At 58.6% G+C, this 44,190-nt stretch carries 38 protein-coding genes and 2 rRNA genes (1 of these 40 running past the window's edge); 23 read left to right on the top strand and 17 right to left on the bottom strand.

All coding sequences use genetic code 11. The features are described from left to right. Positions 1-305 precede the first annotated feature (305 nt). From BLW70_RS26910 to BLW70_RS26900, 3 genes are all read left to right on the top strand, one after another. Positions 306-3,197, top strand: a 23S ribosomal RNA gene (locus BLW70_RS26910). 172 nt (positions 3,198-3,369) lie between these two features. Next, positions 3,370-3,485, top strand: a 5S ribosomal RNA gene (gene rrf / locus BLW70_RS26905). A 190-nt stretch (positions 3,486-3,675) separates the two neighbouring features. Beyond that, positions 3,676-4,215 (top strand): hypothetical protein, encoded by a 540-nt coding sequence (locus tag BLW70_RS26900; RefSeq protein WP_074879194.1) that lies wholly within the window; start codon positions 3,676-3,678, stop codon positions 4,213-4,215. Positions 4,216-4,222: 7 nt separating this feature from the next. On the opposite strand, the gene BLW70_RS26895 is transcribed toward BLW70_RS26900, so the two are convergent. Continuing rightward, positions 4,223-8,359 (bottom strand): CheR family methyltransferase, encoded by a 4,137-nt coding sequence (locus BLW70_RS26895; protein WP_074879192.1) that lies wholly within the window; start codon positions 8,357-8,359, stop codon positions 4,223-4,225. A 245-nt stretch (positions 8,360-8,604) separates the two neighbouring features. Here BLW70_RS26895 and BLW70_RS26890 point away from each other — a divergent pair, with 245 nt between their 5' ends. The 4 genes from BLW70_RS26890 (at position 8,605) to BLW70_RS26875 (ending at position 13,783) form a co-directional block, all read left to right on the top strand. Further along, positions 8,605-10,209 carry a tetratricopeptide repeat-containing response regulator gene (locus BLW70_RS26890; RefSeq protein ID WP_074879190.1) on the top strand — a complete coding sequence of 535 codons (1,605 nt, stop codon included), beginning with the start codon at positions 8,605-8,607 and terminating at the stop codon, positions 10,207-10,209. Further along, the gene (locus BLW70_RS26885) at positions 10,206-10,898 is read left to right on the top strand and encodes a sensor histidine kinase (RefSeq protein ID WP_074879187.1); all 693 of its coding nucleotides are present in this window, start codon (positions 10,206-10,208) and stop codon (positions 10,896-10,898) included. The genes BLW70_RS26890 and BLW70_RS26885 overlap by 4 nt, the downstream gene beginning before the upstream one ends. Positions 10,899-11,099: 201 nt before the next feature. Further along, positions 11,100-12,341, top strand: coding sequence for a glutamine synthetase family protein (locus BLW70_RS26880; protein ID WP_174553786.1), 1,242 nt, complete (start codon positions 11,100-11,102; stop codon positions 12,339-12,341). A gap of 71 nt (positions 12,342-12,412) precedes the next feature. After that, positions 12,413-13,783, top strand: a complete 1,371-nt coding sequence (locus tag BLW70_RS26875; protein ID WP_074879183.1) for an MFS transporter — start codon at positions 12,413-12,415, stop codon at positions 13,781-13,783. 72 nt (positions 13,784-13,855) lie between these two features. Here BLW70_RS26875 and BLW70_RS26870 read toward each other — a convergent pair whose 3' ends face one another. The 4 genes from BLW70_RS26870 to flgA all read right to left on the bottom strand — a co-directional run bounded on the left by BLW70_RS26870 (position 13,856) and on the right by flgA (position 16,467). After that, on the bottom strand, positions 13,856-14,602 hold the full coding sequence (locus BLW70_RS26870; RefSeq protein WP_074879181.1) for a flagellar brake protein: 747 nt from the start codon (positions 14,600-14,602) through the stop codon (positions 13,856-13,858). Positions 14,603-14,694: 92 nt separating this feature from the next. After that, positions 14,695-15,162, bottom strand: coding sequence for a flagella synthesis protein FlgN (locus BLW70_RS26865; protein ID WP_074879179.1), 468 nt, complete (start codon positions 15,160-15,162; stop codon positions 14,695-14,697). A 48-nt stretch (positions 15,163-15,210) separates the two neighbouring features. Next, positions 15,211-15,537: a flagellar biosynthesis anti-sigma factor FlgM gene (gene flgM / locus BLW70_RS26860; RefSeq protein ID WP_074879177.1), complete on the bottom strand. Its 327-nt coding sequence runs from the start codon at positions 15,535-15,537 to the stop codon at positions 15,211-15,213. A gap of 168 nt (positions 15,538-15,705) precedes the next feature. Further along, positions 15,706-16,467: a flagellar basal body P-ring formation chaperone FlgA gene (gene flgA / locus BLW70_RS26855; protein WP_074879175.1), complete on the bottom strand. Its 762-nt coding sequence runs from the start codon at positions 16,465-16,467 to the stop codon at positions 15,706-15,708. An 82-nt stretch (positions 16,468-16,549) separates the two neighbouring features. Between flgA and BLW70_RS26850 the strand changes: the two genes are divergently transcribed. From BLW70_RS26850 to flgE, 6 genes are all read left to right on the top strand, one after another. Next, a complete protein-coding gene (locus BLW70_RS26850; protein WP_074879173.1) occupies positions 16,550-17,482 on the top strand; it encodes a chemotaxis protein CheV in 933 nt (310 codons plus the stop codon). Positions 17,483-17,528: 46 nt separating this feature from the next. Beyond that, entirely contained in the window at positions 17,529-18,356 is an 828-nt protein-coding gene (gene cheR / locus BLW70_RS26845; RefSeq protein WP_074879171.1) for a protein-glutamate O-methyltransferase CheR, read from the top strand. A gap of 270 nt (positions 18,357-18,626) precedes the next feature. After that, the gene (gene flgB / locus BLW70_RS26840) at positions 18,627-19,034 is read left to right on the top strand and encodes a flagellar basal body rod protein FlgB (RefSeq protein WP_008147960.1); all 408 of its coding nucleotides are present in this window, start codon (positions 18,627-18,629) and stop codon (positions 19,032-19,034) included. Positions 19,035-19,037: 3 nt separating this feature from the next. Next, positions 19,038-19,481: a flagellar basal body rod protein FlgC gene (gene flgC, locus BLW70_RS26835; protein ID WP_074879168.1), complete on the top strand. Its 444-nt coding sequence runs from the start codon at positions 19,038-19,040 to the stop codon at positions 19,479-19,481. Positions 19,482-19,496: 15 nt separating this feature from the next. Next, the gene (gene flgD / locus BLW70_RS26830; RefSeq protein WP_074879167.1) at positions 19,497-20,219 is read left to right on the top strand and encodes a flagellar hook assembly protein FlgD; all 723 of its coding nucleotides are present in this window, start codon (positions 19,497-19,499) and stop codon (positions 20,217-20,219) included. A 31-nt stretch (positions 20,220-20,250) separates the two neighbouring features. After that, positions 20,251-21,561: a flagellar hook protein FlgE gene (gene flgE, locus BLW70_RS26825; RefSeq protein ID WP_074879165.1), complete on the top strand. Its 1,311-nt coding sequence runs from the start codon at positions 20,251-20,253 to the stop codon at positions 21,559-21,561. 286 nt (positions 21,562-21,847) lie between these two features. Here the strand turns inward: flgE and BLW70_RS26820 are convergent, their stop codons facing one another. Continuing rightward, positions 21,848-24,742, bottom strand: coding sequence for a ribonucleoside-diphosphate reductase subunit alpha (locus BLW70_RS26820; RefSeq protein ID WP_074879163.1), 2,895 nt, complete (start codon positions 24,740-24,742; stop codon positions 21,848-21,850). A 739-nt stretch (positions 24,743-25,481) separates the two neighbouring features. Between BLW70_RS26820 and BLW70_RS26815 the strand changes: the two genes are divergently transcribed. Together BLW70_RS26815 and BLW70_RS26810 are read left to right on the top strand one after the other, a co-directional pair. Beyond that, positions 25,482-26,195: a response regulator gene (locus BLW70_RS26815; protein WP_074879161.1), complete on the top strand. Its 714-nt coding sequence runs from the start codon at positions 25,482-25,484 to the stop codon at positions 26,193-26,195. Beyond that, a complete protein-coding gene (locus BLW70_RS26810; RefSeq protein ID WP_074879160.1) occupies positions 26,192-27,802 on the top strand; it encodes an ATP-binding protein in 1,611 nt (536 codons plus the stop codon). Before BLW70_RS26815 ends, BLW70_RS26810 begins: the two co-directional genes overlap by 4 nt. 124 nt (positions 27,803-27,926) lie before the next feature. Here BLW70_RS26810 and BLW70_RS26805 read toward each other — a convergent pair whose 3' ends face one another. Together BLW70_RS26805 and BLW70_RS26795 are read right to left on the bottom strand one after the other, a co-directional pair. After that, positions 27,927-28,652 (bottom strand): 4'-phosphopantetheinyl transferase family protein, encoded by a 726-nt coding sequence (locus BLW70_RS26805; protein WP_218022568.1) that lies wholly within the window; start codon positions 28,650-28,652, stop codon positions 27,927-27,929. Between the two features lie 168 nt (positions 28,653-28,820). After that, a complete protein-coding gene (locus tag BLW70_RS26795) occupies positions 28,821-29,612 on the bottom strand; it encodes a dienelactone hydrolase family protein (protein ID WP_074879154.1) in 792 nt (263 codons plus the stop codon). A 145-nt stretch (positions 29,613-29,757) separates the two neighbouring features. Between BLW70_RS26795 and BLW70_RS26790 the strand changes: the two genes are divergently transcribed. The 3 genes from BLW70_RS26790 to BLW70_RS26780 all read left to right on the top strand — a co-directional run bounded on the left by BLW70_RS26790 (position 29,758) and on the right by BLW70_RS26780 (position 32,563). Next, positions 29,758-30,360, top strand: a complete 603-nt coding sequence (locus BLW70_RS26790) for a hypothetical protein (protein ID WP_074879153.1) — start codon at positions 29,758-29,760, stop codon at positions 30,358-30,360. A gap of 182 nt (positions 30,361-30,542) precedes the next feature. Continuing rightward, positions 30,543-31,220, top strand: coding sequence for a response regulator (locus BLW70_RS26785; RefSeq protein WP_008029360.1), 678 nt, complete (start codon positions 30,543-30,545; stop codon positions 31,218-31,220). After that, complete coding sequence (locus tag BLW70_RS26780) at positions 31,217-32,563, top strand: ATP-binding protein (protein ID WP_074879151.1); 1,347 nt, start codon at positions 31,217-31,219, stop codon at positions 32,561-32,563. The genes BLW70_RS26785 and BLW70_RS26780 overlap by 4 nt, the downstream gene beginning before the upstream one ends. Before the next feature lie 157 nt (positions 32,564-32,720). On the opposite strand, the gene BLW70_RS26775 is transcribed toward BLW70_RS26780, so the two are convergent. After that, positions 32,721-33,719: an AraC family transcriptional regulator gene (locus BLW70_RS26775; RefSeq protein ID WP_074879149.1), complete on the bottom strand. Its 999-nt coding sequence runs from the start codon at positions 33,717-33,719 to the stop codon at positions 32,721-32,723. Between the two features lie 340 nt (positions 33,720-34,059). On the opposite strand from BLW70_RS26775, the gene BLW70_RS26770 reads away from it, so the two are divergent. Then, positions 34,060-35,394 carry a dicarboxylate/amino acid:cation symporter gene (locus tag BLW70_RS26770; RefSeq protein WP_074879147.1) on the top strand — a complete coding sequence of 445 codons (1,335 nt, stop codon included), beginning with the start codon at positions 34,060-34,062 and terminating at the stop codon, positions 35,392-35,394. A 144-nt stretch (positions 35,395-35,538) separates the two neighbouring features. Beyond that, positions 35,539-36,720, top strand: a complete 1,182-nt coding sequence (locus BLW70_RS26765; protein WP_074879145.1) for a CaiB/BaiF CoA transferase family protein — start codon at positions 35,539-35,541, stop codon at positions 36,718-36,720. A 110-nt stretch (positions 36,721-36,830) separates the two neighbouring features. Here BLW70_RS26765 and BLW70_RS26760 read toward each other — a convergent pair whose 3' ends face one another. Both BLW70_RS26760 and BLW70_RS26755 read right to left on the bottom strand, forming a co-directional pair. Beyond that, positions 36,831-37,325: a SprT family zinc-dependent metalloprotease gene (locus tag BLW70_RS26760; RefSeq protein WP_074879143.1), complete on the bottom strand. Its 495-nt coding sequence runs from the start codon at positions 37,323-37,325 to the stop codon at positions 36,831-36,833. A gap of 158 nt (positions 37,326-37,483) precedes the next feature. Next, positions 37,484-38,086: a Yip1 family protein gene (locus BLW70_RS26755; protein WP_074879141.1), complete on the bottom strand. Its 603-nt coding sequence runs from the start codon at positions 38,084-38,086 to the stop codon at positions 37,484-37,486. A gap of 374 nt (positions 38,087-38,460) precedes the next feature. On the opposite strand from BLW70_RS26755, the gene ttcA reads away from it, so the two are divergent. Both ttcA and BLW70_RS26745 read left to right on the top strand, forming a co-directional pair. Then, entirely contained in the window at positions 38,461-39,285 is an 825-nt protein-coding gene (ttcA, locus tag BLW70_RS26750; protein WP_074879139.1) for a tRNA 2-thiocytidine(32) synthetase TtcA, read from the top strand. Positions 39,286-39,416: 131 nt separating this feature from the next. Continuing rightward, positions 39,417-40,091, top strand: coding sequence for a DNA-3-methyladenine glycosylase I (locus BLW70_RS26745; protein WP_074879137.1), 675 nt, complete (start codon positions 39,417-39,419; stop codon positions 40,089-40,091). 122 nt (positions 40,092-40,213) lie between these two features. On the opposite strand, the gene BLW70_RS26740 is transcribed toward BLW70_RS26745, so the two are convergent. From BLW70_RS26740 to arsC, 3 genes are read right to left on the bottom strand one after another with little or no spacing between them, the layout of a single operon-like run. Continuing rightward, a complete protein-coding gene (locus BLW70_RS26740; RefSeq protein ID WP_074879136.1) occupies positions 40,214-40,639 on the bottom strand; it encodes a DUF2069 domain-containing protein in 426 nt (141 codons plus the stop codon). Between the two features lies 1 nt (position 40,640). Continuing rightward, positions 40,641-41,237 (bottom strand): NAD(P)H:quinone oxidoreductase, encoded by a 597-nt coding sequence (wrbA, locus tag BLW70_RS26735; RefSeq protein WP_008147989.1) that lies wholly within the window; start codon positions 41,235-41,237, stop codon positions 40,641-40,643. Next, positions 41,234-41,587, bottom strand: a complete 354-nt coding sequence (gene arsC / locus BLW70_RS26730; protein ID WP_074879134.1) for an arsenate reductase (glutaredoxin) — start codon at positions 41,585-41,587, stop codon at positions 41,234-41,236. The genes wrbA and arsC overlap by 4 nt, the downstream gene beginning before the upstream one ends. Positions 41,588-41,701: 114 nt before the next feature. On the opposite strand from arsC, the gene BLW70_RS26725 reads away from it, so the two are divergent. After that, on the top strand, positions 41,702-42,169 hold the full coding sequence (locus BLW70_RS26725; protein WP_074879132.1) for a TlpA disulfide reductase family protein: 468 nt from the start codon (positions 41,702-41,704) through the stop codon (positions 42,167-42,169). 162 nt (positions 42,170-42,331) lie between these two features. On the opposite strand, the gene BLW70_RS26720 is transcribed toward BLW70_RS26725, so the two are convergent. From BLW70_RS26720 to BLW70_RS26710, 3 genes are all read right to left on the bottom strand, one after another. Continuing rightward, positions 42,332-42,736 carry an META domain-containing protein gene (locus BLW70_RS26720; RefSeq protein WP_074879130.1) on the bottom strand — a complete coding sequence of 135 codons (405 nt, stop codon included), beginning with the start codon at positions 42,734-42,736 and terminating at the stop codon, positions 42,332-42,334. Continuing rightward, positions 42,736-43,170: a hypothetical protein gene (locus tag BLW70_RS26715; RefSeq protein WP_074879128.1), complete on the bottom strand. Its 435-nt coding sequence runs from the start codon at positions 43,168-43,170 to the stop codon at positions 42,736-42,738. Before BLW70_RS26715 ends, BLW70_RS26720 begins: the two co-directional genes overlap by 1 nt. 77 nt (positions 43,171-43,247) lie before the next feature. Then, positions 43,248-44,190: the 3' portion of a 2-hydroxyacid dehydrogenase gene (locus BLW70_RS26710; RefSeq protein ID WP_074879126.1), read on the bottom strand. Its footprint extends 50 nt past the window's final position; only the last 943 of its 993 coding nucleotides appear in the window; its start codon lies beyond the right edge, outside the window; its stop codon occupies positions 43,248-43,250.

Below are 44,190 nucleotides of genomic sequence, written 5' to 3'. Positions count from 1 at the left end.
ATCAGCTGCTCCATAAGTTCCCACACGAATTGCTTGATTCATTGAAGAAGACGAGAAGCCAGCCAGCACGGTGGCCGTTGTCGTTAGAGTTTAGAAATGAATATTCCGGTGTGAATATTGATTTCTAGTCTTTGATTAGATCGTTCTTTAAAAATTTGGGTATGTGATAGAAAGATAGACTGGACGTTACTTTCACTGGTAACGGATCAGGCTAAGGTAAAATTTGTGAGTTGCTCTTTGGAGCAAGAATCGAATTTTCGGCGAATGTCGTCTTCACAGTATAACCAGATTGCTTGGGGTTATATGGTCAAGTGAAGAAGCGCATACGGTGGATGCCTTGGCAGTCAGAGGCGATGAAAGACGTGGTAGCCTGCGAAAAGCTTCGGGGAGTCGGCAAACAGACTTTGATCCGGAGATGTCTGAATGGGGGAACCCAGCCATCATAAGATGGTTATCTTAAGCTGAATACATAGGCTTAAGAGGCGAACCAGGGGAACTGAAACATCTAAGTACCCTGAGGAAAAGAAATCAACCGAGATTCCCTTAGTAGTGGCGAGCGAACGGGGACTAGCCCTTAAGTGGCTTTGAGATTAGCGGAACGCTCTGGAAAGTGCGGCCATAGTGGGTGATAGCCCTGTACGCGAAAATCTCTTAGTCATGAAATCGAGTAGGACGGAGCACGAGAAACTTTGTCTGAATATGGGGGGACCATCCTCCAAGGCTAAATACTACTGACTGACCGATAGTGAACTAGTACCGTGAGGGAAAGGCGAAAAGAACCCCGGAGAGGGGAGTGAAATAGATCCTGAAACCGTATGCGTACAAGCAGTGGGAGCCCACTTTGTTGGGTGACTGCGTACCTTTTGTATAATGGGTCAGCGACTTATTTTCAGTGGCGAGCTTAACCGAATAGGGGAGGCGTAGCGAAAGCGAGTCTTAATAGGGCGTCTAGTCGCTGGGAATAGACCCGAAACCGGGCGATCTATCCATGGGCAGGTTGAAGGTTGGGTAACACTAACTGGAGGACCGAACCGACTACCGTTGAAAAGTTAGCGGATGACCTGTGGATCGGAGTGAAAGGCTAATCAAGCTCGGAGATAGCTGGTTCTCCTCGAAAGCTATTTAGGTAGCGCCTCATGTATCACTGTAGGGGGTAGAGCACTGTTTCGGCTAGGGGGTCATCCCGACTTACCAAACCGATGCAAACTCCGAATACCTACAAGTGCCGAGCATGGGAGACACACGGCGGGTGCTAACGTCCGTCGTGAAAAGGGAAACAACCCAGACCGTCAGCTAAGGTCCCAAAGTTATGGTTAAGTGGGAAACGATGTGGGAAGGCTTAGACAGCTAGGAGGTTGGCTTAGAAGCAGCCACCCTTTAAAGAAAGCGTAATAGCTCACTAGTCGAGTCGGCCTGCGCGGAAGATGTAACGGGGCTCAAACCATACACCGAAGCTACGGGTATCACTTAGGTGATGCGGTAGAGGAGCGTTCTGTAAGCCTGTGAAGGTGAGTTGAGAAGCTTGCTGGAGGTATCAGAAGTGCGAATGCTGACATGAGTAACGACAATGGGTGTGAAAAACACCCACGCCGAAAGACCAAGGTTTCCTGCGCAACGTTAATCGACGCAGGGTTAGTCGGTCCCTAAGGCGAGGCTGAAAAGCGTAGTCGATGGAAAACAGGTTAATATTCCTGTACTTCTGGTTATTGCGATGGAGGGACGGAGAAGGCTAGGCCAGCTTGGCGTTGGTTGTCCAAGTTTAAGGTGGTAGGCTGGAATCTTAGGTAAATCCGGGATTCCAAGGCCGAGAGCTGATGACGAGTGTTCTTTTAGAACACGAAGTGGTTGATGCCATGCTTCCAAGAAAAGCTTCTAAGCTTCAGGTAACCAGGAACCGTACCCCAAACCGACACAGGTGGTTGGGTAGAGAATACCAAGGCGCTTGAGAGAACTCGGGTGAAGGAACTAGGCAAAATGGCACCGTAACTTCGGGAGAAGGTGCGCCGGTGAGGGTGAAGCATTTACTGCGTAAGCCCATGCCGGTCGAAGATACCAGGCCGCTGCGACTGTTTATTAAAAACACAGCACTCTGCAAACACGAAAGTGGACGTATAGGGTGTGACGCCTGCCCGGTGCCGGAAGGTTAATTGATGGGGTTAGCTAACGCGAAGCTCTTGATCGAAGCCCCGGTAAACGGCGGCCGTAACTATAACGGTCCTAAGGTAGCGAAATTCCTTGTCGGGTAAGTTCCGACCTGCACGAATGGCGTAACGATGGCGGCGCTGTCTCCACCCGAGACTCAGTGAAATTGAAATCGCTGTGAAGATGCAGTGTATCCGCGGCTAGACGGAAAGACCCCGTGAACCTTTACTATAGCTTTGCACTGGACTTTGAATTTGCTTGTGTAGGATAGGTGGGAGGCTTTGAAGCGTGGACGCCAGTTCGCGTGGAGCCAACCTTGAAATACCACCCTGGCAACTTTGAGGTTCTAACTCAGGTCCGTTATCCGGATCGAGGACAGTGTATGGTGGGTAGTTTGACTGGGGCGGTCTCCTCCTAAAGAGTAACGGAGGAGTACGAAGGTGCGCTCAGACCGGTCGGAAATCGGTCGTAGAGTATAAAGGCAAAAGCGCGCTTGACTGCGAGACAGACACGTCGAGCAGGTACGAAAGTAGGTCTTAGTGATCCGGTGGTTCTGTATGGAAGGGCCATCGCTCAACGGATAAAAGGTACTCCGGGGATAACAGGCTGATACCGCCCAAGAGTTCATATCGACGGCGGTGTTTGGCACCTCGATGTCGGCTCATCACATCCTGGGGCTGAAGCCGGTCCCAAGGGTATGGCTGTTCGCCATTTAAAGTGGTACGCGAGCTGGGTTTAGAACGTCGTGAGACAGTTCGGTCCCTATCTGCCGTGGACGTTTGAGATTTGAGAGGGGCTGCTCCTAGTACGAGAGGACCGGAGTGGACGAACCTCTGGTGTTCCGGTTGTCACGCCAGTGGCATTGCCGGGTAGCTATGTTCGGAATAGATAACCGCTGAAAGCATCTAAGCGGGAAACTAGCCTCAAGATGAGATCTCACTGGGACCTTGAGTCCCCTGAAGGGCCGTCGAAGACTACGACGTTGATAGGTTGGGTGTGTAAGCGCTGTGAGGCGTTGAGCTAACCAATACTAATTGCCCGTGAGGCTTGACCATATAACACCCAAGCAATTTGCATGCTTCGAGCTGAAAGGCAAAGGGCACCAGATTGCGGTGTGTGAAGACGAAACGAACCGAAAGTTCGAGATACTCACAAAACACCTGGCTATCACATACCCATTCGCTGGAGCGTGAACCTGAAAAGGCCCACGACCTGGCTACCGAATTTCTTGACGACCATAGAGCATTGGAACCACCTGATCCCATCCCGAACTCAGCAGTGAAACGATGCATCGCCGATGGTAGTGTGGGGTTTCCCCATGTGAGAGTAGGTCATCGTCAAGATTAAATTCCGAAACCCCTATCTGCGTATGCAGGTAGGGGTTTTGTTTTGCGCTCGAAAAAACACCGGTGTGCCCAGTGGTTTTACTCCAGCTATCGATTGCTCTTTCTACGGCCTAACCACCCGACGATCTACATGGAAAGTCTGACATTGCTGTGCCTTACTCCAGACACAACTCATGGGGCGACGTCGATGCGGCGAAGAGGCGCAAAATTCTGGTTATGGACTAACACGCAGTTACCCCTTCATACGCATGAAGAGGTACTCAGCAATGGGCTGCACATCGAGGTGCAGACGCGTGTCAGCCATGAAGGGGTTATCCAGGTGTTTATAGGCGTCTACGGCACCAATGGTTGGGCGGTTTGCGAGGAGTTTCATGACCGACACGCCGAGGAGCATTACTGCACGGCGTTGAAGTGGGGGGCTCAGCGGGCGAGGGAGATTGTCGCGGACACCCAGGAGTTTGTTGCGCCGCATCGCGTGCAGTTGACCTTGAGTCCAGTGATTACCGATGAGCCGGAATTGGCCCTGCGACGGATGGAAATGACCGAACGCGAGTCTTTGAAACTCAGGTCCGCAGATGCGTGGTCGGAGTACATGGCTGCCAAGGCAGCCATGCTGGAGCTGATGCGTTCAACCAAAGTCGACCCCAAGGTCTGGGCTGATCACAAGGAGCGGCTCAGGCAAGCCATCGATCGACGAGCCTGCGTACAAAGGGCCTATCTGCGCTGACCCTGCCTCAGGTCTGGGAGCGTCGCAGATTCTCAATGGTTTCGATCAGATCATCGTAGGACACCGGTTTTCCAATGTGCTGGTCAAAGCCCGATTGCCGTGATTTTTGAATGTCGCTGTGAGCGCCATAGCCCGTCAGTGCAATGGCCGGCACATCCTTGACCAGCGGCAACTGACGCAATGCGCTCATCAGCTCGTGGCCGTTCATGACCGGCATGCCCAGGTCAGAAATGATCAGGTCGAAGCGCGTGCTTTTTGCCGCATCCAAAGCCGCCACCGGACGGTCGAAAGCAATTACTTGCGCGTCTTCCATTTCCAGCAGCATTTTCAAAGTTTCCAACACATCGGCGGAGTCGTCTACCAGCAGGATCGTCAAGCCGCTCAGCCTGCCAGAGGATTCTTCGATCTGAGTCGGGGATTGCGGCTCATCTTTGGAATGGGCCAAGGGCAGGTAAACCGTGAAGGTACAACCTGTTCCCACCCCGGCAGAGCTCACCTCAACCGTTCCCCGCTGGGCCTCGGTCAGTTGTCGGACCAGTGACAGGCCGATCCCCAGCCCTTCACGATTGTGGTTGATGTGCTGTTTTTCAGCCTGGCCGAACAGGTCAAACACGTGATCGAGGTTCTCGGGGGCGATGCCTGCACCGTTGTCTTTGACGTCCAGCCGCGCCATGTTTCCAGCCTGGCTGGCGATCAATTGCACGTGGCCGTTGGAGGGCGTGAATTTCAGCGCGTTATTCACCAGGTTCCAGATGATTTGCTCCAGGCGCGTCGGGTCGGCATGGACCATTAAGGCACCGGAAGGTACGTGCAGCTCGACGGTGGCGTCGTGTCGGTCGCTGAGCACGACGGCATGAATGTCGCGCAAGACACTGACCAGATCGACGGCGATGGGTTTCAGTTTGAGTTTGCCGGTTCGGACCCGGGCGACATCCAGCAGGTCATCGATGATCCTTGCCTGGCTATTGACGGCGTCGCAGATGGTGTTGACGGCCTTGGCGGCCGGCGCCACCGACTTGGTCACCGGCAAGCGACGCAGCAGTTCTGCATTGAGCTGAATCAGGTTCAACGGATGTTTGAGTTCGTGGGACATGACCGCGAAGAATTCATCCTTGAGGTAATTGGTGTTGCGCGTTTCGGCCAGTTGTTGGCTCTGTTCTTCATGCTGGCGTTTATGGCCGGTCAAGTCGCGGGCAATTTTGACGTAGCCTTTTAGGTTGTTGCCGCTGAGCAAGGTCACCTCGCCGCTGCAAAAGAAGCGGTTGCCGTCCTTGCGTACGTGCCAGCGCTCATCTTCACTGCGACCGTGGGTGCGCACCGCCAGCAATTCGTTTTCAGGCACACCGGACGCACGATCTTCGGGCGAGAAAATGAAATCGTAATAGGCGCCCTCGGCCTCGGCCTTGCTGTAGCCGAAGATCAATTCGGCGCCTTTGTTCCAGGTGGTGATCACGCCCTGCTCATCGAGGGTAATGATGGCGTAGTCACGAGTGCTTTCAGCGACCAGGCGCATGCGTTCTTCGCCCAGCCGCAACTCTTCTTCAGCCGCCCGTCGTTTGGTGATGTCGATGAACGTCAGCACGGTGCCGTCGATGTGGTCTTCGCTGGAACGATAGGGCAGCAGGCGGGCGATGTACCAGCGATTGTCGGTGCTGCTGACTTCGCGTTCGATCATGTTCAGCGATTCGAACACTTGCGCCGCGTCTGCGACGATTTCCTCGTAATGCAGGCGATGGGTAATGTCGAGCAAGGAGCGCCCGGTATCCACCGGTAACATGCTGAAGATGTCAGTGGCACGCGGAGTGAACCACTTGATGCGCATGCTGCGATCGACAAACACCGTGGCGATGTCGGTGGAGGCAATCAGGTTGGTCAGGTAGTCGTTGATCTTGTCGGTTTCTTCGACTTTGGTTTTCAGTTCGTAGTTGACCGTCAACAGCTCTTCGTTGATCGACTGCAGTTCTTCCTTGCTGGTTTCCAGTTCTTCAGTGGCCGAACGCAGTTCTTCGTTGATGGCCTGCATTTCTTCATTGGAAGCCTTGAGCTCTTCGCTGGAGACTTCCGATTGTTCGATGGTGTCCTGCAGGTGCAATTTGGTGCGTTGCAGTTCGCGCTCAAGGTTGGACAGCACTTGGCTTTCAGTCTGTAGCACGGTGGTGGCCGCCCGTTCGGCAGGGTCGACCTCGACTTCCTCGAAAATCACCAGGACGTATTCGCCGTCCGAATCTTCATCCTTGTAGGGATGTGCGACCAGATCGATCAGGTAACTGCGCTTGTCACGCTTGATCGGTACCTCGCGGGACTTGACCGGCAAGCCACTCTGCTGGACCTGGAACAGCGTGGTGCGGATTTCCAGGCGCAGTTCCGGAAGAATCAGTGTCAGCAAGTTACGCGACAATTCGCCGCCAACATGACGCAGGAAACGCCCGGCACTCTCGCTCATGTGCAGGATGTCGGCGTTGGCATCGACGATCACGCTCGGTGGTGCGGACTGTTCAAGGGCGCGTTGATGGATATCGGCGAATGACAGTTTGCGCGGCGCGCTGCTTTGCGGGACCTGTTGGGAAGTGTTGGTCCGCACATAGCCTCCACGCGGCATGGTCGGTGTGCGCCGACTGTTGGCCGTGCCGGTCTTGGCGCGGAAGATCCGGTTGCGTTTATCCACCGGTGCGAACAATTCGTGGCACGCGTCCGCGCTTTCGGAAGAACCGAGGAACAGGAAACCGCCGGGACGCAGGGCAAAGTGGAACATCTGGAGGATTTCGCGTTGCACTTCGCGATCCAGATAGATCAGCAGGTTGCGGCAAACAATCAGGTCGATCTGCGAGAAAGGCGGGTCGGACAACAGGCTGTGCTTGGCGAACAAGACCTTTTCGCGGATTTCCTTGCGGATCCGATAATGATCGTCTTCCTTGATGAAGTAGTGGCGCAGCCGCGAGGGTGGCACATCGGTGATGATCGCTTGTGGATACAAGCCGGCCCGACCAACGCTGATGGCGCGTTCGTCGATGTCGGTAGCGAATAGCTGCATCGATGCCGCGCTGGATTCAAGTTGCAATTGATCATTGAGCAGCATGGCCAGGCTGTAGGCTTCCTCGCCCGTGGAGCAACCCGCGGACCAGACCCGGATTTCTTCTTTCTCGGGGTGTGCGGACACGGCGGCGCTGACCAGTTGCGGCACGACATCCCGCTCCAGGGCTTCGAAAGCCTCTCTGTCACGGAAGAAGTTGGTCACCCCGATCAGCATGTCGCCCAGCAGTGCCTTGGTTTCTTCGGGATTGTGTTGCAGATACTGGTAATAGGCGGTCAGGTCGGGCTGGCCGGTGACCTGCATGCGGCGTTCGATCCGGCGCAACACGGTGGCGCGTTTGTAGTGTTTGAAGTCATGACCGGTACCCGTACGCAACTGGATCAGGATGTCGCGCAGCACCTGTTCTGCAAGAGCCGCGTCACGCTCGGACACCGTAGCAACGTTTTGCAGTTCTGGATCGTCGGCGATGGGTAAAGTTATTTCCCTGGAGTTGCGCCATAGCTCCAGCAGTTTTTGCGGCATTTCCACCACGGGCAGCACCAGATCAACCATGCGGGTTTCGATGGCGGCGCAAGGCATGCCATCGAATTCGGCGTCTTCCGGTGCCTGAGCCAATGTGATGCCACCTTGTTCCTTGATCCGTGACAAGCCAACCGCGCCGTCGGAGCCTGTACCCGACAACACCACACAGAAGGCACGCTCGCGATGCACGTCGGCCAGGTCGCGGAAAAACAGATCAATGGACGCGTGGCGACCTTCGCGCGGGTCCGTGGCGCTGACCTCCAGAAAGCCATCGTTCATTGCCAGCCGTTGCGCCGGTGAAATGACGTACACCCGGTTTTTCTCGATGACCACCGTTTCGGTCACTTGCAGAACCGGCATCTTGGTCGATTCCTGGATGATCTTGTCAGCGATGCTCTGGTGATCGGGCGATAAATGGAGAATGATCACGAACGCCATGCCATTGTCTTGAGGCATGTTTTCAAAGAACAATTTGATCGCTTGCAGCCCGCCTGCCGACGCACCGATGCCCACCACTGGAAAGTCCAGGGTGCTGGGGATCCGGGCCGATCGCTCGGAAGAAGTATCCGGGCGTTTGGGTTTGGTGGTCATGACTTAGGCCTTTAGTTACGACGTAAAGCGTGTTGATTTCAAGCGACAGGAAGCGCAGTTCAATAAGTCAGGATAATCCCGTTTTTCAATAACACCTTCAAATATTTAGCTCGCCATGGGAGGCGCTCATAAACTCTTTGACCGCCAAATGAGCGATTGCACTCCCGTTACTTCAAGTGAATGCCAGTTCTGGCCGATAACCCGAACAATCATGGTCTTATTCTTAAATTGCCTGGAAATCTTCGATGCTGTCGTATCACCAAAAGCGCTTTTTGATCGTCGATGATTTCTCGGATTTCCGCAGTTCCGTCAGGTCCATGCTGCGCGAGCTGGGCGTCAAGGATGTCGACACTGCCGACACCGGTGAACAGGCGCTGCGGATGTGTTCGCAGAAGGCCTACGATTTCATCCTGCAGGACTTTCACCTGGGCGATGGCAAGAAGAACGGCCAGCAGGTGCTCGAGGACCTGATGATCGAGAAGCTGATCAGCCATGAGGCCGTGTTCGTCATGGTCACCGCCGAGACCAGTCAGGCAATGGTGCTCAGTGCGTTGGAACACGAACCCGATGCGTACCTGACCAAGCCGTTCAACCGTTCCGGCCTGGCTCAACGCCTGGAGCGGCTGGAGCAACGCAAGACCTTGCTCAAGCCGATTCTGCAGGCCCTTGACCGGGGCAAACCGGTTGAAGTGCTCAATGCCTGCATTGCCCTGTGCAAGCAAGACATCCGCTATTCGCCGTTGTGCCTGCGCTACCGCGCCGATGCCTTGCGTGACCTGAATCAGAACGAGGCGCTGGAGCGACTCTACGACAGCATCATTGCCGATCGACCGTTGCCGTGGGCCTTTGCCGGTCTGGGTAAATTGCTGTTCAAGCGTGGTCAGGTCGCTCAGGCCAAAGGCGTCTACGAAAAAGCCCTGAAAGTGTTCCCGATGATGCCGGCGCTCTACGACGGCATGGCCGATGTGCTGGTCGCCGAAGGCGACACCAAGGCTGCCCAGCGTGTGCTGGAAGAGGCGATCCGCTTGTCGCCGCTGGCGGTGCGCCGGCAGGCGCTGCTGGGTAAGTTGGCGATGGCCAACGAAGATTTCGACACCGCCTCCAAAGCCTATCGTCAGGCCGTGGCGCAGGGCGCGCAGTCACGTTTCAAGGATGCGGAGAGCAACCTCGGCCTGGCCCATGCATTGATCAGTAAAGGCAGCGAAAAAGGTCTGGATACCCGGACTCGACTGGAAATCAACACGACGCTGAGTGCCGTGGCCAAGGAAAACCCTTCCGACCCGGGCCTGCAGATTCGTGCGCGATTGATGAAAGCCACCAGCCTGCTGCTCAACGATGCCGAAACCGCCGAGAAGCTCACCGAGCAAGCGATGATGCGCCTCGATGGCATGGAACAGTTCATGAGCGCCGAAGCGGCGCTGCTGGTGGCCAAGCAGCTGCAGATGCTTGGCCAAGCCAGCGCCGGTGCCTCGATGCTGAAAAACTGCGCGGAAATCTACGGCGACGACCCGACGGTGATGAAGGGCATCGCCAAGTTGACCGACGATCCGACCATCCTCAACTCCGGCAACGCCGCAGCCGACCTCAACCGTCAGGGCGTGCGGGTGTACAAGACCGGCAACCTGGTGGAGGCGCGGCAGGTGTTCCGCAAAGCCCTGGCGCTGCAACCGAAGAACATCAGCATCGCGCTGAACATGGCGCAGTCGCTGCTGCACGGCACCGACACCAGTGTCCCTTCGGCGGAGCTGGAGGAATGTCGGACGTGCCTGAAAATGGTCGGCCTGATGCCGGACACGGATGCGCGTTTCCCCCGTTATCAGAAGTTGCGAAGCAAGGCGTTTGGCGAATGAACAACAGCGAACAGGCACTCGATTTTTCCACGGTGATTGCCTCCACCGTGCACGACATGAAGAACTCCCTGGCGATGCTGATGCAGGCCCACAGCCAATGGCTGGCGCGTTTGCCGGATCCGCAACAGCACACCCCGGAGCAGGGCGTGATCGAATTCGAGTTCGCACACCTCAATGGCATGCTCGTGCAGTTGCTGGGGCTGTACAAACTCGGGGTCAACCAGATGCCGTTGCAACCGGCCTACCATGAACTGGATGACTTCATCGAAGCGCAATTGGCCTGCCACCAGGACGTGTTCGCCAGTCGCGGCATCATCGCGACCTATGAAGTGGACCCACTGAGCCCTTTGGGTTTCTTCGACCGGGAGCTGATCGCTTCGGTGCTGGGCAACAGCATCAACAACGCCATCCGTTACGCCCGCCATGCAGTGTTGATCAGCGTCAGCGATGAAGCCGGGCAATTGGTGCTGACCGTCAACGACGATGGCGAGGGTTATCCACCCGAGATGATCGAGCGTCAGGCCGATTACGTGCAGGGCATCAACCACAGCAGCGGAAGCACTGGCCTGGGCCTGTACTTTGCCGGGCGGATTGCGGCACTTCATCAGCGCAACGGCGTGGGCGGTCGCACCGAAATCAGCAATGGCGGCTCGTTGGGCGGCGGGGTGTTCAGCCTTTACCTCCCCTGACGAGTCTTTTTGTTGGCCGCTGCTTGATATTCCGAACAGGCGGAGCCTATTTTGTTCGGGTCGCCGTTCGCGGCTCGCACAACAACAAAGGATTGCGTCATGACGACCGATGGCCATCGTTCACTCGCACAGCGATTGACGGGCATTGATGAGATTGAATGTGTCACGCCGGATTTGAATGGCGTACCCCGTGGCAAGGTAATGACTGCCGAAGGCTTTCTCGAGGGGCGGCGTTTGCAGATGGCGCGGGGCGTGCTGCTGCAATGCATCATGGGCGGATATCCGCCAGCGCGCTTTTACGGCAGCGATGATGGCGACCTGGCGCTGGTGCCCGACCCTGCACAGATCCATCGCTTGCCGTGGAGCCAGCAACCGCGAGCCTTGGCTATTTGCGATGCGCACGAGCTGACCGGCGAAAGCTCGTCTCTGTCGACCCGCGGCCAACTCAAAGCCGTGATCGCGCGTTACACGGCCCTCGGCCTGGCGCCGGTGGTGGCGACCGAGCTGGAATTTTTTGTCTTCGCGCCCAACACCGACCCGACTCAACCTTTTCAGCCGCCGCTGGGCTTGGACGGTCGTCGCGAGGAAGGTCATTCGGCGTTCAGTATCAGTTCCAACAATGGTTTGCGGCCGTTCTTCAGTGAGGTCTACGCCTGCATGGCGGCCCTGGGCTTGCCGCGCGATACCTTCATGCACGAGATGGGCGTCAGCCAGTTCGAGATCAACTTGCTGCACGGCGATCCACTGCTGTTGGCCGACCAGACACTGCTGTTCAAACATTTGCTCAAAGAAGTCGCACTCAAGCATGGCCTGACCGTGGTTTGCATGGCCAAGCCGCTGGCGCACACGCCGGGCAGTTCGATGCATATTCACCAGAGCATCATCGAGATCGGCAGCGGGCGTAACGTGTTCAGCGACAAGGCGGGTGAGCCGACGGCGACCTTCCGTCATTTCATCGCGGGGCAGCAGGCCGGCATGGCAGATTTCACGGCGTTGTTCGCACCGAACGTGAACTCGTATCAGCGCTTGTGCCATCCCTTCGCATCACCGAATAATGCCTGCTGGTCCCACGACAACCGGGCGGCCGGATTGCGTATCCCGGCCAGTTCACCCGCCGCTCGTCGGGTCGAAAACCGCTTGCCGGGGGCTGATGCAAATCCTTACCTGGCGATCGCCGCCAGCCTTGCCGCGGGGTTGCATGGCATTGAACACAAGCTGGAGCCTGGCGAGCCGATCCAGGGTGAATTTGAAGTACCGGACAATCTTTCGTTGCCGTGTACCTTGCATGCCGCTCTTGAACGTCTGAAACGTAGCCAATTGGCGATGGAACTGTTTGGCAAGGAGTTCATCGAAGGCTACATCGCCTCGAAGACCATGGAATTGACCAGCTTCCTTGATGAAATTACTCCCTGGGAACGGCGTGTTTTAGCGGCCCAGGCCTGACGATCCGTCGACATCAGGCTATCGTTTGTCGGTAGCCCGAAACTCACTGCAAGGAGCCGCTCGGAACGCCGATGCGCCAAATCTGGAAACCCTTTCGAGCGCTTTATTTTGCCTCGCTGATGATGTTGATCGGCTCTGGCCTGTTGAGCACTTACCTGGCCTTGCGCCTGGCTGCCGACAAGGTCGACAGCCTGTGGGTCGGTGCGTTGATGGCCGCCAACTATTGCGGCCTGGTGCTGGGTGGCAAGATCGGCCACCGGCTGATTGCCCGGGTCGGACATATTCGCGCCTATTCGGCCTGCGCCGGGATTGTCGGTGCGGCGGTGCTGGGTCATGGCCTGGTGGACTGGTTGCCGGCCTGGATCTTCCTGCGGGTCATCGTCGGCCTCGGCATGATGTGCCAATACATGGTCATCGAAAGCTGGCTCAATGAGCAGGCTGAAGCCTCGCAGCGCGGGACGGTGTTCAGCGGCTACATGATCGCCTCGTACCTGGGGCTGGTGCTGGGTCAGTTGATTCTGGTCATGCACCCGGCCCTGGGCCTTGAGTTGCTGATGCTGGTCGCCTTGTGCTTCGCGCTGTGTCTGGTGCCGGTGGCCCTGACCCGGCGGATTCACCCGGCACCGTTGCACCCGGCACCGATGGAGCCGCGGTTCTTCATCAAGCGCGTGCCGCAGTCGTTGAGCACGGTGCTGGGGGCAGGGCTGATCATCGGTTCGTTCTACGGTCTGGCACCGTTGTATGCCTCACAGCAGGGGTTGTCCACGGAGCAGGTCGGTCTGTTCATGGGTAGCTGCATTTTTGCGGGCTTGCTGGTGCAATGGCCTTTGGGCTGGCTGTCCGACCGTTATGACCGGGCGCTGTTGATCCGCTGTTTTGCCTTGGCCCTGGCGCTTACCGCGCTGCCGCTGGCCATCATGCAACAGGTACCGCTGGAGATTTTGTTTATCACCGGGTTCTTCTGTTCGCTGGTGATGTTCTGCCTGTATCCGTTGGCGGTGGCGTTCTCCAATGACCACGTCGAGGGCGATCGCCGGGTGTCCCTGACGGCGATGCTGTTGGTAACCTACGGCGTCGGCGCCAGTATCGGACCGCTGGTGGCCGGGGTGCTGATGAAGCTGTTCGGCAGCCACATGCTCTATGCCTTCTTCAGTTTCTTCGCGTTGGTGCTGGTGTGGCGAATTCGTCCGAAAGCGGTGACCAACCTGCATGTGGTGGACGATGCGCCGCTGCATCACGTTGCCATGCCGGACAGTATGTCGAGTTCGCCGTTGGTGGCTTGCCTTGACCCGCGGGTCGATGAGCAGGTGGTTCAGGAGCAGATGCAGAACCCGATCAACCCTGAGCCGGACCCGGTACCTGAATCCGGGCCCGAAACCGATCCTCAGCAAGAAGACACGGATACATCTCGCGAGCAAAGTTTTACCGAGGCAAGGCCATAACGCATAAAAACAACGCATAAAAAAACGGGCAGTCACCGCAAGGGACTGCCCGTTTTCTATTGAAGCGTCTTATTACATGTCGTCTTTGTCGAAGCGCCGCGCTTCGCGCTGCAGCTGATAGACGAACCGTTCGACTTGCCGCTGCACCAGCCCGCTCATGTTGTGAAAGCGCACGCCAGCGAAGGTGGTGGAGATCCTTTCTTCGAAGTGCAGGTAACGCAGCTCGACGGGGGCCGTCATGTTGCCAAAGGGCAGGGCGGCGATGAAGCGGTCATAGACCTGACCCAGTTGCAGGCTATCGGTGATGTCGCCTTCGAAGCGCAACTTGCAGCCGGTGGCAGAAATATCCAGGAGCTTGCCGCTGATCGGCGACTTGAGCTTTTCACCGCCCAGATCGACGTTGACCAGTTGTGCCAGCTTCAATGCTGCGCGGAATGCATTGCGACGCTGGTGGTAAACCACCTCGGCGGGCAGGGCGCCACGGTAGCAGCGACCGCCACCGGATTCGTCGATGGTCAACGGGCCGTTGCTTTCCCAGGCAATGCGCACGCCGTCGTGAAAGCCTTCGACCTTGAACGGTTCGCCGGCGAGCAGGAAGCGTTCACCATCGCGGGGAATCATTTCGTCCAGGGCAATCATGTTGCTGTCACGGTCAATGTCCACCAGATAACTCTGGAAGCGCTGGCTGCGCTCATGGAACGTGATGATCAGCGGATCATGGCTGTCTTGCAGCTGGCGCAGGGTGCCGGAGATTTCCAACGGCGTGGTGAGCACCTTGGGTGGCTGCGGAGCATCGTCCGCGCTTAAGGCATTGAACACGGTTCATCGATCTCCAGGCAAAAATATGACTACGGCTGGCCAGCATATTGCCAGCAGTTTGCGCGTCTTGATAGTGCGCGCTTTCAGCAGGCTCATGCCTGGCTGAGCGGACGTGGCTTCGCAAGCATGGAGGTTGATCCGCGCGCATCGTAGAGCGCTGGCGGCTCGCCGCCGTTGAGGATTTTCAGCTGATTGGCCGTCGCGGCCTGTTGCACCAGGATCGACTGGCCATTCTTGACGTTGGCCGCCTGGCACTGAGCCAGAAGATCGGTCAATACATCGCTCTGTTCGAGCAACTGATCGCCAATGCTCGAATGGCTGGCAAGTTGCTCCAGGCCATCGCGATTGGTCGGCAGGTTGAGGCTGGCGAGGATTTCACTGCGCTTGCGGCCATGCTGATCGAGCAAAATGATCAATGCCTGTTTCTGCGCCAGAATCTCTTCGAGCAGAGGCATGTCGCGACCGTGCAAGGCGAGGGACTCGGTTTGCAGTAACTCCAGCAAGTGCTGTGCCGGAGCGAAATCGTCGGTGATCAGTTGCAGTAAATTAGTGTCGTGCATGGCTGGCCTTGGGTTTTAAGCGTCCAAAAGCCTGGCGCAGGCCTTGGCCTAGCGCTGGGCTTCGAAGTTGAGCAGTTTGCTGGCTACACGGTTGCTGTCGACTTTGTAGCTGCCATCGGCAATCGCTGCTTTCAACTCGGCCACGCGGGCGTTGTCGACGGCAGGCTGATCGCGCAGCTTGTCAGTGACCTTCTGCAACTGTTGAGCCTCATTGCTGAAATGTACCGATTCCCCGCTTTTGACGGTACTGGCCTGTTCGGCCGGGGTATTCAGCGGTGCGGGCTTGCCGGCTTCGGCAGTTTCCTTCGCGGCGCTGGTACGCGTACTACCGGTAAGTGACGAGGAACTGTTTAAACGGCTGAAATCGATGACCATGACAAAAAACCTCTGGGTATTTGGACGCTTGCCATGTTTTCGGCCATACCCGGGAAAACTTTAGGCCCAATTATCAATGAGCTTGCGCGCGTCAGCGCTTGCCCTGCATAGGGCACAGTCTAGGGAACAGTCGAGTGGCGCGCCACTTCTTCACAAACACAGAGTCCTCTACATCGCTACTTCCACCTGGCCGGGCGCGATGACTTGCGCCTTGATGACCCGCTGGGAGTTGAGGTTTTTCACCCGGATCTGTTCGCGCAAGCCGCCGTTGGACAGTGCTTCACCCGGCATGCGCACGCTCAACGTGCCACTGCGGGCGGTAATCACCACCTGGTCGCCCTTGCTGATGACTTCTGCCTGTTCCATGTGCACCAGGGTCATGACCTGGTCGGCGACCATTGGTCGGGTAAGTTTCTGCCCGATCGCCTGATCGACGGAAGTCAGGTAGCCCTGGCTGATCAGGCTGATGTCACGCTCGCGCAGGGTCACATCCTGAGGCTCGACGATACCGGCGCGTCGTAGCGGGCGGGTGGTGGTCACAATGTCACGAAACAGGCGCACTTGAGCGGGTACGAAGACTGTCCAGGGCGACGCGCCTTCGCAGCGAACCTTGACCGTAACCCGGCCCAGCGGCGTGGCCGGGCTCTCCAGGGACGCTGTCAATTCCTTGTCGCACATGGGCATGCGCAGCCGTGGATCGAGCTGCTTGACCTCGATCTCGTAGCGGCCTTCCGTTTGACTGGTGGCCAGATAGTCTTCTACGGTGAATTCAAGAAAGCCCTGGGTGACGCCGATAAGCATGTCAGGCAAGGTAACCGCGTCAGCAAGGGCAGGGCAGCCAGCGTTGAACAGGCAGACGGCCGACACCGCGCAAAGCAATTTGCGGGCGTTTGATGTCAGGCGTCGGAAAAATGTCGGTTCTGTGTTCATAAGAGTTAAAAAGCAAGCGCCGTGCCGTTTAGTGATGAATGCGCGTCGCAACACACTTAAGCGTTGGTGTAGGAGTCTGTGCATGGCTGGGGTAATGGATGCGGTAAACCAGCGCACGCAACTGGTAGGGCAGAATCGCCTTGAGCTGTTGTTGTTCCGTCTCGACGGCCAGCAGCTGTATGGGATCAACGTGTTCAAGGTTCGGGAGGTGCTGCAATGCCCCAAACTGACGCTGATGCCAAAATCCAGTCCTGTCGTGTGCGGTGTGGCAAGTATTCGGGGGGCGACCATTCCGATTCTTGATCTGGCGATGGCGACCGGCTCCGGTGCGTTGAAAGATCAAAGCAATCCCTTCGTGATCATCACGGAGTACAACACCAAGACCCAGGGTTTCCTGGTGCGGTCAGTGGAACGCATCGTCAACATGAACTGGGAGGAGATTCATCCGCCACCCAAGGGCACGGGACGCGATCATTACCTGACAGCTGTGACTCGGGTCGACAATCAGTTAGTCGAAATCATCGACGTCGAGAAAGTGCTGGCAGAAGTGGCGCCGACACCGGAAGCGATTTCCGTCGGCGTAGTGGATGTCGAAACCCAGCACAAGGCGCTCTCTTTGCGAGTGCTGACGGTCGATGACTCGTCGGTGGCGCGCAAGCAGGTGACCCGTTGCCTGCAGACGGTCGGTGTCGAAGTGGTGGCGTTGAACGACGGTCGGCAAGCGCTGGATTACCTGCGCAAGCTGGTCGACGAGGGCAAGAAGCCGGAAGAAGAGTTCCTGATGATGATTTCCGACATCGAGATGCCGGAGATGGACGGGTACACCCTCACGGCCGAGATCCGCAACGACCCTCGCATGCAAAAGCTTCACATCATCCTGCATACTTCGTTGTCCGGTGTATTCAATCAGGCGATGGTCAAGAAGGTCGGTGCCGATGACTTCCTTGCCAAATTCCGTCCTGATGACCTGGCATCCCGGGTAGTCAACCGGATCAAGGCAGCAGACATCAGCTAGGGGCCTTTTGCCCCTAACGGTTAATACGATTTAAGAGGCGGCATCTTTGTCTACGGGTAATTTGGATTTCGAACAGTTCCGGGTCTTCCTGGAAAAAGCCTGTGGCATTTTGCTTGGTGAAAACAAGCAATACCTGGTCTCGAGCCGTCTCAACAAACTGATGGAACAGCAAGGTATCAAGTCCCTGGGTGAGCTGGTCCAGCGCATCCAGACCCAGCCGCGCAGCGGTTTGCGCGAGATGGTGGTGGATGCCATGACCACCAACGAAACCCTGTGGTTTCGTGACACCTATCCGTTTGAAGTCTTGAAGAACAAGGTGCTGCCCGCGGCGATCAAGGCCGCCCCTGGCCAGCGTCTGCGGATCTGGTCGGCGGCCTGTTCGTCGGGTCAGGAACCGTATTCGCTGTCGATGTCGATCGATGAGTTCGAGCGCGTGAACATGGGCCAGTTGAAGATGGGCGTGCAGATCGTTGCCACCGACCTGTCCGGTACCATGCTGACCAACTGCAAGACCGGCGAGTACGACAGCCTGGCCATTGGCCGCGGCCTGTCGCCCGAGCGCCTTCAACGTTACTTCGACCCGAAAGGGCCGGGGCGCTGGGCCATCAAGGCTCCGATCAAGAGCCGGGTGGAGTTTCGCTCGTTCAACCTGCTGGACAGCTACGCAGCGCTGGGCAAGTTTGACATCGTGTTCTGCCGCAACGTGCTGATCTACTTCTCCGCCGAGGTGAAGAAGGACATCCTGTTGCGCATTCACAGCACGTTGAAGCCGGGCGGTTATCTGTTCCTCGGCGCGTCCGAGGCGCTGAACGGTTTGCCGGATCATTACCAGATGGTCCAGTGCAGCCCGGGGATCATTTACCAGGCGAAGTGATTCGTTGGCGTCATCAAAAAACGGGAGTCCTCAGGGGCTCCCGTTTTTTTTGCCTGCAATATTTCCGGCATCACATCTATCCCCTGTGGTAGCGGGCTTGCCCATGGGAAAGCGGCAGAAAAGCGGCAGGCGGCGGAAATCGGTTGCCGCTTTTCTGGCATTGCCGCATGGCCACTGCCCGCAAAGCCCCGGTTTATGGGCTTTTTTGAATTGGCACGACGCTTGCTATGTCCCTGTTACGAAAAATCAGGTCACCCAAAGGTTTCCGACATGAGCATCAGCTTCGATAAAGCGCTCGGTATCCACGAACAAGCCCTGGGCTTCCGCGCCCAGCGTGCCGAAGTCCTGGCCAACAACATCGCCAACGCCGACACCCCGAACTACAAGGCTCGGGATCTGGACTTCTCCAAAGTGCTCGCCGCACAGAACGAGAAGACCAAGAGCGGATCTTTCGCCTTGAACATGACCAACAGCCGTCATATCGAAGCCGAAGGCCTGGGCAATGGCGACGAGTCGCTGATGTATCGCACGCCGATGCAACCGTCGATCGACCAGAACACCGTTGACGCTCAGCTGGAACAGTCGAACTACGCGGAAAACGCGGTCAACTTCCAGGCCAGCTTCACCCTGCTCAACAGCAAATTCAAAGGGCTGGTCTCAGCCCTTCGTGGAGAGTAAGTCATGTCCCTAGCCAGTGTTTTCAACATTGCCGGTAGCGGCATGAGTGCCCAGACCACTCGTTTGAACACCGTCGCCAGTAACATCGCCAACGCCGAGACCGTCTCGTCGAGCATCGACCAGACCTACCGTGCACGGCACCCGGTATTCGCCACCATGTTCCAGGGCGGCCAGAGCGGCGGCAGCGACTCGCTGTTCCAGAACCAGGACGCCGCCGGTCAAGGCGTGCAAGTGCTGGGCGTGGTCGAAGACCAGAGCAATCTTGATGCGCGCTACGAGCCGAACCATCCGGCGGCCGACGCCAAGGGCTACGTCTACTACCCGAACGTCAACGTGGTGGAGGAAATGGCTGACATGATTTCCGCGAGTCGTTCGTTCCAGACCAACGCGGAAATGATGAACACCGCCAAAACCATGATGCAGAAGGTCCTGACCCTCGGTCAGTGATAAGGGGCGACTCAGATGAGTGTTACTGATACCACCAGTAGTTTGAGCCTCAAGGACATCCTGGCCAACTCCTCGATCAAGACCAACACCAGCGCCGACGGCCTGGCGGCGGCAACGAACAGCGCCACCGGCAAAAAGGCCCTGGGCAAGGACGCGTTCCTGCAGTTGCTGGTAACGCAACTGAAAAACCAGAACCCGCTGGAACCGCAGGACAACGGCGAGTTCGTCGCCCAGTTGGCCCAGTTCAGTAGCCTGGAAGGCATCACCACACTCAACGACACCGTCAGTGGCCTGGCGAGCAATTACAACTCGTCCCAGGCGTTGCAGGCGTCGTCGCTGGTCGGTCGTTCGGTGATTGCCCCGAGCGACAAGTCGGTGGTCGATACCTCCAAGAGTTTCAGCGGCACCATTGCCGTACCGGCGTCGGTGGACCCGCTCAAGGTCAAGATCACCGATGCCGATGGCAAGGTTGTCCGCACCATCGACCTGGGCAGCCAGAAGGCCGGTACTTCCAGTTTCATCTGGGATGGCAAAAACGACGCAGGCGAAGTGGCCAAGGCGGGTACCTATACCTTCGGCGCTACGGCGACTTACGACGGCAAGGCGACCTCGCTGGTGACGTACCTGCCGGCAACGGTCAACAGCGTGACGATCAGTCAGACCGGCGGTGAGTTGATGCTCAACCTGGCCGGGGCCGGCAGCATCGCCCTGTCCAAAGTACAAACTATTGGTATGTAGAGCCGACTAACACGGCACAAAGGAGTGGAATATGTCTTTCAATATCGGCCTTAGCGGTCTCTATGCAGCCAACAAACAACTGGACGTGACCGGCAACAACATCGCCAACGTCGCGACCACCGGTTTCAAATCGTCCCGTGCGGAATTCGAAGACGTTTACTCGGCCACCAAGCTGGGTTCCGGCAGCAAAACCATCGGTAACGGCGTGCGCCTGGCCAACGTTTCCCAGCAGTTCACCCAGGGCGACGTCAACAACACCGGCAACGTGCTGGACATGGGCATCAACGGTTCCGGCTTCTTCGTGCTGAGCGAGAACGGTTCGATGTCCTACACCCGTGCCGGTACGTTCAAGGTCGACAAGGACGGTTACGTCACCAATAGCGATGGCTCTGCGCGTCTGCAGGGTTATGGCGTGGATGCCAATGGCAAGATCCTCAATGGCGTTTTGACTGACCTGCGCATCGATACGTCGAACCTGGCGCCAAAAAACACCTCCACGGTTTCGTCGACGATCAACCTGAACTCCACAGCTCCCATCATCAACCAGACGACCAATCCGTTTGATCCGTCCAAGGAAGCGTCCTTCACCAAGCAGTTCAGTACACCGATTTACGATACCCAGGGCAACAAGCACATCATGGATCAATACATGGTCAAGACGGGTGACAACACCTGGAAGACCTACACCCTGATCGAGGGTCGCAACCCGGATGGTAGCGACCCTACCGATCCTCTTACGCCTCCTGTCGCTTCGACCATGGCGTTCAATTCTTCAGGCAATCTGGTTTCCGTCACCACTCCAGCCACCCCTGCGCCGATTGTCAGCCCTGACTTGAAAGTCACCGGCTGGGTTCCGGGTAACGTGACCAATGGCGTGTGGACAGCCAACGGCGCTGCCTCCGGCGTCGTTACGGTCTCCATGGACAAAACCACGCAGTACAACGCTGACACCGCGCGTTCGATTCCTTCGCAGAACGGCTACGCCACCGGCCAGATCACCAACCTGACCATCGACGCCAGCGGTGTCATGCTGGCCAACTTCAGCAACAGCCAGACCAAGCCCATCGGCCAGATCTCGCTCGCCAGCTTCACCAACGAACAAGGTTTGCAACCGGTAGGTGGCACCAGTTGGAAAGAAACCTATGCGTCGGGTATCCCGGGCTACGATGCGCCGAACACCGGTACCTTGGGCGAGATTCACTCCAACTCCCTGGAAGAGTCCAACGTCAACCTGACCAATGAACTGGTCGACCTGATCAAGGCGCAGAGCAACTACCAGGCGAACGCCAAGACCATCTCGACCCAGAGCACCATCATGCAGACCATCATTCAGATGACCTGATGCTGGATAGCGCTGCATAAAGAACCCCTCGCAAGAGGGGTTTTTTTATGACCGGGATTTGTCCCTGACGCAGGCATCCTGGTTATCTGTGCTGGCCTCATCGCGAGCAGGCTCCCACAGTAGATCGCATTCCTCCGAGCCAACTCGGCCCTGTAGGAGTGAGCCTGCTCGCGATGGCGTCAACACAGTCACCACATTCCTCCAGGCAAAAGAAAACCCCCGACCAATCCAGAGGACCGATCGGGGGTTGTCGAGGTCAGCGCCTTTCAGCGCTCACCGGCTCAGCTTATTGGCAAGCTTCGCAATCCGGCTCGTCGATGGCGCAAGCCTTCGGCACTGGAGCAGGGCCGGCAGGTGCTGCCAGGACCGAATCTTCACCGTGGTTGCCGCCGCTGGAAACAGCGTTCAGCTTGCCGGTGTTGATGGTCGATTTCTCGGTGCTGGTCGCGGCCAGGGCACGGAGGTAGTAAGTGGTTTTCAGACCACGGTACCAGGCCATGCGGTAGGTCACGTCCAGCTTCTTGCCCGATGCGCCAGCGATGTACAGGTTCAGCGATTGAGCCTGGTCGATCCACTTCTGACGACGGCTTGCCGCGTCAACGATCCACTTGGTGTCCACTTCGAAGGCCGTCGCGTAGAGCTCTTTGAGTTCTTGCGGGATGCGCTCGATCTGCTGCACCGAACCGTCGTAGTACTTCAGGTCGTTGATCATGACCGAGTCCCACAGACCGCGAGCCTTCAGGTCACGAACCAGGTACGGGTTGATCACGGTGAATTCGCCCGACAGGTTCGATTTCACGTAGAGGTTCTGGTAGGTCGGTTCGATCGACTGCGATACGCCGGTGATGTTGGCGATGGTCGCGGTCGGTGCGATGGCCATGATGTTGGAGTTACGAATGCCTTTCTGAACGCGGGCACGAACCGGTGCCCAGTCCAGGGATTCGTTCAGGTCAACGTCGATGTACTTCTGGCCACGTTGCTCGATCAGGATCTGTTGCGAATCCAGCGGCAGGATGCCTTTGGACCACAGCGAACCCTGGAACGTCTCGTAAGCGCCGCGCTCGTCGGCCAGGTCGCAGGACGCCTGGATCGCGTAGTAGCTGACCGCTTCCATCGACTTGTCGGCGAACTCGACGGCAGCGTCGGAACCGTAAGGGATGTGCTGCAGGTACAAAGCGTCCTGGAAGCCCATGATGCCCAGACCGACCGGACGGTGCTTGAAGTTGGAGTTCTTCGCTTGTGGCACCGAGTAGTAGTTGATGTCGATAACGTTATCGAGCATGCGAACGGCGGTGTTCACGGTGCGTTCCAGCTTGGCGGTGTCCAGCTTGCCGTTGGTGATGTGGTTCGGCAGGTTGATCGAGCCCAGGTTGCAAACGGCGATCTCGTCCTTGTTGGTGTTCAAGGTGATCTCGGTGCACAGGTTCGAGCTGTGAACCACGCCGACGTGCTGCTGCGGGCTGCGCAGGTTGCACGGGTCTTTGAAGGTCAGCCATGGGTGGCCGGTTTCAAACAGCATGGACAGCATCTTGCGCCACAGGTCTTTGGCCTGGATGGTCTTGAACAGCTTGATCTTGCCCGGGTACTCGGACAGGGCTTCGTAGTACTCGTAACGCTCTTCGAACGCCTTGCCGGTCAGGTCGTGCAGGTCCGGCACTTCGGACGGCGAGAACAAGGTCCACTTGCCGTCATCGAAGACGCGCTTCATGAACAGGTCAGGGATCCAGTTGGCGGTGTTCATGTCGTGGGTACGACGACGATCATCACCGGTGTTCTTGCGCAGTTCGATGAACTCTTCGATGTCCATGTGCCAGGTTTCCAGGTAGGCACAGACAGCGCCTTTGCGCTTGCCACCCTGGTTAACGGCGACGGCGGTGTCGTTCACCACTTTCAGGAACGGAACAACGCCCTGGGATTTGCCGTTGGTGCCCTTGATGTAAGAACCCAGTGCACGAACCGGAGTCCAGTCGTTGCCCAGGCCGCCGGCGAATTTCGACAACATGGCGTTGTCGTGGATCGCGTGATAGATGCCCGACAGGTCATCCGGCACGGTGGTCAGGTAGCAGCTCGACAGCTGTGGACGCAGGGTGCCGGCGTTGAACAGGGTCGGGGTCGAGGACATGTAGTCGAAGGACGACAACAGGTTGTAGAACTCGATCGCACGGTCTTCTTTGTTCTTCTCTTCGATCGCCAGGCCCATGGCCACGCGCATGAAGAAGATTTGCGGCAGTTCGAAGCGGATCCCGTCCTTGTGGATGAAGTAACGGTCGTACAGGGTTTGCAGGCCCAGGTACGTGAACTGCTGATCGCGCTCGTGATTGATTGCCTTGCCGAGTTTTTCCAGGTCGAAGGTAGCGAGGACCGGGTTCAGCAATTCGAATTCGATGCCCTTGGCGATGTAGGCAGGCAGGGCCTTGGCATACAGGTCGACCATTTCGTGATGGGTCGCGCTCTCGGCGACACCAAGGAAATTCAGGCCTTCGGCACGCAGGGTGTCCATCAGCAGGCGGGCGGTCACGAACGAGTAGTTCGGCTCACGCTCGACCAGCGTACGGGCGGTCATCACCAGCGCGGTGTTGACGTCGGTCAGGGCCACGCCGTCGTACAGGTTTTTCAGGGTTTCGCGCTGGATCAGGTCGCCGTCGACTTCTTCCAGGCCTTCGCACGCTTCGGTGACGATGGTGTTCAGGCGGCCCATGTCCAGAGGAGCAAAGGTGCCATCGGCGCGGGTGATGCGGATCGACGGGTGAGCGTTGACTGCTTCTTCGGCCGGTGCGTGGGCGGCGCGTTCTTTCGAGCGACCGTCACGGTAGATCACGTAGTCGCGGGCTACTTTCTGCTCGCCGGCACGCATCAGGGCCAGTTCGACCTGGTCCTGGATTTCTTCGATGTGGATCGTGCCGCCCGAGGGCATGCGACGCTTGAAGGTCGCGGTGACTTGTTCGGTCAGACGGGCAACGGTGTCATGGATTCGCGACGAAGCGGCAGCGGTGCCGCCCTCAACTGCGAGAAACGCTTTGGTGATGGCGACGGTGATCTTGTCATCGGTGTAAGGAACGACAGTGCCGTTACGCTTGATCACACGCAGTTGGCCAGGCGCGGTGGCGGACAGATCCGAAGTCGAATCTGCGGCCTGCGGCAAGGTGCCCTGCGGGTTCTCGCGAGTTGTGTCGGTTTGCATGGGGGGTTGTCTCCACATTCTCTATGTTTGTTTGGGCACCATTTGGGTGCCCACCGTTCCGTCCTGAAGCACTACAACCGGCGAGGGGCCGGGCATACCAACTTCGGGACAGATCAGGAAGGGGCTATTGGGGCGCCGCTTCCATGCCGAAGTCTTTGGTCCCAGGGCTTGAACCTGGAACCGGGATCCTTTTGGGTGACAGTAATCGACTGCAACACCCGTACCGTTAACGCCGTTTTCGGCTCAAAAACAGTAGCCATCCGCACACGCGGCTTGGTCTTTCGAAAATACGTTTGGTTCAACCGGAAAGAGGCAATAAAAGCGCTTGAAACCGGTGTCTGATTTGTGTTTGGTTTTTATGCAAAAACCCTACATGTAGGGTTTTTTTGGCGACGGGGTACAAGATAATGCGTTTTTGGGGGTGTTGCAACGTACTACCTGTGGATAAACCTGTGCGTAAATTGTGTGTGAAAGGTGGAACGGGCGTGTAGGCCGCGACCTAGCTGGAGCGGACCGTTTTTCACTGATTTTCACCGATTGAAAACAGTCGCTCGGCTTTTTAAGGGCGCGAACCCTATCACAAAAAACCGCGTTGTCCGAACGCATTTACCGGCTTGTGTTCTTGGCGAGCGGCGTTTATACAATCGGCTCATGCAGATGCATTCTTATCCTCCCCAATCATTACAAAAAGACGGGCGGATCCTTCCTTATAAAGTGTTGTTGGCAAGCAGAGGTCACCGTGGAGCAAGAAGCCTGGCAGGTATTGATTGTCGAGGACGACCAGCGTCTGGCCGAACTGACCCGCGACTACCTGGAAGCCAATGGCCTGCGCGTATCGATCGAGGGCAACGGCGCCTTGGCCGCGGCACGGATCATCAAGGAGAAACCGGACCTGGTGATCCTCGACCTGATGTTGCCGGGCGAGGATGGCCTGAGCATCTGCCGCAAGGTCCGCGACAAGTATGACGGCCCGATCCTGATGCTCACCGCCCGCACCGACGACACCGATCAGATACTTGGCCTGGACCTGGGCGCCGACGACTACGTGTGCAAACCGGTTCGCCCCCGTCTGTTGCTGGCGCGCATCCAGGCCTTGTTGCGACGCAGTGAAGCCCCTGAAGTGGCGCCGGAAAAACAACGGCGCCTGCAGTTCGGTCCCCTGGTGGTCGACAACGCATTGCGCGAAGCCTGGCTGAACGACAACGGCATCGAACTGACCAGCGCCGAGTTCGACCTGCTCTGGCTGTTGGTGGCCAACGCCGGGCGCATCCTGTCCCGGGAAGAGATTTTCACCGCGCTGCGCGGCATTGGCTATGACGGCCAGGACCGTTCCATCGACGTGCGCATCTCGCGCATTCGCCCAAAAATCGGCGATGACCCGGAGCATCCGCGGCTGATCAAGACCATCCGCAGCAAAGGTTATCTGTTCGTTCCGGAAGCCTGCACGCTGTGAACTCGATCTTCCTGCGCATTTACGGTGGCATGTGCGCGGCGCTGATTCTGGTGGCGGTGCTCGGCGTGCTGGCCTTGCACCTGCTTAACCAGGTGCGCGGCGAGCAATACCGCGAACGCCTGGCCCACGGCACGTTCTCGCTGATGGCCGACAATCTGAACCCGATGAACGAAACCGAGCGCCACCGTGCCTTGCTGGTGTGGGAGCGGTTGTTGGGGATTCCTCTGGCGCTGAAGACCTTTGCCCAAACCGACCTCGACATGACCCAGCGCACCCGCGTGCTGCGCGGTCAGGCGCTGGTGGAACAGACCGGTCCGCACGCGGCGAAGGTTTACCGGTTGGTCAGCGACAAGGAACAGTTGGTGCTGACTGGCGAAGTCCAGCAGATCAGCGAACAACTGGCCCGGGCCACTATTTACCTGCTGGCCGATGAACTGGTGCGCTACCCGGTGGCCGAGCAGCCCGAGCGCCTGGCGCAATTGAAGCGCGACAAAGGCTTTGGTTTCGACTTGCGGCTGGTGAAGATCGAACAGGCGGACATGGACGAAGACCAGAGTCGCCGGGTGTCTGAGGGCGACACGGTGATGGCGCTGGGCAAGGGCGGCGATTCGATCCGGGTGTTTGCCGGCATGGTGGGGACGCCGTGGGTGCTGGAAATCGGCCCGTTGTATCAGATGAATCCTTATCCGCCGGAGTGGCTGGTGCTGATCGCCGCCCTGGGTTTGAGTCTGATCGGCTTGATCGTCTATTTATTGGTGCGCCAACTTGAACGCCGTTTGCGTGGACTGGAAGCGGCCGCCACGCGCATCGCCAAGGGCAGCCTGGAAACCCGCGTGCCAACACGCGGCGCGGACTCGGTGGGACGGCTGGCTTCGGCGTTCAACGGCATGGCCGAACACTTGCAGCAATTGCTGGCGATCCAGCGTGAGCTGGTGCGTGCCGTGTCTCATGAGCTGCGCACACCCGTGGCGCGGTTGCGTTTTGGCCTGGAAATGATCGGCTCGGCGACCACGCCGCAGGCGTTGGAAAAATACTGTGAAGGCATGGACCATGACATCGAGGATCTCGATCGCCTGGTGGACGAGATGCTCACCTACGCACGACTGGAGCAGGGTTCACCGGCACTGAATTTTCAGCGGATCGATCTGGATGCGTTGGTCAATCAGGTGATCGAAGAACTGGCGCCGTTACGCGCCGAGGTCACGGTGCAGCGCGGTTTGTGTTTGTCCGCCGCGGACAATGATGATGCCTGGGTCGAGGCCGAGCCGCGTTACCTGCACCGGGCGTTGCAGAACCTGGTGAGCAACGCCATGCGCCACGCTCAATCGCGGGTGACCGTCAGCTATCAGGTCGGGCAGCAGCGCTGTCGAGTGGATGTCGAGGATGACGGACCGGGCGTGCCGGAAACGGCCTGGGAGAAAATCTTCACGCCATTCCTGCGCCTCGACGACAGCCGTACCCGCGCCTCCGGTGGGCATGGGTTGGGGTTGTCCATCGTGCGGCGAATCATCCATTGGCATGATGGCCGGGCGTTGATCAGCAAGAGTAAAAGCCTGGGCGGGGCGTGTTTCAGTTTGAGTTGGCCGAGGAATCAGGAGAAGCGTTGAGATTGTTGGTGTCTGTTCTGGCCTCATCGCGGGCAAGCCCGCTCCCACAGGATTTGTGGTGTTGCATCGATCCCTGTGGGAGCGGGCTTGCCCGCGATGGCGTCATTGGAGACGCTAAAAGCCTTCAGGCCTTGATGCTGACCAGACTCAACAACTGCCCATCAATGACCCCGAACTGCGCATCCAGCTCAGTGCCGTTGCGCCACTCAGTGGACAGATCCGTCAGCAACCGCAGCCGCACTTCACCGCTTTCGGTCCACTCCAACACTTCAGCGTGCTCGAAATAGAAGCGCTGCTGAACGATCGGATACAGCGCCTTGAACAGGCTTTCCTTTACCGAAAACGTCAGGGTGACCAGCATCGCCAACTGGTCGCGACGGCCTGCGGTCATGCGGTGCAACTCGGGCGGGGTGAGGATTTCCCCGGCCAGCCGCTCGGCCCGTTCAGGGTTGAGCAGGTTTTCCAGGTCCATCCCCAGGCCGCGCCAGTGGGTTTTCTTCGCGACAATCGCCGAGGCCCGGCCGGTGCTGTGGGTGATCGAACCGGTGATGTGCGTCGGCCACACCGGTGCCCGGTCTTCGCCGATAGCCGGGATGAAGTTCAGCCCTTCCAACTGTTGCAACGCCGCCCGAGCGCAAACCCGCCCGGCGAGGAACTCTGCCTGACGCTTGGCGACCGAACGCTGGATGGCGGGCGGCGGCTCGATGGCGCTGCGCTGGAAATCATCGCTGGCCAGTTGCGAGGTATCGAAGTGAGTGCTCAACAGCACCGTATCGGGCAGCGCAAACGGCAGCGGCCAATGGGCATCGAGTGGGGTGCAGCAGACGGGGAGGGCGGGGGCGCGATTCATGTGGGGCATTTTGCCGGGTTGCTCTCAGGCTGGGTAGTAGCAACGGCTTGATCGTTCCCACGCTCCGCGTGGGAATGCCTCAAGGGACGCTCCGCGTTCCAGCTCTCGAAAGGGACGCGGAGCGTCCCGGGCTGCATTCCCACGGGGACCGTGGGAACGATCACTGTGTCAGCTAAATATTTTCTTGAAAAACGCCTGCATGTCCGCCCAGGATTTTTCATCCGCCGCTTTGTTGTAGCCAATATCCGGCCCGCCGTGATCGCCATGGCTCAACCGGTCTGCATCAGGATTACTGAAGCCATGCTTGGCTCCTTCAAGGTTGACGAATTGATAGTCAGCACCTGCCTTGTCCATTTCTGCCTTGAACGCTGCAACGTTATCCGCGGTGATCATGCTGTCCAGAGCGCCATGTTCGACGAGGATTTTGGCTTTCACGCTACCCGGTGTGGCAGGCGTCTTGGTTGCCAGCGCACCGTGAAAACTCACCACGCCCGCCAGCGGCAAACCCTGGCGTGCCGCATTCAGCACCACGCCGCCGCCGAAGCAATAACCGATAGCGGCGATTTTGTCCGGGTCGGTTTGCGGCTGCTTCTTCAGCAGATCGAGCCCGGCCTGAAAGCGTGCACTGGACGCGGCACTGTCTTTCAATGCCGCTTGCATGAAGGCCATCGCGTCCTTGGGATGCTCAGTGTTTTTGCCATCGCCATACATGTCGATGGCCAGTGCGCTGTAGCCCAGACCGGCGAGATCCCGGGCGCGGCGCTTGGTGTACTCGTTGAGCCCCCACCATTCGTGCACCACCACAACGCCAGGGCGTGCGCCCTGAATGGCGTCGTCGTAGGCGAAATAGCCGATCAGCTTGGTGCCGTCAGCACTTTGATAAGGGATTTCCTGAGTCTTGATAGCGGCTTGGCTGAACCCGCTCAAGGCCAGTAATGCAAAGGCGAGGAAAATGCGCATCGTCGGATCTCCTGCAAAAAGTCATCAAAACAGCCTGGTCGATTTGATTCAGCTCAGGTTCAGCGTGCGTTCAGGGGGAGTTCAGGGCCGGGTGAGTAATCTTGCCTCGTACCCAAATAGCAAATAGCACATAAGGAACTCCCCTATGACTGGATTCAAAAAACTGCTTCTGGCTTTTACTGTCCTGAGCGCGAGTACCGCGGCTTTCGCTTCCGACGACAATTTCGCCAGCCTTACTTTTGGACAGACCAGCGACAAGGTCAAAAAGTCCCACGCCCTGAACGACAACCTCAACAGCCCAAACGCCGACGGCGTGATCGGCAAGGACAACACCTGGGGTGTGCGTCTGGGTCGGCAAAACAGCCAGGGTCGCTACTATGCCACTTACGACAACGTATCGGGCTCGCACAACGGCATTAAACTGCGGCAGGAAAACCTCCTGGGCAGCTACGATCTGTTCTACCCGGTGGGCAGCAGCACCAGGTTGTTCGGCGGCGCCACGGCCGGTTTGACCAAAATGACTCAGGAGTCGCCAGGCTTCAGCCGCGACAGCGACATCGGTTACGCCATCGGCGGCCAGGTGGGTGTCCTGCAACAGGTTTCGCAAAACACCTCGGTAGAACTGGGTTACCGTTACCTGCGCAGCAACGCCAGCACCGAAATGAGCGAGCGCGGTGACAGCAAACAGGGCTCGCTGGACCTGACCAGCAGCGCCCAGACCTACCTGTCGGCGAACTACGCTTTCTGACAAGCATTGCCAGTCAGTCAAGCGCAGAACCTGTGGGAGCGAGCCTGCTCGCGATGACGGCGGTACATTCAGCATCAATATGGGCTGACCCACCGCTATCGCGAGCAGGCTCGCTCCCACAGGTCGCCCTGTCAGCCATTGAAGTTTGTTTCTGGAGATGTTGATTTGCGTAGGAGAGCGTTATGAAACTGCTGGTCGTCGAAGATGAAGCGCTGTTGCGCCATCACCTGCAAACCCGCCTGACGGACAGCGGCCACGTGGTCGAGTCCGTGGCCAATGCCGAAGAGGCGCTGTACCAGACCGAGCAGTTCAACCATGACCTGGCGGTGATCGATCTCGGCCTGCCGGGCATGGGCGGGCTCGACCTGATCCGTCAGCTGCGCTCGCGCGGCAAGACCTTCCCGATCCTGATCCTCACCGCGCGCGGCAACTGGCAGGACAAGGTCGAAGGCCTTGCCGCCGGCGCCGACGATTACGTGGTCAAACCGTTCCAGTTCGAAGAACTCGATGCCCGCCTGAATGCCTTGCTGCGCCGTTCCAGCGGTTTCACCCAGTCGACCATCGTCGCCGGGCCGTTGCTGCTGGACCTCAATCGCAAACAGGCGTCCCTCGATGAACAACCGCTGGCGCTGACCGCTTACGAGTATCGGATCCTCGAGTACCTGATGCGGCATCACCAGCAAGTGGTGGCCAAGGATCGCTTGATGGAACAGCTCTACCCGGACGACGACGAGCGCGATCCGAACGTGATCGAAGTACTGGTCGGCCGTCTGCGCCGCAAACTTGAAGGCCCGGCCGGTTTCAAACCGATCGATACCGTGCGTGGCCTCGGCTACCTATTCAATGAGCGCTGCACTTGATTCGTTCCCTTCGTGTCCGCTTGATGCTCGCTGCCGCGCTCCTGGCGGTGTTGTTCATGCTGGCGCTGCTGCCGGCGATGCAGGGCGCGTTCAGCCTGGCGTTGCAGGACTCGATCGAACAGCGCCTGGCGTCGGACGTCACCACCCTGATCTCTGCCGCCCGGGTGGAGAACAATCGCTTGCAGATGCCAGCGCAGTTGCCCGATGAGCGTTTCAACCTGACTGACGGCCGTTTGCTTGGCTACATCTATGACCGCGAAGGGCATCTGGTCTGGCGCTCGAAGGGCACCCAGGAAGAGCACATCAACTACAAACCGCGTTACGACGGGCGCGGTAACGAGTTCGCGAGAATCAGCGAAGCCAACGGCCAGGAATTCTTCGTCTATGACGTCGAGGTCAAACTTCTCGGCGGCAAGAGCGCGGCGTTCAGCATCGTCGCGCTGCAACCGGTGCGCGAGTACGAAGCCACCCTCGAAGGCCTGCGGGAAAACCTCTACCTCGGTTTCGGTGCCGCCTTGCTGGTGTTGCTCGCGCTGCTGTGGAGCGGCCTGACCTGGGGCTTGCAGGCGTTGCGCCGGCTCAGTCAGGAACTGGACGAGATCGAAAGCGGCACCCGCGAAAGCCTCAGCGAACAACACCCGCGCGAACTGTTGCGCCTGACCGGTTCCCTCAACCGCTTGCTGCACAGCGAGCGCGAACAACGCAGCCGCTATCGCGATTCCCTCGACGACCTGGCCCACAGCCTGAAAACCCCGCTGACTGTGCTGCAAGGCGTCAGCGAAGACATGGCCCAGCGCCCGGCCGATCGTGATCAGGCCTGGGTGCTGCAAACCCAGATCGAACGCATGAGCCAGCAGATCAGCTACCAACTGCAACGCGCCAGCCTGCGCAAAAGCGGTCTGGTGCGTCATCAGGTACGCCTGCGCCCGGTGCTGCAAAGCCTGTGCGACACGCTGGACAAGGTCTACCGCGACAAACGCGTGCGGGTCGCGTTCGATCTGCCGGAGCAGTGTTACGTGCCGATCGAGCAGGGTGCGCTGCTGGAAATGATGGGCAACCTGCTGGAAAACGCCTATCGCCTGTGCCTCGGCGAAGTACGCATCAGCGTGCGCGAAAATCTTGGCGGGGTTGAGTTGTGTGTTGAGGATGACGGGCCGGGAGTGCCGCCGGATCAGCGCGCGCGGATTCTGCAGCGTGGGGAACGGCTGGATCGCCAGCATCCGGGGCAGGGGATTGGGTTGGCGGTGGTCAAGGACATCATCGAGAGCTACAGCGCGAAGCTGACGCTGGGGGACTCGCCAATGGGCGGGGCGGCGTTCCGGATTCATTTTCCGGTGGTTTGACCGCGAGTAACCGATCGTTCCCACGCGGAGCGACTGATCGTTCCCACGCTCTGCGTGGGAATGCAGCCCGGGACGCTCTGCGTCCCTTTCGGGAGCTGGAACGCGGAGCGTCCCTTGAGGCATTCCCACGCAGAGCGTGGGAACGATCAGTGGAACTTCAGTTCTCTTGCGCGCGATAAGCCCCAGGCGTAAGTCCGGTCCATTTCTTGAACGCCCGGTGAAACGCCGAAGGCTCGGAAAACCCCAGCTGCTCGGCAATCTGTTGCAACGACAAATCCGCCCGCCCCAGGTGATAAATCGCAATGTCCCGCCGCAGCTGATCCTTCAATTCCTGAAAACTCGACCCTTCCTCCCGCAAATGCCGGCGCAAGGTTTGCGGGCTGATGTGCAAGTGCGCGGCCACCTCTTCAAGATCCGGCCAGTGCGAACTGTCACGGCTGAGCAACCTTCGCAACTGGCTGCTCAAACTGTCGCCGTCGTCCGGGCGCGACAACAGGTCGGCGGGGGAGCGTTCGAGGAAATGCTTGAGTGTCCGTTCATCCTGCAGCAGCGGCATGTCCAGGTAACGACTGTGAAACAACAGGCTGCTCTGCGCTCTGGAAAACGCCAGAGGACAGGGGAACAGCAAATCGTATTCGGCGCCGTGCTCGGGTTTCGGGTAACTGAACGTCGCCTGTTCCAGGCGAATGCGCTGGCCGATCAGCCAGCTGCCGAGACGATGCCACACCAGCAACTGGCTCTCGGTGAGGAAGTGGTCCGGGTCGCGGAACTGCGAGTCGTCGAGGCTCAGGCGAATCAGGTCGTCTTCGCGGGTCAGGGTCAGACGGGGGCTGTTGGGGAACAAGCTGTAAAACAACAGGCCGCGGTGGAGTGCTTTCTCCAGATTGCGGCAATGGATCAGCGCATGGCACATCATCGCGAAGCTGCCGGTTTTGCTCGGAACCGGCCCGAAACCCAGGTATTCGTCATCCAGTGCCAGCCACAGGCCCTGGATCAATCGGGTGAACTGTTCAGGCGCGATTCGCGCTCGCGGCTCTTCAAGCAACTCGGGGCTGATGCCGAGTTGTTGCAGCAGATTCGAATAGTCATAACCCAGCCGGCGTGCGCCACCGAGGGCGGCACGGGCGAAATGACTGGCGATGGTGCGTTCGCGCATAGCAGGCAAGTCCGTCCATTGAGCGGCCGATGGTAGCCGTGGCGCCTGATGATGAACAAGGCGGATATCCGCCAATTTGTAGGACGAGGTTTGGTCGATGGGCGGAAATCCGCCACTTTGCCGTAACCGTCTGGTGACAAAGAAAAACCTGCAACCCTTGAAGCCAAAAGGCTTGCTGGCGATTTGACGAAGGTGGCACGGGCCTTGCGATACAACTCGCAGATGCCTGCCGCTGCGCAGCTCGACAAAACAAATCCCTCCAGTGCAGGAGGGTTCGCAATTGAGGTGTCAGGTGCAACAGATGGATGTTGCTACTGAGGCACTCTTGAGGAACTTTGCAATGACGACTCGTCAGCCACTGTATAAATCCCTGTACTTCCAGGTGATCGTTGCTATTGCCATCGGCATCCTGCTCGGTCACTTCTACCCGCAGACCGGTGTAGCCCTCAAGCCGCTGGGTGACGGGTTCATCAAACTGATCAAAATGGTCATCGCGCCGATCATCTTCTGTACGGTCGTCAGTGGTATCGCCGGCATGCAGAACATGAAATCGGTCGGCAAGACCGGCGGCTATGCGCTGCTGTACTTCGAAATCGTCTCCACCATCGCCTTGCTGATCGGTCTGGTCGTGGTCAACGTCGTGCAACCGGGCGCCGGCATGCACATCGACGTGACGACCCTGGACACCAGCAAAATCGCTGGCTTCATCTCGGCCGGTAAAGACCAGAGCATCATTGCTTTCGTTCTCAACGTGATCCCGAACACCATCGTCGGCGCGTTCGCCAACGGCGACATCCTGCAAGTGCTGATGTTCTCGGTGATCTTCGGTTTCGCCCTGCATCGCCTGGGTGCCTACGGCAAACCGGTGCTGGACTTCATCGATCGCTTCGCTCACGTGATGTTCAACATCATCAACATGATCATGAAGCTCGCTCCAGTCGGCGCGTTCGGTGCGATGGCCTTCACCATCGGTGCCTACGGTGTCGGTTCGCTGGTGCAACTGGGTCAGTTGATGATCTGCTTCTACATCACCTGCATCCTGTTCGTAGTCCTGGTTCTGGGCGCCATCTGCCGCGCGCACGGTTTCAGCGTGCTGAAACTGATTCGCTACATCCGTGAAGAACTGCTGATCGTGCTGGGCACTTCCTCTTCGGAATCCGCGCTGCCACGCATGCTGATCAAAATGGAACGTCTGGGTGCGGATAAATCGGTAGTGGGTCTGGTGATCCCGACGGGTTACTCCTTCAACCTCGACGGTACTTCGATCTACCTGACCATGGCGGCTGTGTTTATCGCTCAGGCGACTGATACGCCGATGGACCTCACTCACCAGATCACCTTGCTGCTGGTGCTGCTGTTGTCCTCCAAAGGTGCGGCAGGTGTGACCGGTAGCGGCTTCATCGTGCTGGCAGCGACCCTGTCGGCCGTGGGTACTCTGCCGGTGGCCGGCCTGGCGCTGATCCTCGGTATCGACCGCTTCATGTCCGAAGCCCGTGCGCTGACCAACCTGGTTGGTAACGCCGTAGCCACCCTCGTGGTCGCCAAGTGGGTGAAAGAGCTGGACGAAGACAAGCTGCAAGTCGAGCTGGCTTCTGGCGGTCGCGGTATCTCCGACGAGCGTGAAGTAGATGACCTGGGCGTGGCTGAAGGCCCGACCCCAAGCAACGTCAAATAAGACGGCTGCACTGAAAAAACCCGCTTCGGCGGGTTTTTTCATGTCTGGGATTTGAGCGCAACGGTCAGCGCAACTGACGCATAAGGTGATTGCTGCAAGGGCGTAGGCTGCCTAGTCTGGAGGCATCGTTTACGGAGAACGCCCATGCTCGGTCCACTGGCATCACTCAAGGTTCTGGATTTCTCGACATTGCTGCCGGGGCCGTTCGCCTCGTTGCTGCTGGCGGACATGGGCGCCGAGGTGTTGCGCATCGAATCGCCAACACGCATGGACCTGTTGCGGGTGTTGCCACCGCATGATCAAGGCGTCTCGGCCAGCCACGCCTATCTCAATCGCAACAAGCGCAGCCTGGCGCTGGACCTCAAGCAGCCCGAGGCGCTGGAGGTGATCAAGCAGTTGTTGCAGGACTACGACATCGTGCTGGAGCAATTCCGTCCCGGCGTGATGGACCGGTTGGGTTTGGGCTATGAAGCCTTGATGGCGATTAATCCGAAGCTGATTTATGTGTCGATCACCGGGTATGGCCAGACCGGCCCCTACAAGGACCGCGCCGGCCACGACATCAACTACCTGGCGTTGGCGGGGCTTTCGAGCTACACCGGCCGCGCCGACAGTGGCCCGTTGCCGTTGGGCATGCAAGTGGCGGATATCGCCGGTGGCTCGTTGCACGGGGTGATCGGCCTGCTGGCGGCGGTCATCGCCCGGCAGCAAACCGGGCAGGGGCAGCATCTGGATGTGAGCATGACCGACTGTGTGTTCAGCCTGAACGCCATGGCCGGTGCCGGGTACCTGGCCTGCGGGGTGGAGCCGGGCAGGGAAAATCAGATGCTCAATGGCGGCAGCTTCTACGACTATTACCGTTCCCGCGATGGGCGCTGGTTCTCGGTGGGCAGTCTGGAGCCGGTGTTCATGCAGCAACTCTGCACGGCATTGGGTCGCCCGGAACTGGCGGCCCAGGGGCTGTCGCCCGAGCCGGCCCGGCAACAGGCGCTCAAGGAGGCGTTGAAGATTGAATTCGAAAAACACGACTTTGCCGAGTTGTGTGAGCTGTTCGCCGGCGTCGATGCGTGCGTCGAGCCGGTGTTGAGCCTGGGCGAAGCGGTGCGGCATCCGCAGGTGAAGGCGCGGGCGCTGGTGACCGAAGTGCCGCGGGGTGACGGGACGACTCAGGCGCAGATGGCGTGTCCGTTGAAGTTTTCGGACGGCTTGCCTGAGCCTCGGCATATTGGCGCGGCCATAGGGCAGCATACGGATCAGGTGTTGGAGGAGTTGGGGTATAGCGCTGAGCAGATCGCGGAGTTGCGCCGTGCCAGGGTCGTTACATAGATCGTTCCCATGCTCCGCGTGGGAATGCATCCCGTGACGCTCTGCGTCACAGTGGACGCGGAGCGTCCATGGCGGCATTCCCACGCAGAGCGTGGGAACGATCATGTGGGTCACTCGACCCGCATTTCCCCACTAAACACCAACGTGCTCCGGCACCGCCGACACAAATACCGTCGCCCCTGTCTCACCAAACCATGACGCTGCGCCGAAAACGGGAAATCGCTGTCGGGGCACGGGCATTTGTAGATGTAGCGGGTCATGCTGCGGCGTTTGACGTCATAGGTGTGGCAGCGATTGGGCGGCAGCTCGTACACGCCGCGCATGATCAGTTGCCACTCTTCGCCATGGGGCTGGATGCGGTCGCCGAACAGTTGATGGGCGATCAGGTGCGCAACCTCATGGGCCACGGTTTGCTTGAGGAAGTCTTCGGTATTTTCCCGGTACAGCTGTGGATTGAAGCGCAGCAGATTCTCGTGCAAATGCGCGACACCGGCTTTTTGTCCGCGCAGCTTGAGGCTCACCACGGGGCGTTTGAAAGGTCGTTTGAAAAAGGATTCGGCTAGCTGGTAACAGTCTTCGACGCGGGAATTGAGTTGCTCGGGCATGCTTGATGGATCTCCAGAGGCGTCGAGTATGCCGCAACCCTTGGGACTTGCGAATCGTTCAGGCGCCGAATGGTCGTCACCGTTTTCTATCCTTGAACATTAGAAGGCCGCCTTGCGGCGGCCTGTGTTGGCAGATCTTGTTTTTGGGTGAAGAGTGGCTAGTTCGTATAGACCGGCCCCACGCCGAGTCCCCAGACAATGACTGTGAACGCCATGATGGCCACTAGCACCACCAGGCCTACAGCAAGCACCGAACTCGAAAACAGAAATCCCTCGTCTGATGGAATGTTCATGAAAGTGGGTAGCCCCACATACAGCAGGTACACCGTGTAGCAGATGGCCGCGGTGCCAACGATCATCCCAAGCCACATGTGTGGGTACAGCGCCGCCAGACCGCCGATAAACAGCGGTGTCGCGGTGTAGGTCGCAAATGCAACGCAGCGTGCCAGGCTCGGGTTGGCGTCATAGGTGCGCGCCATCCAGTGGATGAACGCGCCCATTACCGCCACACCGCCCAGCATCGCCAGGTACGACATGACCGTCATCCATATCGCGCTTTCCATCGTCAGCATCACTGGTGCGCGACTGCCAATGACCCAGCCGACCTGTGTAGTGCCAATAAATGCCGACACCGCAGGGATCGCCGCCAGAATCAGGGTATGAGTGAGATACATGTGGCTGATGCTTTCCTCCTGGTCGCCACGAATCTCTTTCCATTCTTGGTCAGGGTGGGTGAAGAGCCCCACTACGTGATGGATCATGCCAGTCACTCCTCTTGTTTTTACCGTCGCCCCCCAGTGGAGCGCCTACAGGCCAAAGTGGCCGAGTAAGGAAAGGTCTGGATTATGTGTGCGACCTTATGTCGCAGTATAGAAAGGTCTTAACGGCGCGGGTTGCAGGGCTTTAGAGCAAATTGCACTGTAAACACGTCTGTTAATCGCCGCAGGGTCTGTGCACCCAGACCTTTGTGGGAGCGAGCCTGCTCGCGATGGCGTAGTGTCAGTCAATATCAATGCAACCTGTCACACCATAATCGCGAGCAGGCTCGCTCCCACAGGGGATAGGGGGCTCTTCGCCCGTGACCGGTTTTTGCGTAAAATGCCGGCCTTTCGTCACACCTCACGGATTTCGCGTCATGGGCACTCTTACGGTCAACCAGAACAAACTGCAAAAGCGCCTTCGCCGCCAGGCTGGTGAGGCTGTTGCCGATTTCAACATGATTGAAGACGGCGACAAGGTCATGGTCTGCCTGTCCGGTGGCAAGGACAGCTACACCATGCTCGACGTGCTGTTGCACTTGCAGAAGGTCGCCCCGATCAAGTTCGAGATCGTGGCCGTGAACATGGACCAGAAACAGCCGGGTTTCCCCGAGCATGTGCTGCCGGCCTATCTCAAAGAGCTGGGCGTCGAGTACCACATCGTCGAGAAAGACACCTATTCGGTGGTCAAGGAGCTGATCCCGGAAGGCAAGACCACCTGTTCGCTGTGCTCGCGCCTGCGTCGCGGCACGCTCTACACCTTTGCCGACCAAATCGGCGCGACCAAGATGGCCCTCGGTCATCACCGCGACGATATCGTCGAGACCTTTTTCCTGAACATGTTCTTCAACGGTTCGCTCAAAGCCATGCCGCCGAAGCTGCGCGCCGACGATGGCCGCAACGTGGTGATCCGCCCGCTGGCCTACTGCAACGAAAAGGACATCCAGGCCTACTCGGACTTCAAGCAATTCCCGATCATCCCGTGCAACCTCTGCGGTTCCCAGGAAAACCTGCAACGCCAGGTGGTCAAGGACATGCTTCAGGAGTGGGAACGCAAGACGCCAGGTCGCACCGAAAGCATTTTTCGCAGCTTGCAGAACGTGATCCCGTCGCAACTGGCGGACCGTAATCTGTTCGACTTCACCAATCTGCGTATCGATGAAACTGCCGCTTCGCGGTTCGTCAACGTAGTCAACCTCTAAACACAATCACTGTGGGAGCCAGCCTGCTGGCGATAGCGGTCGGTCAGACACATCGTTGTTGACTGACCCACCGCTATCACCAGCAGGCTGGCTCCCACATGAGTCTGTTCACTTACTCATCAGGAAAGGGCATGCGCGATTACAAGTGGCTGCACGAATACTGTCTGAACCGCTTCGGTTCGGCAGCTGAACTGGAAGCCCATCTGCCTGTTCCGAAAACTCCGGCGCAATTGCGCAAGATCAGCGACGACCGCTACCTCTCGACCATGGCGCTGCGCGTCTTCCGTGCCGGGCTCAAGCACAGCCTGGTGGACGCCAAATGGCCGGCGTTCGAAGAAGTGTTCTTCAAGTTCGACCCTGAGAAAGTCGTGCTGATGAGTGCCGAACACCTTGAGCGTCTGATGCAGGACGCGCGGATCATTCGTCATCTGGGCAAACTCAAGAGCGTGCCGCGCAATGCGCAGTTCATTCTGGATGTGGCGCATGAGAAGGGCAGCTTTGGCGCGTTGATCGCCGATTGGCCAGTCACGGATATCGTTGGGTTGTGGACCTACCTGAAAAAGCGCGGCCATCAATTGGGTGGCTTGTCGGCTCCGCGGTTCTTGCGCATGGTCGGCAAGGATACGTTTGTGCCGAGTTATGACGTGGTCGCGGCGTTGAATGCGCAGAAGATTGTGGACAAGGTGCCGACCAGCCTGCGGGATCTGGCCACGGTGCAGGGGGTGTTCAACCAGTGGCATGAAGAAAGTGGTGGGCGGCCGATGAGTCAGATATCGATGATGCTCGCCTACACCGTCAACCACTGACGAAAATGATCGTTCCCACGCTCCGCGTGGGAATGCCGCCCGGGACGCTCCGCGTCCCTGTGACGCGGAGCGTCACTTGATGCATTCCCACGCAGAGCGTGGGAACGATCACTGTAGGAGGATCAGGCTGCCGCGGTTTCGCCTTCACCCGCCAACTTGCGGTTCAACTGAAACCGCCATCGCACATACAACAGCGCCGAGCAGAACACCGCCACGCTGGCGCCCATTTCCAGCAAGCCAAACAGCTGCCGGTTCGGGTCATACGCCGCCAATGCGCCCTTGATGAAATACAGGTTCACCACAAAACACATCCATGAATGCCCGCGCGCACTGCCGATAATCATCCCCGGCGCCAGCAACAGCAGCGGCACCAGTTCGATCAGCAGAATCACCCACGGACGGGCGCCGTGCAGGTCGGCGAAGACCAGGTAGTAGGCGCACAGCAAACCCACCAGACCGAAGTAGCACAGCAGGCTGATGACGCGCATCGCCCGAACCCGCGGTTCGAGCCATTCGATGGAGGGCAAAATCTTCGGCTTTTTGGCCACGTCAGTTCCCCAGTTTCTGTGCAGTCTTCGCCAAACGCAGGCCCAAGGCCCGGCACAGTGCGACTTCATGTTCATTCAAGCCGCTTTTGCCATCGGCCCCGGCGTGATGGCTGGCGCCGTAAGGCGTGCCGCCGCCACGGGTTTCCAGCAGGGCCGATTCGCTGTAAGGCAGGCCGGTGATCAGCATGCCGTGGTGCAGCAACGGCAACATCATCGACAACAGCGTGGTTTCCTGGCCGCCGTGCAGGCTCGCGGTGGAGGTGAAAACGCCGGCCGGTTTGCCCACCAGAGCGCCGGTCAGCCACAGGTTGCTGGTGCCGTCGAGGAAGTACTTGAGCGGCGCCGCCATGTTGCCGAACCGGGTCGGGCTGCCCATGGCCAGGCCTGCGCAATTTTTCAAATCGTCGAGGCTGGCGTACAGCGCGCCTTCGTCCGGGATGTCCGGCGACACGGCTTCGCATTCGCTGGATATCGCCGGGACCGTGCGCAGCCGGGCTTCCAGGCCTGCCTGCTCGACACCACGGGCGATCTGCCGGGCCATTTCATTGGTCGAGCCGCTGCGGCTGTAATACAGGACCAGAATGTACGGCGCACTCACGGCAGTAGCTCCAGCACATTTTCCGGTGGTCGGCCGATGATGGCTTTGTCACCGACTTCGAGAATCGGTCGCTCCATCAGTTTCGGGTTGGCGGCGATGGCGGCGATCAATTGCGCCTCGCTCAGGCTGCTGTCGGCCAGGTTGAGGGTTTTGTATTCGTCCTCACCGGTGCGCAGCAGTTGCCGGGCGCTGATGCCGAGCTTGGTCAGCAGGCTCTGGATTTGCGCGGCGTCCAGCGGGGTTTCCAGGTAGCGGACCACGGTCGGGGTCAGGCCACGGGCTTCGAGCAGTTCGAGCGCACCGCGGGATTTCGAGCAGCGCGGGTTGTGATAAAGCGTCAGATCGGTCATGTGCGGTTCGCATCTTGCGTAAGGTGACGGCTATTCTAACTGTGCAGCGCGTAATCCAGAACCTTGGGAGGCGATGGGTCGCAGGCACATTCAATTTTCAACAAGGAATACGACATGACTAGGCGACTGGCAGCGGCATTGGCGATCATCGGTACGTTATTGCTGGGGGGCTGCGGTAACGACTATGGCATCGACCAGAACGGCCAGAAAGTCGCCGCCGAACGCCTGGACAAACAATGGCTGGTGCTCAATTACTGGGCTGAATGGTGCGGGCCGTGCCGAACCGAGATCCCGGAATTGAACGCGTTGGCCGATCAGCTCAAGGACAAGAAGATTGGGGTGTTCGGGGTCAACTTCGACAATGTGCAGGGGGAAGAGCTGAAAAGCGCCAGTGAAAAACTGGGCATCAAGTTCACCGTACTGGCTTCTGATCCGGCTGATCTGTTTGAGGTGCCGCGCAGTGAGGCGTTGCCGGTGACTTACATCATCGATAACAAGGGCAAGGTACGGGAACAGTTGATGGGCGAGCAGACGGCGGCGGGGGTGATGGCGAAGCTTGAGGCGTTGCAGGCGAAGAACTGAGTGCGCTGATCGTTCCCACCTGTGGCGAGGGAGCTTGCTCCCGCTCGATTGCGCAGCAATCGTAAAGCTGTGTATGCGGTGTACCTGACGACACGAAGTGGTTGGGTTTAGGGCTGCTTTGCAGCCCAGCGGGAGCAAGCTCCCTCGCCACAATTGAGAGGGTTAACCCTCTTCAAGCCACCAGCGCAAGGGTTTGCCTTCTGCCGGCCAGAAACGCATCTGGTCGATCGGCGAGACGTCCCAGCGCTGAACGTTTTCCAACGCCTGGAGGAAACGCTTTTCCTGCTCCATCAGCGCCGGCGCACACAGCTTGCGTGTGCTGCCAACCTTGCCGAAGCTCAGCTTGTCGCCTTCCAGGGTGTACGGTGCGAACCAGTGGTTGCAGCCACCGTTGCCGTAGGCCCGACCGTCGTCACCGAGGGTGATGGTCAGGTGGCTGTAATCCATCAACGGACGTTCGCCGATCCACTCCAGAATGTAGCTGCGGTTGTGTTGCAATTGCACCGGCTCGGCGGCGCAGCCCAGCAGGCTGGCGCCAACCATCGCGGACAGAGCGAGGCGTTTCATCACGCAGGCTCCTGGCATTTCGGGCACAGGTGCTTCTCGCTGACCGTGGACCAGCCCAATTCGGCAATCCGAGCAGTGGCAGCAGGCTTTTCAGCCTTGTTGCCCAGCTTGGCGTCGACCGCGAACTCGAAGCTCAGCTCTTTGGCGCAGCTGTCGCAGTTGACTTTCCAGGTGTGGATCGCCAGTTCACCGAACACCGGACCACTGGCCACCGCGACCCATTGGCCGGGCGGGTTGATCAAGTGGCGAACCGTTTCGACGGTCAGGCGCATGGACAAGTCCTTGGCGCCTTTCAGGGTCACTACCAGCACGTCGTTGTTACGAATCGAGCCGCCGTTGCCGGTGACTTGATAACGCCCCGGCACAAGGGCGCGGCATTCGGTGAGGGTGTGTTGCGGGTTCATCAGGCTATAGCGGAAATCGTGTTCGACCATGGGTCCTCCAAATATGCGCGGCATGCTAGCACGGACATCAGCGCAGCATGGAGCGGGCGTATGACCTTCGATCTGGTTCAGTCAGCCGTTACCAGATTCGCAGGCGCGCCTGCTGCCCAGGCGGCGATGTTCTGCAGGGTAGTCGCGGCAATCGCGCCCAGGGCTTCGCGGGTGAGGAAGGCCTGGTGAGCGGTGATGATCACGTTCGGAAAGGTCAGCAGCCGTGCCAGCACATCGTCCTGCAGCGGCAGGTCGGAACGGTCCTCGAAGAACAGCTGTGCCTCCTCTTCATACACATCCAGCCCCAGATAACCCAGTTGACCGTCCTTCAACGCGTCGATCAGCGCCGGCGTGTCCACCAGGCCACCGCGGCCGGTGTTGATCAGCATCGCACCCGCTTGCATGTGCGCCAGGGACTCGCGATTGATCAAGTGTTTGCTTTGTTCGTTGAGCGGGCAGTGCAGGCTGATGATCTGCGACTCGGCCAGCAGTTGCGGCAGGCTCAGGTAACGGGCGCCGAGCGCTTCGACTTGCGGGTTGGGGAAAGGGTCGTACGCCAGCAATTGGCAGCCAAAGCCGTTCATGATTTTCGCGAAGGTCGCGCCGATCTGCCCGGTGCCGACCACGCCGACGGTCTTGCCCACAAGGTCGAAGCCGGTCAGCCCGTGCAGGCTGAAATCCCCTTCGCGCGTGCGGTTGTAGGCGCGGTGCAGGCGTCGGTTGAGCGCCAGGATCAGCGCCACCGCATGTTCCGCCACTGCGTGGGGCGAGTAGGCCGGGACGCGCACAATCGCCAGCCCCAAACGTTTTGCCACTGCCAGGTCGACATGGTTGTAGCCCGCCGAACGCAGGGCGATCAGGCGTGTGCCGCCCGCGGCCAGGCGTTCGAGCACCGGCGTACTGAGGTCATCATTAATGAAGGCACAGACCACTTCGTGATGCTCCGCCAGCGCCACCGTATCAAGGCTCAGTCGCGCTGATTGAAAGTGCAGTTCAATGCCGGCGGGCAGGTCGGCACCC

It is taken from the genome of Pseudomonas frederiksbergensis (assembly GCF_900105495.1).
Lineage (GTDB): Bacteria > Pseudomonadota > Gammaproteobacteria > Pseudomonadales > Pseudomonadaceae > Aquipseudomonas > Aquipseudomonas frederiksbergensis.
This window is presented reverse-complemented; position numbering and strand designations above follow the sequence as displayed.

Excerpts from the sequence above, each read along its gene's own strand:
- BLW70_RS26900 (WP_074879194.1), top strand. The coding sequence starts at position 3,676 with ATGCGGCGAAGAGGCGCAAAATTCTGGTTATGGACTAACACGCAGTTA.
- BLW70_RS26895 (WP_074879192.1), bottom strand. The coding sequence starts at position 8,359 with ATGACCACCAAACCCAAACGCCCGGATACTTCTTCCGAGCGATCGGCC.
- BLW70_RS26890 (WP_074879190.1), top strand. The coding sequence starts at position 8,605 with ATGCTGTCGTATCACCAAAAGCGCTTTTTGATCGTCGATGATTTCTCG.
- BLW70_RS26885 (WP_074879187.1), top strand. The coding sequence starts at position 10,206 with ATGAACAACAGCGAACAGGCACTCGATTTTTCCACGGTGATTGCCTCC.
- BLW70_RS26880 (WP_174553786.1), top strand. The coding sequence starts at position 11,100 with ATGACTGCCGAAGGCTTTCTCGAGGGGCGGCGTTTGCAGATGGCGCGG.
- BLW70_RS26875 (WP_074879183.1), top strand. The coding sequence starts at position 12,413 with ATGCGCCAAATCTGGAAACCCTTTCGAGCGCTTTATTTTGCCTCGCTG.
- BLW70_RS26865 (WP_074879179.1), bottom strand. The coding sequence starts at position 15,162 with ATGCACGACACTAATTTACTGCAACTGATCACCGACGATTTCGCTCCG.
- flgM (WP_074879177.1), bottom strand. The coding sequence starts at position 15,537 with ATGGTCATCGATTTCAGCCGTTTAAACAGTTCCTCGTCACTTACCGGT.
- flgA (WP_074879175.1), bottom strand. The coding sequence starts at position 16,467 with ATGAACACAGAACCGACATTTTTCCGACGCCTGACATCAAACGCCCGC.
- BLW70_RS26850 (WP_074879173.1), top strand. The coding sequence starts at position 16,550 with ATGGCTGGGGTAATGGATGCGGTAAACCAGCGCACGCAACTGGTAGGG.
- flgB (WP_008147960.1), top strand. The coding sequence starts at position 18,627 with ATGAGCATCAGCTTCGATAAAGCGCTCGGTATCCACGAACAAGCCCTG.
- flgC (WP_074879168.1), top strand. The coding sequence starts at position 19,038 with ATGTCCCTAGCCAGTGTTTTCAACATTGCCGGTAGCGGCATGAGTGCC.
- flgD (WP_074879167.1), top strand. The coding sequence starts at position 19,497 with ATGAGTGTTACTGATACCACCAGTAGTTTGAGCCTCAAGGACATCCTG.
- flgE (WP_074879165.1), top strand. The coding sequence starts at position 20,251 with ATGTCTTTCAATATCGGCCTTAGCGGTCTCTATGCAGCCAACAAACAA.
- BLW70_RS26820 (WP_074879163.1), bottom strand. The coding sequence starts at position 24,742 with ATGCAAACCGACACAACTCGCGAGAACCCGCAGGGCACCTTGCCGCAG.
- BLW70_RS26805 (WP_218022568.1), bottom strand. The coding sequence starts at position 28,652 with ATGAATCGCGCCCCCGCCCTCCCCGTCTGCTGCACCCCACTCGATGCC.
- BLW70_RS26795 (WP_074879154.1), bottom strand. The coding sequence starts at position 29,612 with ATGCGCATTTTCCTCGCCTTTGCATTACTGGCCTTGAGCGGGTTCAGC.
- BLW70_RS26790 (WP_074879153.1), top strand. The coding sequence starts at position 29,758 with ATGACTGGATTCAAAAAACTGCTTCTGGCTTTTACTGTCCTGAGCGCG.
- BLW70_RS26785 (WP_008029360.1), top strand. The coding sequence starts at position 30,543 with ATGAAACTGCTGGTCGTCGAAGATGAAGCGCTGTTGCGCCATCACCTG.
- BLW70_RS26775 (WP_074879149.1), bottom strand. The coding sequence starts at position 33,719 with ATGCGCGAACGCACCATCGCCAGTCATTTCGCCCGTGCCGCCCTCGGT.
- BLW70_RS26770 (WP_074879147.1), top strand. The coding sequence starts at position 34,060 with ATGACGACTCGTCAGCCACTGTATAAATCCCTGTACTTCCAGGTGATC.
- BLW70_RS26765 (WP_074879145.1), top strand. The coding sequence starts at position 35,539 with ATGCTCGGTCCACTGGCATCACTCAAGGTTCTGGATTTCTCGACATTG.
- BLW70_RS26760 (WP_074879143.1), bottom strand. The coding sequence starts at position 37,325 with ATGCCCGAGCAACTCAATTCCCGCGTCGAAGACTGTTACCAGCTAGCC.
- BLW70_RS26755 (WP_074879141.1), bottom strand. The coding sequence starts at position 38,086 with ATGATCCATCACGTAGTGGGGCTCTTCACCCACCCTGACCAAGAATGG.
- ttcA (WP_074879139.1), top strand. The coding sequence starts at position 38,461 with ATGGGCACTCTTACGGTCAACCAGAACAAACTGCAAAAGCGCCTTCGC.
- BLW70_RS26745 (WP_074879137.1), top strand. The coding sequence starts at position 39,417 with ATGCGCGATTACAAGTGGCTGCACGAATACTGTCTGAACCGCTTCGGT.
- arsC (WP_074879134.1), bottom strand. The coding sequence starts at position 41,587 with ATGACCGATCTGACGCTTTATCACAACCCGCGCTGCTCGAAATCCCGC.
- BLW70_RS26725 (WP_074879132.1), top strand. The coding sequence starts at position 41,702 with ATGACTAGGCGACTGGCAGCGGCATTGGCGATCATCGGTACGTTATTG.
- BLW70_RS26720 (WP_074879130.1), bottom strand. The coding sequence starts at position 42,736 with ATGAAACGCCTCGCTCTGTCCGCGATGGTTGGCGCCAGCCTGCTGGGC.
- BLW70_RS26715 (WP_074879128.1), bottom strand. The coding sequence starts at position 43,170 with ATGGTCGAACACGATTTCCGCTATAGCCTGATGAACCCGCAACACACC.